At 64.8% G+C, this 57,210-nt stretch carries 46 protein-coding genes and 3 tRNA genes (1 of these 49 only partly in view); 31 read left to right on the top strand and 18 right to left on the bottom strand.

Going from position 1 to position 57,210, the window contains the following annotated elements; all coding sequences use genetic code 11:
- From A9513_RS12800 to A9513_RS12765, 8 genes are all read left to right on the top strand, one after another.
- On the top strand, positions 1 to 609 hold the 3' portion of the coding sequence (locus A9513_RS12800; protein WP_024767273.1) for an SPOR domain-containing protein. Its footprint begins 60 nt before the window's first position; only the last 609 of its 669 coding nucleotides appear in the window; the start codon falls outside the window, past its left edge; the stop codon is at positions 607 to 609.
- A gap of 104 nt (positions 610 to 713) precedes the next feature.
- Positions 714 to 1,256 (top strand): CvpA family protein, encoded by a 543-nt coding sequence (locus tag A9513_RS12795; RefSeq protein ID WP_138525869.1) that lies wholly within the window; start codon positions 714 to 716, stop codon positions 1,254 to 1,256.
- Positions 1,257 to 1,362: 106 nt separating this feature from the next.
- The gene (purF, locus tag A9513_RS12790; protein ID WP_065084951.1) at positions 1,363 to 2,868 is read left to right on the top strand and encodes an amidophosphoribosyltransferase; all 1,506 of its coding nucleotides are present in this window, start codon (positions 1,363 to 1,365) and stop codon (positions 2,866 to 2,868) included.
- Positions 2,869 to 2,895: 27 nt separating this feature from the next.
- Positions 2,896 to 4,107, top strand: a complete 1,212-nt coding sequence (locus A9513_RS12785) for an O-succinylhomoserine sulfhydrylase (protein WP_065084950.1) — start codon at positions 2,896 to 2,898, stop codon at positions 4,105 to 4,107.
- Between the two features lie 5 nt (positions 4,108 to 4,112).
- Entirely contained in the window at positions 4,113 to 4,871 is a 759-nt protein-coding gene (locus tag A9513_RS12780; RefSeq protein ID WP_037007981.1) for an SDR family oxidoreductase, read from the top strand.
- 273 nt (positions 4,872 to 5,144) lie between these two features.
- A tRNA-Val gene (locus tag A9513_RS12775) sits at positions 5,145 to 5,220 on the top strand.
- Between the two features lie 16 nt (positions 5,221 to 5,236).
- Positions 5,237 to 5,313 (top strand) — tRNA-Asp (locus A9513_RS12770).
- A 96-nt stretch (positions 5,314 to 5,409) separates the two neighbouring features.
- A tRNA-Asp gene (locus A9513_RS12765) sits at positions 5,410 to 5,486 on the top strand.
- A 252-nt stretch (positions 5,487 to 5,738) separates the two neighbouring features.
- Here the strand turns inward: A9513_RS12765 and A9513_RS12760 are convergent.
- Both A9513_RS12760 and A9513_RS12755 read right to left on the bottom strand, forming a co-directional pair.
- The gene (locus A9513_RS12760; protein ID WP_065084949.1) at positions 5,739 to 6,776 is read right to left on the bottom strand and encodes an AraC family transcriptional regulator; all 1,038 of its coding nucleotides are present in this window, start codon (positions 6,774 to 6,776) and stop codon (positions 5,739 to 5,741) included.
- The gene (locus tag A9513_RS12755) at positions 6,773 to 7,891 is read right to left on the bottom strand and encodes a carbon-nitrogen hydrolase family protein (RefSeq protein WP_038803707.1); all 1,119 of its coding nucleotides are present in this window, start codon (positions 7,889 to 7,891) and stop codon (positions 6,773 to 6,775) included. Before A9513_RS12755 ends, A9513_RS12760 begins: the two co-directional genes overlap by 4 nt.
- Before the next feature lie 210 nt (positions 7,892 to 8,101).
- Here A9513_RS12755 and A9513_RS12750 point away from each other — a divergent pair, with 210 nt between their 5' ends.
- The 3 genes from A9513_RS12750 to A9513_RS12740 all read left to right on the top strand — a co-directional run bounded on the left by A9513_RS12750 (position 8,102) and on the right by A9513_RS12740 (position 12,837).
- Entirely contained in the window at positions 8,102 to 10,135 is a 2,034-nt protein-coding gene (locus tag A9513_RS12750) for an NADPH-dependent 2,4-dienoyl-CoA reductase (RefSeq protein WP_065084948.1), read from the top strand.
- Between the two features lie 286 nt (positions 10,136 to 10,421).
- On the top strand, positions 10,422 to 11,882 hold the full coding sequence (locus A9513_RS12745; RefSeq protein ID WP_065084947.1) for a chromosome partitioning protein ParA: 1,461 nt from the start codon (positions 10,422 to 10,424) through the stop codon (positions 11,880 to 11,882).
- 10 nt (positions 11,883 to 11,892) lie between these two features.
- On the top strand, positions 11,893 to 12,837 hold the full coding sequence (locus A9513_RS12740; RefSeq protein ID WP_141678386.1) for a 1-aminocyclopropane-1-carboxylate deaminase/D-cysteine desulfhydrase: 945 nt from the start codon (positions 11,893 to 11,895) through the stop codon (positions 12,835 to 12,837).
- Here A9513_RS12740 and A9513_RS12735 read toward each other — a convergent pair.
- The gene (locus A9513_RS12735; protein WP_065084946.1) at positions 12,825 to 13,763 is read right to left on the bottom strand and encodes a DUF1853 family protein; all 939 of its coding nucleotides are present in this window, start codon (positions 13,761 to 13,763) and stop codon (positions 12,825 to 12,827) included. The genes A9513_RS12740 and A9513_RS12735 overlap by 13 nt on opposite strands.
- 102 nt (positions 13,764 to 13,865) lie before the next feature.
- Here A9513_RS12735 and A9513_RS12730 point away from each other — a divergent pair, with 102 nt between their 5' ends.
- The 10 genes from A9513_RS12730 to A9513_RS12685 all read left to right on the top strand — a co-directional run bounded on the left by A9513_RS12730 (position 13,866) and on the right by A9513_RS12685 (position 28,301).
- Entirely contained in the window at positions 13,866 to 14,753 is an 888-nt protein-coding gene (locus A9513_RS12730) for an NAD(+) kinase (protein WP_017519352.1), read from the top strand.
- A complete protein-coding gene (locus tag A9513_RS12725) occupies positions 14,753 to 15,733 on the top strand; it encodes a metallophosphoesterase (RefSeq protein WP_054909183.1) in 981 nt (326 codons plus the stop codon). The genes A9513_RS12730 and A9513_RS12725 overlap by 1 nt, the downstream gene beginning before the upstream one ends.
- Positions 15,730 to 16,602: a rhomboid family intramembrane serine protease gene (locus tag A9513_RS12720; RefSeq protein ID WP_065084945.1), complete on the top strand. Its 873-nt coding sequence runs from the start codon at positions 15,730 to 15,732 to the stop codon at positions 16,600 to 16,602. The genes A9513_RS12725 and A9513_RS12720 overlap by 4 nt, the downstream gene beginning before the upstream one ends.
- Positions 16,603 to 16,767: 165 nt before the next feature.
- Positions 16,768 to 17,028: a YeaC family protein gene (locus A9513_RS12715; protein WP_024765109.1), complete on the top strand. Its 261-nt coding sequence runs from the start codon at positions 16,768 to 16,770 to the stop codon at positions 17,026 to 17,028.
- Complete coding sequence (locus A9513_RS12710) at positions 17,028 to 17,855, top strand: DUF2797 domain-containing protein (RefSeq protein WP_065084944.1); 828 nt, start codon at positions 17,028 to 17,030, stop codon at positions 17,853 to 17,855. The genes A9513_RS12715 and A9513_RS12710 overlap by 1 nt, the downstream gene beginning before the upstream one ends.
- Before the next feature lie 148 nt (positions 17,856 to 18,003).
- Entirely contained in the window at positions 18,004 to 20,676 is a 2,673-nt protein-coding gene (pepN, locus tag A9513_RS12705) for an aminopeptidase N (RefSeq protein WP_065084943.1), read from the top strand.
- Between the two features lie 484 nt (positions 20,677 to 21,160).
- On the top strand, positions 21,161 to 23,128 hold the full coding sequence (locus A9513_RS12700) for a DUF1302 domain-containing protein (RefSeq protein ID WP_065084942.1): 1,968 nt from the start codon (positions 21,161 to 21,163) through the stop codon (positions 23,126 to 23,128).
- Positions 23,129 to 23,184: 56 nt separating this feature from the next.
- Positions 23,185 to 24,552: a DUF1329 domain-containing protein gene (locus A9513_RS12695; RefSeq protein ID WP_024765105.1), complete on the top strand. Its 1,368-nt coding sequence runs from the start codon at positions 23,185 to 23,187 to the stop codon at positions 24,550 to 24,552.
- A gap of 270 nt (positions 24,553 to 24,822) precedes the next feature.
- The gene (locus A9513_RS12690; protein ID WP_065084941.1) at positions 24,823 to 25,905 is read left to right on the top strand and encodes a YCF48-related protein; all 1,083 of its coding nucleotides are present in this window, start codon (positions 24,823 to 24,825) and stop codon (positions 25,903 to 25,905) included.
- Positions 25,906 to 25,919: 14 nt separating this feature from the next.
- Positions 25,920 to 28,301: an RND family transporter gene (locus A9513_RS12685; protein WP_054909190.1), complete on the top strand. Its 2,382-nt coding sequence runs from the start codon at positions 25,920 to 25,922 to the stop codon at positions 28,299 to 28,301.
- A 69-nt stretch (positions 28,302 to 28,370) separates the two neighbouring features.
- Here A9513_RS12685 and A9513_RS12680 read toward each other — a convergent pair whose 3' ends face one another.
- Positions 28,371 to 29,177, bottom strand: a complete 807-nt coding sequence (locus A9513_RS12680) for a cyclase family protein (protein WP_169889669.1) — start codon at positions 29,175 to 29,177, stop codon at positions 28,371 to 28,373.
- 112 nt (positions 29,178 to 29,289) lie between these two features.
- Here A9513_RS12680 and A9513_RS12675 point away from each other — a divergent pair, with 112 nt between their 5' ends.
- Positions 29,290 to 29,706, top strand: a complete 417-nt coding sequence (locus A9513_RS12675) for a carboxymuconolactone decarboxylase family protein (RefSeq protein ID WP_065084940.1) — start codon at positions 29,290 to 29,292, stop codon at positions 29,704 to 29,706.
- Between the two features lie 91 nt (positions 29,707 to 29,797).
- Here A9513_RS12675 and A9513_RS12670 read toward each other — a convergent pair whose 3' ends face one another.
- The 8 genes from A9513_RS12670 to A9513_RS12635 all read right to left on the bottom strand — a co-directional run bounded on the left by A9513_RS12670 (position 29,798) and on the right by A9513_RS12635 (position 38,696).
- Positions 29,798 to 30,898 carry an alpha/beta hydrolase fold domain-containing protein gene (locus A9513_RS12670; RefSeq protein ID WP_065084939.1) on the bottom strand — a complete coding sequence of 367 codons (1,101 nt, stop codon included), beginning with the start codon at positions 30,896 to 30,898 and terminating at the stop codon, positions 29,798 to 29,800.
- Between the two features lie 37 nt (positions 30,899 to 30,935).
- Complete coding sequence (locus A9513_RS12665; protein ID WP_065084938.1) at positions 30,936 to 32,582, bottom strand: BatD family protein; 1,647 nt, start codon at positions 32,580 to 32,582, stop codon at positions 30,936 to 30,938.
- Positions 32,579 to 34,339 (bottom strand): VWA domain-containing protein, encoded by a 1,761-nt coding sequence (locus A9513_RS12660; protein ID WP_065084937.1) that lies wholly within the window; start codon positions 34,337 to 34,339, stop codon positions 32,579 to 32,581. Before A9513_RS12660 ends, A9513_RS12665 begins: the two co-directional genes overlap by 4 nt.
- Complete coding sequence (locus tag A9513_RS12655) at positions 34,336 to 35,370, bottom strand: VWA domain-containing protein (RefSeq protein ID WP_065084936.1); 1,035 nt, start codon at positions 35,368 to 35,370, stop codon at positions 34,336 to 34,338. Before A9513_RS12655 ends, A9513_RS12660 begins: the two co-directional genes overlap by 4 nt.
- The gene (locus tag A9513_RS12650; protein WP_024765097.1) at positions 35,363 to 35,860 is read right to left on the bottom strand and encodes a DUF4381 domain-containing protein; all 498 of its coding nucleotides are present in this window, start codon (positions 35,858 to 35,860) and stop codon (positions 35,363 to 35,365) included. The genes A9513_RS12655 and A9513_RS12650 overlap by 8 nt, the downstream gene beginning before the upstream one ends.
- Complete coding sequence (locus A9513_RS12645) at positions 35,857 to 36,801, bottom strand: DUF58 domain-containing protein (RefSeq protein WP_024765096.1); 945 nt, start codon at positions 36,799 to 36,801, stop codon at positions 35,857 to 35,859. The genes A9513_RS12650 and A9513_RS12645 overlap by 4 nt, the downstream gene beginning before the upstream one ends.
- Before the next feature lies 1 nt (position 36,802).
- A complete protein-coding gene (locus A9513_RS12640) occupies positions 36,803 to 37,762 on the bottom strand; it encodes a MoxR family ATPase (RefSeq protein WP_038803712.1) in 960 nt (319 codons plus the stop codon).
- Between the two features lie 61 nt (positions 37,763 to 37,823).
- Positions 37,824 to 38,696 (bottom strand): DUF1353 domain-containing protein, encoded by an 873-nt coding sequence (locus A9513_RS12635; RefSeq protein WP_024765095.1) that lies wholly within the window; start codon positions 38,694 to 38,696, stop codon positions 37,824 to 37,826.
- 304 nt (positions 38,697 to 39,000) lie between these two features.
- On the opposite strand from A9513_RS12635, the gene A9513_RS12630 reads away from it, so the two are divergent.
- Entirely contained in the window at positions 39,001 to 43,863 is a 4,863-nt protein-coding gene (locus tag A9513_RS12630) for an NAD-glutamate dehydrogenase (RefSeq protein WP_065084935.1), read from the top strand.
- Positions 43,864 to 44,333: 470 nt separating this feature from the next.
- On the opposite strand, the gene A9513_RS12625 is transcribed toward A9513_RS12630, so the two are convergent.
- Positions 44,334 to 44,549: a hypothetical protein gene (locus tag A9513_RS12625; RefSeq protein ID WP_037012057.1), complete on the bottom strand. Its 216-nt coding sequence runs from the start codon at positions 44,547 to 44,549 to the stop codon at positions 44,334 to 44,336.
- A gap of 199 nt (positions 44,550 to 44,748) precedes the next feature.
- Here A9513_RS12625 and A9513_RS12620 point away from each other — a divergent pair, with 199 nt between their 5' ends.
- Positions 44,749 to 45,279 carry a hypothetical protein gene (locus A9513_RS12620; RefSeq protein ID WP_065084934.1) on the top strand — a complete coding sequence of 177 codons (531 nt, stop codon included), beginning with the start codon at positions 44,749 to 44,751 and terminating at the stop codon, positions 45,277 to 45,279.
- On the opposite strand, the gene A9513_RS12615 is transcribed toward A9513_RS12620, so the two are convergent.
- Entirely contained in the window at positions 45,270 to 45,482 is a 213-nt protein-coding gene (locus tag A9513_RS12615) for a hypothetical protein (RefSeq protein ID WP_024765092.1), read from the bottom strand. The genes A9513_RS12620 and A9513_RS12615 overlap by 10 nt on opposite strands.
- Before the next feature lie 121 nt (positions 45,483 to 45,603).
- Between A9513_RS12615 and A9513_RS12610 the strand changes: the two genes are divergently transcribed.
- Positions 45,604 to 46,017 (top strand): helix-turn-helix transcriptional regulator, encoded by a 414-nt coding sequence (locus A9513_RS12610; RefSeq protein ID WP_024765091.1) that lies wholly within the window; start codon positions 45,604 to 45,606, stop codon positions 46,015 to 46,017.
- A 9-nt stretch (positions 46,018 to 46,026) separates the two neighbouring features.
- On the opposite strand, the gene A9513_RS12605 is transcribed toward A9513_RS12610, so the two are convergent.
- Positions 46,027 to 46,908 carry a DUF6685 family protein gene (locus tag A9513_RS12605; protein ID WP_065084933.1) on the bottom strand — a complete coding sequence of 294 codons (882 nt, stop codon included), beginning with the start codon at positions 46,906 to 46,908 and terminating at the stop codon, positions 46,027 to 46,029.
- A gap of 149 nt (positions 46,909 to 47,057) precedes the next feature.
- On the opposite strand from A9513_RS12605, the gene A9513_RS12600 reads away from it, so the two are divergent.
- Complete coding sequence (locus A9513_RS12600) at positions 47,058 to 47,279, top strand: DUF2835 domain-containing protein (RefSeq protein WP_065084932.1); 222 nt, start codon at positions 47,058 to 47,060, stop codon at positions 47,277 to 47,279.
- Between the two features lie 53 nt (positions 47,280 to 47,332).
- Complete coding sequence (locus A9513_RS12595; protein WP_065084931.1) at positions 47,333 to 48,358, top strand: quinone-dependent dihydroorotate dehydrogenase; 1,026 nt, start codon at positions 47,333 to 47,335, stop codon at positions 48,356 to 48,358.
- Between the two features lie 103 nt (positions 48,359 to 48,461).
- Here the strand turns inward: A9513_RS12595 and rmf are convergent, their stop codons facing one another.
- Positions 48,462 to 48,680, bottom strand: coding sequence for a ribosome modulation factor (gene rmf / locus A9513_RS34825; protein WP_081519407.1), 219 nt, complete (start codon positions 48,678 to 48,680; stop codon positions 48,462 to 48,464).
- Positions 48,681 to 49,154: 474 nt separating this feature from the next.
- Between rmf and rlmKL the strand changes: the two genes are divergently transcribed.
- Together rlmKL and A9513_RS12585 are read left to right on the top strand one after the other, a co-directional pair.
- Complete coding sequence (gene rlmKL, locus A9513_RS12590; RefSeq protein WP_065084930.1) at positions 49,155 to 51,338, top strand: bifunctional 23S rRNA (guanine(2069)-N(7))-methyltransferase RlmK/23S rRNA (guanine(2445)-N(2))-methyltransferase RlmL; 2,184 nt, start codon at positions 49,155 to 49,157, stop codon at positions 51,336 to 51,338.
- Positions 51,339 to 51,439: 101 nt separating this feature from the next.
- Complete coding sequence (locus A9513_RS12585) at positions 51,440 to 53,851, top strand: diguanylate cyclase (protein WP_024765086.1); 2,412 nt, start codon at positions 51,440 to 51,442, stop codon at positions 53,849 to 53,851.
- 39 nt (positions 53,852 to 53,890) lie between these two features.
- Here the strand turns inward: A9513_RS12585 and dacB are convergent, their stop codons facing one another.
- The gene (gene dacB, locus A9513_RS12580) at positions 53,891 to 55,327 is read right to left on the bottom strand and encodes a D-alanyl-D-alanine carboxypeptidase/D-alanyl-D-alanine-endopeptidase (protein ID WP_024765085.1); all 1,437 of its coding nucleotides are present in this window, start codon (positions 55,325 to 55,327) and stop codon (positions 53,891 to 53,893) included.
- Positions 55,328 to 55,581: 254 nt separating this feature from the next.
- Here dacB and A9513_RS12575 point away from each other — a divergent pair, with 254 nt between their 5' ends.
- Positions 55,582 to 55,929: a YggL family protein gene (locus A9513_RS12575; protein ID WP_024765084.1), complete on the top strand. Its 348-nt coding sequence runs from the start codon at positions 55,582 to 55,584 to the stop codon at positions 55,927 to 55,929.
- On the opposite strand, the gene A9513_RS12570 is transcribed toward A9513_RS12575, so the two are convergent.
- Positions 55,910 to 56,326 carry a response regulator gene (locus A9513_RS12570; protein ID WP_024765083.1) on the bottom strand — a complete coding sequence of 139 codons (417 nt, stop codon included), beginning with the start codon at positions 56,324 to 56,326 and terminating at the stop codon, positions 55,910 to 55,912. The genes A9513_RS12575 and A9513_RS12570 overlap by 20 nt on opposite strands.
- 782 nt (positions 56,327 to 57,108) lie before the next feature.
- Between A9513_RS12570 and A9513_RS34820 the strand changes: the two genes are divergently transcribed.
- Positions 57,109 to 57,210, top strand: a 102-nt coding sequence (locus A9513_RS34820) for a helix-turn-helix domain-containing protein (RefSeq protein ID WP_141678385.1), incomplete at its 3' end; no start/stop codon positions are given.

The following is a 57,210-nucleotide window of genomic DNA, read 5'->3' as shown; positions in this document are numbered from 1 at the left end:
CTGGCGGTCATCTTCCTGCCGATGCTGTTCTCCCGCGAGGATGATGTACGCCAGGTCGTGGTCGAGGCGCCGGTGATGCCCAAGCCGCCGGCCATGCCGACGGTCGAGGTGCAACCCACCGAGGTTCCCGAGCCACAGGCCGAAGACGCCGAAAACGGTGTGCCGCCTGCCGAGACGGCGGCCGCGCAGGCGCCTTCCGCACCGATCGCCAGCTCGCCAGCCCAGCAGTCCCAGTCCGCTCAGCCCAAGGCTCCGGCTCCGCAGCCAGTTGCGCCCAAGCCTGCTGCGCCCGCTCAGCAGCCCGCCCAGGCCAGTGCCGCTCCGGCTGCGCCTGCGCAACAGCCGGCCCAGCGTCTGGACAGCAACAACCTGCCGGTGAGCTGGTCGGTGCAGCTGGCCAGCCTGTCCAACCGCGCCCGCGCCGATGAACTGCAGAAGTCACTGCGCAGCCAGGGCTACAACGCCTACGTTCGCAGCTTCGATGGCATGAACCGGGTGTTCGTCGGACCGGTGGTCGAGCGCGCCGAGGCAGACCGCCTGCGCGATCAGCTCGGCAAGCAGCAGAAGCTCAACGGTTTCGTGGTGCGTTTCCAGCCTGAACGTGGCTGAGTTGGTTCGTTAGCTTCTCTCAATCAGCCCCATGGCAAACTGGGGCTCTTCTAAATCGAAGGCCTCTGCTAAAATGCGGGGCCTTTCCGTTTCTGGGCCGCAACGTGGCATTTACCTGGGTCGATTGGACGATGATCGGCATCATCGTCATTTCCAGCCTGATCAGCTTGAGCCGTGGTTTCGTCAAGGAAGCCCTGTCGCTGGTCACCTGGATCGTAGCCGGTGCGGTCGCCTGGATGTTCGGCGGCGCGCTGGCCGAGCATCTCGCACCCTACATTCAGCTGCCCTCGGGGCGTGTCATCGCCGCCTGCGCTCTTCTTTTCGTCGTCACGCTGCTGCTGGGCGCACTCGTCAATTTCCTCATCAGCGAGCTGGTGCGGGTGACCGGCATGTCCGGCACCGACCGTGTGCTCGGCATGGTGTTCGGCGGCGCCCGTGGTGTGCTGCTGGTGGTTCTACTGGTCGGTCTGCTCAGTCTGGCGCCGGTGCAACAGGACCCGTGGTGGCAGCAATCGGTGCTGATGCCGCATTTCCTGATGGTCGCCGACTGGTCGAAGAATTTCATCCTGACGTTTGCCGGGCAGTGGATGTCCGGCGTCACCATCACTCCGCCTTCTGGAGTGGGGTCTTTGCTGCCAGCCCAGTGACGGGCGGGCGGAGGCGACGGGAAGCCGTCGCCGCTACGGCAGGTCCGGTGGATACTGCCGAATACGGATTTGTTTTAGCCTGAACACCAACTAGGGGTTGCGTCGCATGTGTGGCATCGTCGGTATCGTGGGCAAGTCGAACGTCAATCAGGCGCTGTATGACGCGCTCACCGTTCTCCAGCATCGTGGCCAGGACGCTGCGGGGATTGTCACCTGTCAGGACGACCGTCTGTACCTGCGCAAGGACAACGGCCTGGTCCGTGACGTCTTCCAGCAGCGCCACATGCAGCGCCTGGTCGGCAAGATCGGCATCGGCCACGTGCGCTACCCCACCGCAGGCAGCTCCAGCTCTGCCGAGGCGCAGCCGTTCTACGTCAACTCGCCTTACGGCATCACCCTGGCGCACAACGGCAACCTGACCAACGTCGAGCAGCTGGCCAAGGAAATCTACGAATCCGATCTGCGCCACGTGAACACCAACTCCGATTCGGAAGTGCTGCTCAACGTGTTCGCCCATGAACTGGCGGTGCGCAACAAGCTGCAGCCCACCGAGGAAGACGTCTTCGCCGCTGTGGCCGGCGTGCATGCCCGTTGTGTCGGCGGCTACGCCGTGGTGGCGATGATCACCGGCCACGGCATCGTCGGTTTCCGCGATCCCCATGCGATCCGCCCGATCGTCTTCGGCCAGCGCCACACCGAAAACGGCGTGGAATACATGATTGCCTCGGAAAGCGTGGCGCTGGACGTCCTCGGCTTCACCCTGATCCGCGATCTCGCGCCGGGCGAGGCGGTGTACATCACCGAGGAAGGCAAGCTCTATACCCGTCAGTGCGCCGCCAACCCGCAGTACTCGCCGTGCATCTTCGAGCACGTCTACCTGGCGCGTCCGGACTCCATCATCGACGGCATCTCGGTCTACAAGGCACGCCTGCGCATGGGTGAGAAGCTGGCCGACAAGATCCTCCGCGAGCGTCCGGACCACGATATCGACGTGGTCATCCCGATCCCGGATACCAGCCGCACCGCCGCGTTGGAGCTGGCCAACCGCCTGGGCGTGAAGTTCCGCGAAGGCTTCGTGAAGAACCGCTACATCGGCCGTACCTTCATCATGCCCGGCCAGGCCGCGCGCAAGAAGTCGGTACGCCAGAAGCTCAACGCCATCGAGCTGGAATTCCGCGGCAAGAACGTGATGCTGGTGGACGACTCCATCGTGCGCGGCACCACCTGCAAGCAGATCATCCAGATGGCCCGCGAGGCCGGCGCGAAGAATGTCTACTTCTGCTCCGCCGCCCCGGCGGTGCGCTACCCCAACGTCTACGGCATCGACATGCCGAGTGCTCACGAACTGATCGCGCACAACCGCAGCACCGAGGAAGTCGGCGAGCTGATCGGCGCCGATTGGCTGGTGTATCAGGACCTGCAGGACCTGATCGAATCCACCGAGGGCGGCAAGATCAAGATCGAACACTTCGATTGCGCCGTGTTCAACGGTGAGTACGTCACCGGCGACGTCGATGAAGCCTATCTGAACAAGATCGAGCAGGCGCGCAACGACGCGACCAAGACCAAGAGTGTCGCGGTCAGCGCCATCATCGATCTCTACAACGACTGATTCAGAAACGAATAGGGAGAGCAGGGCATGGCTCAGGATTGGGAAGCCGGCCGGCTGGACAGCGACCTGGAGGGTGTCGGTTTCGACACCCTCGCAGTGCGTGCCGGGCAACGCCGCACCCCGGAGGGCGAACATGGCGAGGGCCTGTTCACCACCTCCAGCTACGTGTTCCGCAGCGCCGCCGACGCGGCTGCACGCTTTGCCGGTGAAGTGCCGGGCAACGTCTACTCGCGCTACACCAACCCCACGGTGCGGACCTTCGAAGAGCGCATCGCTGCGCTGGAAGGTGCCGAGCAGGCGGTGGCCACGTCCACCGGTATGTCGGCCATCCTTTCCCTGGTGATGAGCCTGTGCAGTGCCGGTGACCACGTGCTGGTCTCGCGCAGCGTATTTGGTTCGACCATCAGCCTGTTCGAGAAGTACTTCAAGCGCTTCGGCATCGAGGTGGATTACCCGCCGCTGAGCGATCTGAAAGCCTGGGAAGCGGCCTGCAAGCCGAACACCAAGCTGTTCTTCGTCGAGTCGCCGTCCAACCCGCTGGCCGAGCTGGTGGATATCGCTGCGCTGGCCGAAATCGCCCACGCCAAGGGCGCGCTGCTGGCCGTGGACAACTGCTTCTGCACCCCGGCGCTGCAGCAGCCGCTGAAACTGGGCGCGGACGTGGTGATCCACTCGGCGACCAAGTACATCGATGGCCAGGGTCGCACCATGGGTGGCGTGGTTGCCGGTCGCCGCGCGCAGATGGAGCCCGTTGTCGGCTTCCTGCGTACCGCCGGCCCGACGCTCAGCCCGTTCAACGCCTGGATCTTCATCAAGGGGCTGGAAACCCTGCGCGTGCGCATGCAGGCCCACAGCGCCTCGGCCCAGCAAGTCGCGCAGTGGCTGGAACAGCAGCCAGGTGTGGAGCGCGTTTACTACGCCGGCCTCACCAGTCATCCGCAGCACGAACTGGCCAAGCGTCAGCAGAAGGGCTTCGGCGCGGTGGTGAGCTTCGAGGTCAAGGGCGGCAAGGAGGCAGCCTGGCGCTGCATCGACGCCACCCGGATGATCTCCATCACCACCAACCTGGGTGACACCAAGACCACCATCGCCCACCCGGCTACGACCTCCCACGGTCGCCTGTCGCCGGCCGAGCGCGAGAACGCCGGCATCCGTGACAACCTGATCCGCGTCGCCGTGGGCCTGGAAGATGTCGATGACATCAAGGCCGACCTGGCGCGAGGCCTGACGGCGCTGTGAGCGTGATGGACGCCCTGGGCAACGGCCAGGTGGTGCTGGTCACCGGTGCGGCTCACGGCATCGGCCTGGGCGTCGCTGCCTGGCTGGTCGCCGAGGGCTGGCAGGTGGTGCTGGCGGACATCGATCGCGAGCGCGGGCCGAAAGTGGCTGCAGCGCTCGGCGAACGCGCCAGCTACATCGCGCTGGATGTGGCCAATGAAGGGCAGGTTGCAGCAGCGGTTGCCGAGTTGATCGGCCAGTTCGGCCGGCTCGACGCGCTGGTGAGTAATGCCGCCATCGCCCGGCCGCACAATACGCCACTGGAAGGCCTTGGCCTGAACGAGTGGAACCGTACGCTCGCAGTGAACCTCACAGGGCCGATGCTGCTGGCCAAGCACTGTGCGCCGTACCTGCGTGCGCACAGCGGTGCCATCGTCAATATCGCTTCCACCCGCGCGCACCAGTCCGAGCCGAACTCCGAAGCCTACGCGGCGAGCAAGGGTGGTCTGCTGTCGCTGACCCACGCCCTGGCCAGCAGCCTGGGGCCGGAGATTCGCGTCAACGCGATTTCCCCCGGCTGGATCGACGCCCGCGATCTGCGCGAACGTGAGGCCGAGCCGCTGACCGAGTTGGACCATGACCAGCATTTGGTCGGCCGCGTCGGCACAGTCGAGGATATCGCCGCGGCGGTGGCCTGGCTGATCGGCGACAGCGCTGGCTTCGTCACCGGCCAGGAGCTGGTGATCGATGGCGGCATGACGCGCAAGATGATCTACCTCGACTGAGTGTCGGGTGTGAAAGAGGAGGGCGGCCTACGGGTCGCCCTTTTTCTTTTTGCGGCTCTCCGACTCCGGGCATGGGCGGTTCGCGAGCAAGCTCGCTCCTGCAAGAGCGCTCGCGGACCCGGTCTTGTAGGAGCGAGCTTGCTCGCGAACCTGAGTTCGTACCGAGGCCAGCCACCGCACGCCGAACTTTTTTTGTGGAAAATGAAAAAAAGTTCAATCAGGGCATTGACTTAGGATTCGCCGGCTGTAGAATGCGCCCCACTTCGAGACGAAGGGTGATTAGCTCAGCTGGGAGAGCATCTGCCTTACAAGCAGAGGGTCGGCGGTTCGATCCCGTCATCACCCACCACTCTCGCAAGTTACGCGCAGCGGTAGTTCAGTCGGTTAGAATACCGGCCTGTCACGCCGGGGGTCGCGGGTTCGAGTCCCGTCCGCTGCGCCATTTCCCCCTCCTTGGTTCCTACCCCGAACCGGCTTGTCGAGTGATTCACTCCAGGCGCAAGGAGGTTGCTGTACCGGACGAAAGTCCAACCGACACGCAGCGGTAGTTCAGTCGGTTAGAATACCGGCCTGTCACGCCGGGGGTCGCGGGTTCGAGTCCCGTCCGCTGCGCCATATTCGAAAGCCCTCAGGTAGCGATACCTGGGGGCTTTTTTGTTTCCGTCCGAAAAGTCCTGACGTTGCTCTGTAAGACGCTGTCACAGGTCGTTCACCTTTGGCGTCTAGATTTTTCCTCGTGGTCTTTGCTAAAACCGGATCGAACGGTCAGGAGAAAAGCCAATGGACGATTATCAGGAAGAACTGCTGGAGCTGCATGCCGTGGAACAGGATCTGCCGGAGCCGGCCGACGACGCCACCGAGATGTGATCAGGCGCTGTGGCGCTGGGCGCGGCGGAATTCCCCCGGCGTTTGCCCGCTCCAGCGCTTGAAGGCGCGCTGGAAAGCCTCCGCGGAGGCGAAGCCGAGCAGGTAGGCGATCTCGCCGAAGGCCAGGTCGGTGTCGCGGATGTAGATCATCGCCAGGTCGCGACGGGTGTCGTTGAGGATGCTGCGGAACTGTGTGCCTTCCTCCGCCAACTTGCGGCGCAGCGTCCAGGTCGGCAGCTTCAGGCGTGCGGCCACTTCCTCGAGGTCCGGCTCGCTGCCGTTGAGCATTGGTCCCAGCAGTTGGGCAACGCGCTCACGCAGGCTGCGCGTGCGGGTCAATTGCTCCAACTCCTTCTCGCAGATTTCCAGCAATTGCCGCCAGGTGCTCGGGCAGTGATCCGGGTTGGCGCGCGCCAGGGTGGTCTGGTCCAGGCGTAGTTGGTTGTGTTCGGCGCCGAACTCCACCGTGCAGCCCAGCGCTTCCTCGAAGCGCGACGCCCAGGCAGGCGCCGGGTATTCGATTTCAACCTTCTCCGGGCGCAGCGGCTGTGCGCCGATGCTGCCGAGCATGCTCACCCAGCCAGCCAGCACCGAATCCACCACGAAGCGGTTGTAGGTGTTGTACGGGCTGATGGAGTAGAAACGCAGCCAGGCACCGCCGGCGTCCTCGATGAAGCTGCTCTGGCCGCGGTAGTTCTGTGCGTAGAGCGGCTCGAAGCGGATCAGCGCACGGGCCGCCGCACGCAGGTTGGGCGCTTGCGCGGCGGTGACACCGGCCAGGCCGCTCTGGCTCGGTCGGCTCAGCTGGCCCATGCGCAGGCCGAGGGCGGGGTTGCCGCTCTGCTGGATAGCCGCATGGCCCAGGCGCATGTAGCGTGGGATCGACAGGCGAGCGCCCGGTTCGCCCAGGCGTGCGGCGTCCAGCCCGTATTGTTGAAGCAGTGGCTGCGGCGCGATACCGCTTTCCGCGAGAGCGTCGGCGAGGCTGTGGACGAAGCCCACCGACAGATCGCCCAGCCGCATGGTTGGGCGGCTCATAGCCAGAGGTTGATCAGGCGCGCGCCGGGCCCGTCGGGCGCCAGGGTGTGGCTGTCGCCGCTGACCACCAGGCTGCGGCCGTCGCTGCCCAGGTCCCACAAGTGGCCGCGCATGAACACGGTGATGCCGGCATGGGCACCGCTTTCGCCGAGGCGGCCCGCCAGGGCAAGGCGTTCCCAGGCTTGGCCTTCGGTCAGTTCGCCGGGCTTGAGCGTCACATCGCTCGGTGTCGGCGCGCCGTTGTAGCCCTTCCAGGGCTTGCTCCAGTTGCCGTTGCCGGTGAGGAAAGCAGGCACGGCGACGATATCGGGCTTGTTCGCCGCCAACGCCTCGTAGCTCGCCGGGAACCAGCTGTCGGCGCAGACCAGCACGCCCAGGCGTCCGGCCGGAGTCTGCAGGACCTGCAGGTCGTCGGGATCGCCGCCGCGGGTGAAGCCTTTCTCGTCGTCGATGGGGAAGAGTTTGCGCTGCGGCTTGCCCAGTGGCAGGCCGTCGCTACCGAAGACCTGGCTGACGTTGTAGAGGCGGCCGTTGCCGGTACGGATCTGCCCTTCGACGATGCGCGGGTTGGGCAGCACGATGGAGCCGGCGACGATGGTCACGCCGAATTCCTTGGCCAGCCCGCCAAACAGTGTCTGGTAGTCATGTGCCATGTCCACCGCCTTCATGCGGAACAGGGCGTCCGCCATGCGGTCCTCGCCCTTGGCGCCGAGCCAGCCGCGCGCGAGCTTGAGCGGGTTGCTGGCGGCCATCCATTCCATGGCCTCGGTCAGGTGCTCGGTCTGGTAGACCTCGGGCTTCTCGCCAGCGGCCACCAGCCAGGTGCCGATGTGCTCGGGGAACACCACGACGGTACGCGGGTTGATCAGCCCTTCGTCGCGGGCCTTGGCCAGGTAGGCACGGAATTTCAGACGCAGGCGTTCGGCGCTCTGGTAGTCCTGGGTGAACAGTTCCGGCTGGACGCCCAGCAGGTTGCCGCGCTCGGACGGCTGGCCCTGGTTGAGCACCACCTGGCTGCGCAGGTCGGACAGGTAGTGGCCCACCGGGCGACGCTCCGCCCAGCCGGCATAACCGGCGAAGAGGATGACCAGAACGAGGAAGATCAGCTTGCGCATAAAGGATGGGTACTCATGGGGTGCCCCACAGGGTAGGGGCTGCGCCGGGTATTGCCAAGACAGCGTGTCATCTTTGGTCAGTAACTTGTCATTTTCGATCATTGAGCGGCGGGTGCGCGCTGCCTAAAGTCTGCCCCATACCGACCGCGCCCCATGCCTCGCCGTTCCGCAGGCTGAGGGCGCGGCATCATCGTGAATGCCGGAGGAACCATGACCGCCACTTATCCGCACCTGCTCGCGCCGCTGGACCTGGGTTTCACTACCCTGCGCAACCGCACCCTGATGGGCTCCATGCACACCGGCCTGGAAGAGAAGCCCCAGGGCTTCGAGCGCATGGCGGCCTACTTCGCCGAGCGCGCCCGCGGCGGCGTCGGCCTGATGGTCACCGGCGGCATCGGCCCGAACGAGGAAGGTGGCGTCTATTCCGGTGCAGCCAAGCTGAGCACGCCGGAAGAGGCCGAGAAGCACAAGATCGTCACCCAGGCCGTGCACGAGGCGGGCGGCAAGATCTGCATGCAGATTCTTCACGCCGGCCGCTACGCCTACAGCCCCAAGTCCGTCGCGCCCAGCGCCATCCAGGCGCCGATCAACCCGTTCAAGCCGCGCGAGCTGGATGAAGAGGGCATCGAGAAGCAGATCGCCGACTTCGTCAATTGCTCGAGCCTGGCCCAGGTGGCCGGCTATGACGGCGTCGAGATCATGGGTTCGGAAGGCTACTTCATCAACCAGTTCCTCGCCGCCCACACCAACCACCGCACCGACCGTTGGGGTGGCAGCTACGAGAACCGCATGCGCCTGCCGGTGGAAATCGTCCGCCGCGTGCGCGAGGCCGTCGGCCCGAACTTCATCATCATCTATCGCCTGTCGATGCTCGACCTGGTGGAAGGCGGCAGCACCTGGGACGAGATCGTCCTGCTGGCCAAGGCTATCGAGAAGGCTGGCGCGACCCTCATCAACACCGGCATCGGCTGGCACGAAGCACGTATCCCGACCATCGCCACCAAGGTGCCGCGCGCGGCCTTCACCAAGGTCACCGCCAAGCTGCGCGGCGAGATCGGTATCCCGCTGGTCACCACCAACCGCATCAACACCCCGGAAGTCGCCGAGCAGGTACTGGCCGAAGGCGATGCCGACATGGTCTCCATGGCCCGTCCGTTCCTCGCCGATCCGGACTTCGTCAACAAGGCCGCCGAAGGCCGTGCCGACGAAATCAATACCTGCATCGGCTGCAACCAGGCGTGCCTGGACCACACCTTCGGCGGCAAGCTGACCAGTTGCCTGGTCAACCCGCGTGCCTGCCACGAGACCGAGCTGAACTACATCCCGACCACCCACGTGAAGAAGATCGCCGTGGTCGGCGCTGGTCCGGCCGGGCTGTCCGCCGCTACCGTGGCGGCCGAGCGTGGCCATGAAGTGACCCTGTTCGACGCCGCCGGCGAGATCGGTGGCCAGTTCAACGTCGCCAAGCGCGTACCGGGCAAGGAAGAGTTCTACGAGACCCTGCGCTACTTCAAGCGCAAGGTGGAAACCACCGGCGTCGACCTGCGCCTGAATACCCGCGTCAGCGTCGACGACCTGGTCAAGGGCGGCTTCGACGAGATCATCCTGGCCACCGGCATCGTGCCGCGCACCCCGGCGATTCCGGGCATCGAGAATGCCAAGGTGATCAGCTACCTGGATGCCATCCTCGAACGCAAGCCGGTGGGCAAGACCGCCGCGGTGATCGGCGCCGGCGGCATCGGCTTCGACGTCTCCGAATACATCACCCATACCGGCGAATCCACCAGCCTGGACCGCCACGCTTTCTGGCAGGAATGGGGTATCGACGAGAAGCTGGAGGCCCGTGGCGGCATCGCCGGTATCCAGGCGCACCCGCATGCGGCGGCGCGCCAGGTGTTCCTGCTGCAGCGCAAGAAGTCCAAGGTCGGTGACGGCCTGGGCAAGACCACCGGCTGGATCCACCGCACCGGGCTGAAGAACAAGCAGGTGCAGATGCTCAACAGCGTCGAGTACCTCAAGGTCGACAACGACGGCCTGCACATCAGCATCGCCGGCGGCGAGCCGCAGGTGCTGCCGGTGGACACCGTGGTCGTCTGCGCCGGCCAGGAGCCGCTGCGCGAGCTGCATGACGGCCTGGTCGCTGCCGGCCAGAGCGTGCACCTGATCGGCGGCGCCGACGTGGCTGCCGAGCTGGACGCCAAGCGCGCCATCAACCAGGGCTCGCGCCTCGCTGCCGAGATCTGAAGCACCTGAGACCTGAGCCGGCTGAGATTCAGGTCTCAAAACCGGGCCCGGAAAAGTTCCCTTCCGGGCCCGGATATCCTTCCGAAAATCCAACCGCGTCACAGAATTATCCAACCGGTTAACCGCCCGGCCAGACCGCCGGGGCCGGTGCCAACCGAGTCACATTGCCTGCGACATTAATTCCCCTAGACTTGCTCGGATGTCGGGATTTTCCCGCTGTCTGGGTGCTGCATTTCTGACAGACCCTTTTCCAGACTTCCTCCCGCACCAGCCCAGAGGTCAATCGATGAGCATGCAGAAGAAGCCTCAAATGGTGGAAGCCGTGGTCTTCTTCAATGACCGTGGCGTCTGCAGGGAAATGCTCTACCCCGAATTCGAGGCGCTGCTCGACAACGTCGTGCAGATGCCGGAGTACGCCGATCAGCAGATGCAGCTCGCCTATGTGCTGATCAACCCGCGCCTGCTGGTCAAGGCGGTGGTGTTCTTCTATCTGGACTTCGACGAGAAGGGCGAGGCGGACCGCGGCTGGAACCTGCCGCTGCGCAATCTCGCCGACCGCGCAGGCCGCGGCCCCGACATGGGGGCCGGTCCCATTCGCCTGGCCTGCCGCAGCCAGTGCCCGGTCTCCTGGCATCAGATGCATCTGTGGGACCCGACCCTGGACGCCAGCCAGAACCATCTGGTGCAACTGCGGGAATCGATCAAGCGCAACAACCTTGGCGTGCTGGTGGAGGAAGAACCGGCCGCCGTGGAGCTGGCGCGTCTGCAGATGGCCGACGAGCACCAGTGGTATGCACCCGCCGAAGAGTCCCGCGAGGAGGCCGAGAAGCTGGCCCGCGCGATGCTCGAGGAGCACCAGCAGAAGACCGCTGAGCTGCTCGGCCAGCATGAGGCCCGTCTTTCGCAGGTCAGCCAGCAGCACGAGCAGGAGCTCAGCCGCCTGAAGCTTGGTGCGCAGGAGCAGGTCAAGGTGCTGCAAGCTGAACTCGCCTCCCTGCGCGAAGGGCTCAAGCGCGAGGAAGAGATCAATGCCGGCCTGCGCCGCGAACTGGATGGCCAGGCCAATGGTTTCCAGCGCGGCCGCGAGGAACTGACCGCGCAACTGCGCCATATCGAACAGAGCGGCCGCGACGAGCTGGAGCAACTGCGCCAGCAGATCGAGGAGGAGTCCCGCACCCGCATGGCCAGCCTGGAGGCTCGCTACAAGGAGCAGATTTCCGTCCGCGATGTCGAGCTGGGCTACCGCAACGAGCTGGACCAGCAGCTACAGCAGGAGAATCAGCAACTGCGCCGGGAAGCCGAGCAGCTGCGCGAGGAAACCACCCAGCTGCGCCAGGTTGCCACGCAGCTGCAGCAGGGCGCCGAAAGTCTGCGCCTGGAGCTCGACGCACTGTCGGCCAGGGCGGCAGACGGCTCGGCGCTGGAGCGTCTGGCCGGCTTGGGGGTGATCTTCGTGGTGTACCATCCCGGCGCCGGTCATCTGACCCTGTCGCTTCAGGATGTCGCCCGTTACCAGGAAAACCCCATGGCTTACGCCGCTGCCAAGTGCTTCGTCGCCGAAGACCAGTACCGCAGCTGGCTCGCCCATTACCAGCAACCCGCCTGCGAAGGACGGCTGTCCAACGGCGAGCGCTGCGCCATGCCCATCGACCGCGTGGAAACCCCCGGCCGCTTCGTCGAAGGCGACAGCAACTGCTGTTCCCGGCACAAGACCGCCGGCCGCCTGCGCAGCGTCACCACCGGCTGAGCAGGGCGCCTTGCTGTTTCCCGACTGGCGCCCGGAAGCACCGCTGCAACGCATTCATCTGGGATGGCTGGATCGCGCCGGCGTCGAGCTGGCGTTGTTGCGCCTGGATCGGGTGGATACCCTCGTCTCCGGCAACAAATGGTTCAAGCTCGCGCCATACCTGAAGCAGGCCGCCGACCTGGGGCTGAGTGGTGTGATGACGTTGGGCGGCGCCCATTCCAATCACCTCCACGCGGTCGCGGCGGCCGGTGCACGATTCGGTTTCCAAACCGTGGGATTGCTGCGCGGCGAAGAGCAGGACAATCCGACGGTGGCCGACCTGCGCCAGCTCGGCATGCAGCTCCATTGGCTCGGCTACGGCGGTTATCGCCGGCGCCACGCAGCCGATTTCTGGACGCCCTGGCGCGAGCGCTATCCCCAGTTGCTCGCGGTAGGCGAGGGCGGCGGCGGGCTCCCTGGCGCACAGGGCTGCTCACCCCTGATCGGAGTTATTCGCCAGCAGCTCGGCGACCTGGGCTGGAAGGACTATCAGCAGCTCTGGGTTGCCTGTGGTACCGGCACGACCCTGGCCGGCCTTGTGCTCGGCGAGCAGGGCGCGCATTGCGTGGTCGGTGCCCTGGCGGTGCCGCCGGGGCATGGCGTCGAAACGCAGGTGCCTGAGCTGTTGAGAGCGGGCGGTGTGCCCGATGCCGGTTACCGTCTGGTCGACGCCAGCCGCGGTGGTTTTGCGCGGATCGACGCGACGCTGGCGCGCTTCATTCTGGCGACCGAGGCCGAGTGCGGCGTACCGCTGGAACCGCTGTACACCGGCAAGCTGCTGCTGGCGCTGCACGATGAGATTGCAGCGGGGCGCATTGATCGTGGTGCTCGTATCGTCGCCGTCCACAGCGGTGGCTTGCAGGGGCGCCGAGCGCTGGACAATAAGCTGACGGCGCTGGCCACTCAGCGCGAATAACCGCTATGCACCCGCGGCCAGCGGTCACCCACCAGGAACAGGCGCTCCTGCTCCCGCCAGCGCCCTTCGCGGAACTCCAAGCGCACCAGCATTTGCGGGAAGCCGTCTTCCGGCAACTCCTCCAGCCAGGCGGCGAAGCGCTCGGCGCTCCAGCATTCGTTCTCGGCGGCCGGGGAGAGCCAGCCCTTGCGCGACAATGCCTGCCAACCCTGCGGGTGCTGTGCCTGGTAGGCCGGCCAGGCGCGTCGGTGCAGCCAGCGACCACGCTGGTGGTTGTCACTGGCGCCGACGGGCGGCGGGCAGGGCGTGGGCCAGGAGTAGAACAGGTAGCCGCCCAGCCAAAGGCCGGGGGATGGCATGGCGTCGCTGTGCTCGCGGACCACGGCCAGCCCTTGCGCGGTGGCCGAGAGCGGCAGTTGGTGCTGGTAGAAGTGCTCGATCTTGCGCAGCAGATGGTCCTCGGCCCCCGGCCCGAGCCAGGAATCGGGGCCGTCGTCGCTGGGGCCGAGGTAGAGCTTGATGGCCAGCTCCAGGTGATGCAGCCCGGCGTCGTCTTCCACCAGCAGGTCGAGCTCGCCCAGGGTCTGGCCGTTGTCGCGCACCGGCAGGTTGGCGGCGAGCAGGCGCAGATCCGGCGCACGCTCCAGGGCGAACTGCCAGAGGCGTTCGTAGTAGCGTCCCAGACGCTGGTGCGGCGCGGCTTCGAGCTGGGCCAGCAGCTCGCCCGGCGAGTCTTCCTGGCTGCGCAGCCAGTCGGCCAGCAGCCGGGGCTGCGCGTGCCAGCGGCTGGCGCTGAGCGGATGGCGCAGGGCGGGGCTGCCAGGTTGCAGCAGGGGCGGGGAGAGCAGCGTCCAGGCGAGGTCGCGGACCTGCGGCTGGCGCAGGTCGATCAGCAGCTCGTCGAGCAGGGCGGTGAAATCGGTCATGCCCCAAGCCTAGCCGCTATGCCCGCGCTGCGGTTTGCCGCTGCCTGAGCCTTTCGCCCATAATTCCGAGATTCGAGTACCCGCAACGCCGTCCGGAGTCCCATGGAACCCTTTCGCAATATCGGCATCATCGGCCGCCTGGGCAGCACCCAGGTCCTGGAAACCATCCGTCGGCTGAAGAAGTTCCTCACCGAGCGACACCTGCATGTGATCCTCGAGGACACCATCGCCGAGGTCCTGCCCGGCCACGGCCTGCAGACCTGCTCGCGGAAGATCATGGGCGAGATCTGCGACCTGGTGATCGTGGTCGGCGGCGACGGCAGCATGCTCGGCGCCGCGCGCGCCCTGGCACGACACAAGGTGCCGGTGCTGGGAATCAACCGCGGGAGCCTGGGCTTCCTCACGGATATCCGCCCCGACGAGCTGGAGACCAAGGTCGCCGAAGTGCTTGGCGGCCAGTACATAGTCGAGAGCCGCTTCCTGCTCGATGCGCTGGTGCGTCGACATGGTGAGTCCATCGGCCAGGGCGATGCGCTGAACGACGTGGTGCTGCACCCCGGCAAGTCCACGCGGATGATCGAGTTCGAGCTGTACATCGATGGCCAGTTCGTCTGCAGCCAGAAGGCCGACGGCCTGATCGTCGCCACGCCGACCGGCTCCACCGCCTACGCGTTGTCCGCCGGCGGGCCGATCATGCATCCCAAGCTGGATGCCATCGTGGTCGTGCCGATGTACCCGCACATGCTCTCCAGCCGGCCCATCGTGGTGGACGGCAACAGCGAGCTGAAGATCGTCGTCTCGCCGAACATGCAGATCTACCCGCAGGTTTCCTGTGATGGGCAGAACCACTTCACCTGCGCGCCGGGCGACACCGTCACGGTGAGCAAGAAGCCGCAGAAGCTGCGCCTGATCCATCCCATCGACCACAACTACTACGAGGTCTGCCGGACCAAGCTGGGCTGGGGCAGCCGTCTGGGGAGCAGCGAGTGATGGAACTCGACCCGGCACGCGGCTACGACCTGATCGGCGATATCCACGGCTGCGCGCATACCCTCGATCACCTGCTGGAGCGCCTCGGCTATCGCGCGCAGGGCGGCGTCTGGCGACATGCACGGCGGCAGGCGCTGTTCCTCGGCGACATCATCGACCGTGGCCCGCGCATCCGCGAGGCCCTGCACCGGGTGCACGACATGGTCGCCGCTGGCGAGGCGCTGTGCATCATGGGCAATCACGAGTTCAATGCCCTGGGCTGGTCGACCCCCGCCGCGCCCGGCAGCGGCCGGCAGTACGTGCGCGAACACACGCCGCGCCATGCCCGGCTGATCAAGGAAACCCTGGAACAGTTCGAAGGCCACCCGGCGGACTGGCGCGACTTCCTCGGCTGGTTCCAGGAGATGCCGCTGTTCCTCGATGCCGGGCGCTTCCGCATGGTCCACGCCTGCTGGGATCACGACGTGATCGATACGCTGCGCCAGCAGTTCTCCAGCGGGCGCATCGACGAGGCCTTCCTCAAGGCCAGTGCCGAGCCCGGCAGCTTTGCCCAGCAAGCCTGTGACCGCCTGCTGCGCGGTACCGACATGCGCCTGCCCAACGGCATGACCCTGACCGGCAGCGACGGCTTCACCCGCTCGGCCTTCCGTACCAAGTTCTGGGAAGAGGACCGTGCGCCGGAGACCTACGGCGATATCGTGTTCCAGCCCGACGCGCTGCCCGACGAAGTGGCCAGCGAACGCCTCAGCGAGGAGCAGAAGTCGCGCCTGCTGACCTACGGCGCCGACGAGCCGCTGCTGTTTGTCGGCCACTACTGGCGGCGCGGCACGCCGGCGCCGATCCGCCCGAACCTCGCGTGCCTGGACTACAGCGCGGTGATGTACGGCAAGCTCGCGGCCTACCGGCTGGACGAGGAAACGCGGCTGGACCGCAACAAGTTCGTGTGGGTGGACGTCAAGCGTCCGGAGGGCGATGAGTGAGTGCCATTGAAGCGATGCGGTTGCCGGCGGCAGTCGATCTGGGGGAGTTCGTTGGCCTGCTGCGCCGACTGAACGTGCCGTTCCGGGTCAGCGAGGAGGCCGGTGAACAGGTGCTCTGGGTGCCCAATTCGCAGCTGGCCGAGCAGGTTCGCAGCCTCTACCAGCGCTACCCGCAGGGCGACCCGGAGTTCACCGTGCAGGCCGAACCCCAGCGCCGCGGGCCGGGGTTCGTGCAGCAACTGAAGATGAGCCGGATGACGGCGGCGGTGTTGCTGGTGACCTTCGTGGTTGCGGCCGTCACCCTGCTGGGTACCTCGCCGGAGACGCTGTGCTGGTTCACCTTCCAGAACTTCCAGCTGGTCGGCGAGGATCGCGCGCTGTTCTATCCGCTGTCCGACTCGCTGGCGCAGGGGCAGTGGTGGCGCCTGTTCACGCCCATGCTGATCCACTTCGGCTGGCTGCACCTGGCGATGAACGCCATGTGGTACTGGGAGCTGGGGCGGCGCATCGAGTACCGCCAGGGTCCGTGGCTGTTGCTGGGGCTGAGCCTGGGCTTTGGCCTGATCTCCAACGTTGTGCAGTACGGCGTCAGTGGCCCGAGCCTGTTCGGCGGGCTGTCCGGCGTGCTCTACGGGTTACTCGGACACTGCTGGATCTTCCAGCGCATGGCGCCGACGCCGGCCTACAACCTACCCAAGGGTGTGGTGGCGATGATGCTGATCTGGCTGCTGGTGTGCCTCTCGGGTGTGATCGACCTGCTCGGCTTCGGTTCCATCGCCAACGGCGCCCACGTCGGCGGCCTGGTGGCGGGTTGCCTGAGCGGCCTGGTTAGTGGGTTGCTGGCGCGGCGACACGCGCCCGCGCCGTAGGATGGCGTGGAGCGTAGCGATACCCATCGATCAGTGCACCGACAGCATGGGTATCGCTTAGGCTCATCCTACGAACAGCTATCGCCCTAATTGACCAGCGTTCGTGCGCCCGGGCGCTCGGCCCGGTAGAATGCCCGCTTCGTTTTCCCCTGCAGGAGCCGGCCCATGTCGTCCTTCGCCGAAATGATCCAGAACATCACCCCCGAAATCTACGAGAGCCTCAAGCTGGCCGTGGAAATCGGCAAGTGGCCGGACGGCCGCAAACTGTCCCAGGAGCAGAAGGAGCTGTCGCTGCAGGCCATGATCGCCTGGGAGATGGACAACCTGCCCGAGGACCAGCGCACCGGCTACATGGGCCCGCAGGAATGCGCCTCCCACGCTGAGCCGATCCCGAACATGATCTTCTCCTCCAACTCCCTGCACTGATGCAAGAGATTGGACGCGGTGCCCTGGACAAGATGTCGGCGCGCCTGGAAAGCCCCGTGCAGTACGCCTTCCGCCTCGGCGAGGCGCAGGTCCCGGTCAACCCGCTGATCGGCAAGACGGTGCGCCTGGAGTACCTGGGCGAAATCTTCTGCAGCCACTGCGGCCGCAAGACCAAGAAAAGCTTCGCCCAGGGCTACTGCTACCCGTGCTTCACCAAGTTGGCGCAATGCGACAGCTGCATCATGAGCCCGGAGAAGTGCCACTTCGAGGACGGCTCCTGCCGTGATCCGGAGTGGGGCGAGCGTTTCTGCATGACCGACCACGTGGTCTACCTGGCCAACTCCTCGAGCGTGAAGGTGGGCATCACCCGCGCCACCCAGGTGCCGACCCGCTGGATCGACCAGGGCGCGCGCCAGGCATTGCCGATCATGCGTGTAGCCACCCGCCAGCAGTCCGGCTTCGTCGAGGACCTGCTGCGCAGCCAGGTCACCGACCGCACCAACTGGCGCGCGCTGCTCAAGGGCGAGGCGGAACCACTGGACCTGGTGGCGATTCGCGAGCAGATACTCGACGCCTGTGCCGAGGGTATCGTCGGGCTGCAGCAGCGCTTCGGCCTGCAGGCGATCCAGCCGGTGATCGACATGGAGCCCATCGAGATCCGCTATCCGGTGGAGGCCTACCTGGCCAAGATCACCAGCTTCGATCTGGACAAGACGCCGGTGGTCGAGGGTACCCTGCAGGGTATCAAGGGCCAGTACCTGATCTTCGATACCGGCGTGATCAACGTGCGCAAGTTCACCGCGTACCAGCTGGCCATCAGCGCCTGATCGCACCGCATTGAATTTCCGGCTCGTGGCACGCATCTGGGGATAGATGCGCGCACGACTCGCCCGCTTTGCTCTAGCTCGCTAGAGTCAGTACCAGATTCCTCCGGCCGGCCCACCGCGCCGGCCGCCTGCCAAGGGGCCAAAAGCCATGCGTACCGAGCAACCGAAAGTCATCTACCTCAAGGATTATCAGGCGCCTGAGTACCTGATCGACGAGACCAACCTGACCTTCGAGCTGTACGAGGACCATACCCTGGTCCACGCCCAGCTGGTGATGCGCCGCAACCCGGATCGTGCGGCCGCCGCTCTGGGCGACAGCCTGCCGCCCCTGGTGCTCGACGGCCAGCAGCTGGAGCTGCTGTCGGTGGCGCTGGATGACCAGGCCCTTGAGGCCGGCCAGTACCAGCTCGACGAGAACCACCTGACCCTGCAGCCGACGGCGGCGACCTTCACCGTCGACAGCACCGTACGCATCCACCCGGAAACCAACACCGCGCTGGAAGGCCTGTACAAGTCCGGCAAGATGTTCTGCACCCAGTGCGAGGCCGAAGGCTTCCGCAAGATCACCTACTACCTCGACCGCCCGGACGTGATGAGCAGCTTCACCACCACGCTGTCGGCCGAGCAACACCAGTACCCGGTGCTCCTCTCCAACGGCAACCCGGTCGCCAGTGGCTCGGAAGAGGGCGGCCGCCACTGGGCGACCTGGCAGGACCCGTTCAAGAAGCCGGCCTACCTGTTCGCCCTGGTCGCCGGTGACCTCTGGTGCGTGGAAGACCAGTTCACCACCATGAGCGAGCGCGAAGTCACCCTGCGCATCTATGTCGAGCCGGAGAACATCGACAAGTGCCAGCACGCCATGGACAGCCTGAAGAACTCCATGCGCTGGGACGAGAAGGTCTACGGCCGCGAGTACGACCTGGACATCTTCATGATCGTCGCGGTCAACGACTTCAACATGGGCGCCATGGAGAACAAGGGCCTCAACATCTTCAACTCCAGCTGCGTGCTGGCCAAGGCCGAGACCGCCACCGACGCTGCGCACCAGCGCGTCGAAGGCGTGGTTGCCCACGAGTACTTCCACAACTGGTCGGGCAACCGCGTGACCTGCCGCGACTGGTTTCAGCTGTCGCTCAAGGAAGGCTTCACCGTGTTCCGCGACAGCGAGTTCTCCGCTGACATGAACTCGCGCACCGTCAAGCGCGTCGAGGACGTGGCCTTCCTGCGTACCAACCAGTTCGCCGAGGACGCCGGCCCGATGGCGCACCCGGTGCGCCCGGATTCCTTCATCGAGATTTCCAACTTCTACACCCTGACCGTCTACGAGAAGGGTTCGGAAGTGGTGCGCATGATCCACACCCTGCTGGGTGCCGATGGCTTCCGCAAGGGTACCGACCTGTACTTCGAGCGCCACGACGGCCAGGCCGTGACCTGCGACGATTTCGTCAAGGCGATGGAAGATGCCAACGGCGTCGACCTCACCCAGTTCAAGCGCTGGTACAGCCAGTCCGGTACTCCGCGCCTGGCGGTGGAGGAGAGCTATGATGCCGCCGCACAGAGCTACACCCTGACCTTCCGCCAGAGCTGCCCGGCGACGCCGGGGCAGAGCGAGAAGCTGCCCTTCGTCATCCCGGTGCAGATGGGCCTGATCGACAAGCTGGGCAACGCCCTGTCGCTGCGCCTCAAGGGCGAAGAGCACGCCCACGGCAGCGACCGTGTGCTGCAGGTGACCGAGGCGGAGCAGTCCTTCACCTTCGTCGGCCTCGCCGAGAAGCCGCTGCCGTCGCTGCTGCGTGGTTTCTCCGCGCCGGTGAAGCTGAGCTTCCCCTACGACCGCGACCAGCTGATGTTCCTCATGCAGTTTGATGAGGACGGCTTCAATCGCTGGGAAGCCGGCCAGCAGCTGTCCGTGCAGGTCCTGCAGGAATTGATCGGCCAGCACCAGCGTGGCGAGAAGCTGGTGCTCGACCAGCGTCTGATCACTGCCTTCCGCACCTTGCTGCTGGACACCGGCCTGGACCAGGCCATGGTCGCCGAGATGCTCTCGCTGCCCAGCGAAGCCTACCTCACCGAGATCAGCGAAGTGGCTGATGTCGAGGCGATCCACGCGGCCCGTGAGTTCGCCCGCCAGCAGATCGGCGCGGCGCTGCACGAGCAGCTGTGGGAGCGTTACCAGGCCAACCGCACGCAATCCCGCGAGACCGCCTACGTTGCCGAGGCCTCGCACATTGCCCGCCGCAGCCTGCAGAACATCGCGCTGTCCTACCTCATTCAGAGCGCCAAGCCCGAAGTGCTCGCCGCCTGCCAGGAGCAGTACAAGGATTGCGACAACATGACCGAGCGCCTGACCGCGCTCGCGGTGCTGGTCAACTCTTCCTTCGACAAGGAGAAGGCCGAGGCGCTGGCGATGTTCGCCGACTACTTCAAGGATGACCCGCTGGTGATGGATCAGTGGTTCAGCGTCCAGGCCGGCTCCACCCTGCCGGGCGGGCTGGAGCGCGTACAGGCGCTGATGAGCCATCCGGCCTTCACCCTGAAGAACCCGAACAAGATCCGCGCCCTGATCGGCGCCTTCGCCAACCAGAACGCGATCAACTTCCACCGCGCGGATGGCGCCGGCTACCGCTTCCTCGCGGACCAGATCATCACCCTCAACGCACTCAACCCTCAGATCGCCTCGCGCCTGCTCACGCCGCTGACCCGCTGGCGCAAGTACGCGCCCGCGCGCCAGGCGCTGATGAAGGCCGAGCTGGAGCGCATCCTGGCGTCGGGCGAGCTGTCCAGCGATGTATACGAAGTGGTGAGCAAGAGCCTCGCTTAGCACACCCGCCGCGTCCCGTCCCGGGGGCGCAAGCGACTTTCAAAAAGGTGTTACCAGCTCTTGTTGGTAACACCTTTTTGTTACCTATCGAAATTAATCGATGTCTTGCTTATCGCTGCTCGCTATTGAGCGAAAAAGCCCGATGTGTCTGCGTCGCGCCTCCAGGGGCCGATTGCGCCATTTGCAGTGGTGAATGGCGCAATCGGCCACTTGATTTGATCAGTGAACGACCAGTCACAAAAAGTAGCGCACATATTCTTTATTTTTTGTAAGCAGAATCAGACGCATCTGAATTCTGGCATCGGGGTTGCATCGGCGGACGCTGCTTAGCCTTTACCCGTCCATTGGGACGGGAGGCGTGTCGAGCACCTTGGGGGAGTTTCCTTCAGATCGACGACAACAAGGCCGTGGAATAACGGCTGACAAGGCGTACCGCGCACTAGCGGCGCCGCTAAAGAATGATCAGTCCATGGAGTGAGTCCTAATGGAAATCCCAGTTCGCAAGCCTGTCTTGCGTTATGCGCCTGCTCGTGCCGGTTTCGCCCTGGCCGGCATCCTGCCCCTGCTGATGTCTGCCCAGGCGACGGCGGTCGAGTTCAGCTTCCTCGATAACGAAGTCACCGGCTCGCTGGACAGCACCGTGTCCTACGGCGCCCTGTGGCGCGTGCAAGGCCAGGACAAGACCAACAACGACATCAACGGCAACGACGGCAACCGCAACTTCGACACTGGCCTGGTTTCCGAGGTGTACAAGATCACTTCCGACCTGGAAGCGACCTACAAGAACTACGGCCTGTTCGTGCGTGGCTCGGCTTTCTATGACACCCAGATCATGGACAAGCGCAACGACTACTACGACAACAACCACCCGGCGCAGCCGAGCCAGACCTATCCGAACAGCGACCGCTTCACCAGCGAGACCCGCGACGCCGCCGGCAACCGCGCCGAGATCCTCGATGCCTATGTCTACGGCAACTGGGACGTGGCCGATCACCCGCTGACCGCGCGCCTGGGGCGTCAGGTATTCAACTGGGGCGAAGGCATCTTCTATCGCGGTGGCGTGAACACCACCAACCCGGTGGACGCCGCCAAGTTCCGCCTGCCGGGCTCGGAGCTGAAGGAAGTGCTGATGCCGGTGGAGGCCGCGAGCTTCAACATCGGCCTGACCGACAACCTGTCGATGGACGCTTTCTACCAGTGGAACTGGAAAGAGACCCGCATCGACCCGGTCGGCACCTTCTTCTCCGAGACCGACCTGTTCGCCGATGGCGGCAACACTGCCTACACCACCGTGGGCGCGCTCTCCAACCCGCTGTTCCAGAGCCTCTACCCGCAGCTGTCCGCAGCCCATGTGGGCGGCCTGCAGGGTACTCAGTACCTGGACTCCAACGGTGTGTTCAAGGTCGCCAATGTCGGCAAGGACATCAACGCCAAGAACGATGGTCAGTTCGGTGTGGCCTTCCACTACGTGGCTGAAGAACTGAACTCCACCGAGTTCGGCTTCTATTTCGTCAACTACCACTCCAAAGAGCCGACCATCTACGCCGACCTGAACAGCGACTACGCTGGCGTGGATCTCGACCAGCTCGCCGGCGTTGGTGGCTTCACCTCCTACGACCAGTTGGTAAGCGCCGCAGGCAGCGGCAATGCCATGGCCGGCCAGGTGCTGAGCCTGGTGAATGGCGCGACCTCCGTGGACGTCGCCAACCAGGTCAACGCCCGCCGTGAATATGTGGAAAACATCCGCATGTACGGCTTCAGCTTCAACACCACCGTGGGCGACGCCTCGGTGTTCGGTGAGCTGGCCTACCGCCCGAACCTGCCGATCGGCATCGCCACCACCAACGACCTGCTCGGCGACCTGCTGGTTCAGGCCCCGGCGCTGGCCAGCGGCAAGACCGTGAACATCGGTGGCGGTGACGTCTCGATTCGCGACCAGATCCACAACTACGAGCGCGTCGAAGCCTTCAACACCTCGCTGGGCACCATCTACAACTTCGGCCCGTCGTTGTCCTTCGACTCGCTGATGGGCGTGGCGGAACTGGCCTCCGAACACCTGCGCGGCAGTGACCTGCAGTACACCGCGTACGACGGCAGCACCCGCTACTACTCCGGCCGTGGCAACGGCGCCTACATCTCCGGCTATGACCGCGACGATCAGGTGAACAAGAACGCCTACGGCTACACCCTGCTGCTGTCGGGTACCTGGAACGACGTCTTCACCGGCGTGAACATCTCGCCCTACGCCGTCTACAAGGACGACTTCGAAGGCAACTCCTACCAGACCGGCAACTTCATCGAAGGCCGCAAGGCCTACACCCTGGGCGTCAAGGCTACCTACCTGAACGCCCTGGAAGCCGAACTGCAGTACACCGAGTTCTACGGCGCCGGGCAGAACAACGCCAGCCGCGACCGCGACAACGTCGGCTTCAACGTCAAGTACTCCTTCTAACGACAAGCTCGCGTCGGCCCACACGGGTCGGCGCGTGAACTTCACGGAGAATCACCATGCGCAACATGCGTACCCTGGTCGGCGCCGCAGTGGCCCTGGCCCTGTCCGCCGGCAGCGCCCTGGCGGCGGTTTCCCCGCAGGACGCGGCCAAGCTGCAGTCGAGCCTGACCCCGCTGGGCGCGGAAAAGGCCGGCAACGCCGCCGGCACCATCCCGGCCTGGACCGGTGGCATCACCCAGGCACCGGCCGGCTACAAGCCGGGCCAGCACCACATCGACCCGTTCGCCGCCGACAAGCCGCTGTATACCATCACCAAGGCGAACCTGGACCAGTACAAGGCCAACCTGACTCCCGGCACCCTGGCGCTGTTCGCCACCTACCCGGACACCTTCCAGATGCCGGTGTACCCGAGCCGCCGCAGCGGTTCGGCGCCGCAGTGGGTGTACGACAACACCCTGAAGAATGCCACCAGCGCCAAGCTGGCCGAAGGCGGCAACGGCTTCGTCGATGCTTTCGGCGGCATCCCGTTCCCGATTCCGCAGAACGGCGTGGAAGCGGTGTGGAACCACATCGCCCGCTACCGCGGCACCTACGTCGTGCGTCGCGCCTCCGAAGTGGCCGTGCAGCGCAACGGCGACTACTCGCTGGTGACCTCGCAGCAGGAAGCGCTGTTCAAGTACTACATCCAGGGCAAGAGCTTCGCCGACCTGAACAACCTGCTGTTCTACTACCTGTCGTTCACCAAGAGCCCGGCTCGCCTGGCCGGTGGTGCCGCACTGGTCCACGAGACCCTCGACCAGGTGAAGGAACCGCGCCAGGCCTGGGGCTACAACGCCGGCCAGCGCCGCGTGCGCCGTGCACCGAACCTGGCCTACGACACCCCGATCGCCGCCGCCGACGGCCTGCGTACCGCCGACGACACCGACATGTTCAACGGCTCGCCGGACCGCTACGACTGGAAGCTGATCGGCAAGAAGGAAATGTACATCCCGTACAACAACTACAAGGTTTCCAGCCCTGAGGTTAAGTACAAGGATCTGCTGACCCCCAACCACCTGAACCCGAAATACACCCGCTACGAACTGCACCGCGTGTGGATCGTGGAAGGCACCCTGAAGCCGGGCGCACGCCACATCTATTCCAAGCGCGTACTGTTCCTCGACGAGGACAGCTGGGGCGCCGCCGAAGTCGACCAGTACGACGGTCGCGGCGAACTGTGGCGCGTATCGCTGGCGTACCTGAAGAACTACTACGAGCTGCCCACCACCTGGACCGCTCTGGATACCTTCCACGACCTGCAGGCCCGTCGCTACCACGTACAGAACCTGGACAACGAAGAGCCGACCACCATCGACTTCAGCCAGGCCGTACCGGACGACTCCTACTTCAGCCCGTCCGCACTGCGACGCCGCGGCACCCGCTAAGTTCGCTCCGTGCGTGAAAGAGCCCGCCCCATGGCGGGCTTTTTTATACCTGCGCGAAAGCGTGAGGGCGTGAAAGTGTTACCGCTCCACCCGCGGGAAGCCGCCACCCGCGCGCCTTTCGGGAGAGATGGCAAAATGCACTCATCCTTTCGAGTGAGGCGCCCGGGGCTTAACAAAAGATAACGTGCCGTTAATTGTCAGCCCCGGAAAAGGCTGGCTATATAGCTCCAAACTACATACCGCCTGCATAAGAAAAAGAGGTAAAGGCATATGCGTGAGCCCCTGTGGCGCACTTCGAGCGAGCAGCCCGTATCGGGAGTGCGAAGCTCCTTCCCGATGTCGCGCAAGTCGATTTCCCTGCTCGGCGCGTTTTCCTTCCTGATGATGTCCCTGGCTCCGCTGCATGCCGTCGCCGCAACGGACGCCGCCAGCGATGCCAACTCGATCATTTCCGCCAAGGCCTCCAGCAGCCTGCTGCTGAGCATCGCCCATGCCGGCAAGCGGCTGGTCGCGGTGGGAGACCACGGGCACATCCTCTATTCCGACGACGCAGGCAAGAGCTGGACGCAGGCCACCGTGCCGACCCGCCAGCTGCTGACCTCGGTGTTCTTCGTCAACGACAAGAAGGGCTGGGCCGTCGGTCACGACGCCCAGGTCCTGGCCACTACCGATGGCGGCACCACCTGGGTGCGCCAGTTCGAGGACCTCAAGCGCGAAGCGCCGTTGCTGGACATCTGGTTCCAGGACGAGAACCACGGTGTGGCCGTGGGCGCCTATGGCGCGCTGCTGGAAACCACCGACGGCGGCAAGAGCTGGGAAGACGTCAGCGATCGCCTGGACAACGAAGATCAGTTCCACCTCAACGCCATCACGGCGGTGAAGGATTCCGGGCTGTTCGTGGTCGGCGAAGCGGGCAGCATGTTCCGCTCCAAGGACTGGGGCGAGACCTGGGAAAAACTCCAGGGCCCGTATGAGGGCTCGCTGTTCGGCGCCACCGGCACCACCCACGCCGGCACCGTCCTGGCCTATGGCCTGCGCGGTCACCTGTTCCGCTCCACCGATTTCGGCGACACCTGGCAGCAGGTCAGCCTGCCCACCGCCAATGGCGGCGAGCTGGAGTTCGGCCTCTCCGAAGGCAGCCTGCTGGATGACGGCACCATCGTCGTCGTCGGCCACGGCGGCAGCGTGCTGGAGAGCAAGGACGACGGCGTCAGCTTCAGCGTCGTCAACCGTCCGGACCGCCTGTCCCTCGCGGGCGTGAGCGCGGCTGGCAATGGCAACCTGGTCCTGGTCGGCCAGGGCGGTATCCACCTGGCTACGGCGACCGGCGCCGAGCTGACAGAACAACAATAAGCCGGGGAGCCGCAATGAACGCTCTGAACAAGCATCAACAGGACAAGGCGACTTTCCTGGAACGCATCATCTTCACCCACCGGCCGTTCGTGATCATCGCGTGCCTGCTGGTGACCGTCTTCCTCGCCTGGTCGGCCACGCAGGTGCGCCCGTCCACCAGCTTCGAGAAGATGATTCCGCTGCAGCATCCGTTCATCCAGAACATGCTGGAGCACCGCAACGACCTGGCCAACCTCGGCAACACCGTGCGCATTTCGGTGGAAGCGGTGAACGGCGACATCTTCACCAAGGAGTACATGGAGACGCTGCGGCAGATCCATGACGAGGTCTTCTACATCCCCGGCGTCGACCGCTCCGGCATGAAGTCGCTGTGGAGCCCGAGCGTGCGCTGGACCGAAGTGACCGAGGAAGGCTTCGCCGGTGGCGAAGTGATCCCGCAGACCTACGACGGTTCCGCCAAGGCCCTGGACCTGCTGCGCAACAACGTGCTCAAGTCCGGCCAGATCGGCCGCCTGGTGGCCAACAACTTCAAGTCGAGCATCGTCGACGTGCCGCTGCTGGAGGTCTACCCGGACCCGAAGGACCAGGGCAAGCTGATGAAACTGGACTACCGCCAGTTCTCCCATGAGCTGGAAGAGAAGATCCGCGACAAGTACCAGCTGCAGAACCCCAACGTGAAGATCCACATCACCGGCTTCGCCAAGAAGGTCGGTGACCTGATCGACGGCCTGCTGATGGTGGTCGGCTTCTTCGGCATCTGCTTCGTCATCACCCTGGTGCTGCTGCTGTGGTTCACCAAGTGCGTGCGCTCCACCATTGCCGTGCTGTCCACCACCCTGGTGGCGGTGATCTGGCAACTGGGCCTGCTGCACATCATCGGCTTCGGACTGGACCCGTACTCGATGCTGGTGCCGTTCCTGATCTTCGCCATCGGTATTTCCCACGGCGTGCAGAAGATCAATGGTATCGCCCTGCAGTCCAGTGATGCGGAAACCCCGCTGCTGGCCGCCCGCCGTACCTTCCGCCAGCTGTTCCTGCCGGGCATGATCGCCATTCTCGCGGACGCCGTCGGCTTCATCACCCTGCTGGTGATCGACATCGGCGTGATCCGCGAACTGGCCATCGGCGCGTCCATCGGCGTGGCGGTGATCGTGTTCACCAACCTGATCCTGCTGCCGGTCGCCATTTCCTACATCGGCATCAGCAAGAAAGCGGTGCAGCGCAGCAAGGAAGACGCCGTGCGCGACCATCCCTTCTGGCGCGCGCTGTCCAACTTCGCCAGCCCGTCCGTGGCGCCGATCTCCGTGGTCATCGCCCTGGCGATGTTCGCCGGCGGCATGTGGCAGGGCCATCACCTGAAGATCGGCGACCTCGACCAGGGCGCGCCGGAGCTGCGCCCGGACTCGCGCTACAACCTGGACAACGACTTCATCATTCGCAACTACTCGACCAGCTCCGACGTGCTGGTGGTGATGGTGGCGTCCGAGGCCGAAGGCTGCTCCACCCACAAGACCCTGTCCGCCATCGACGAGCTGGCCTGGCGCCTGGAGAACACCCAGGGCGTGCAGTCGGCCATCTCCCTGGTCACCGTCTCCAAGCAGATGATCAAGGGCATGAACGAAGGCAACCTGAAGTGGGAGTCGCTGTCGCGCAACCAGGACGTGCTGAACAACTCCATCAGCCGCGCCGAAGGTCTGTTCAACAGCAACTGCTCGCTGGCGCCCCTGCTGGTGTTCCTCAACGACCACAAGGCCGAGACCCTCGACCGCGCCGTGGCTGTCGTGCAGGACTTCGCCAAGGCCAACGAGAAGGACGACCTGAAGTTCAAGCTCGCCGCCGGTAACGCCGGTATCGAGGCCGCCACCAACGACGTGATCAAGCACTCGGAACTGACCATCCTGATCCTGGTGTACATCTGCGTGGCAGTGATGTGCCTGATCACCTTCCGTTCCTTCGCCGCGACCCTGTGCATCGTGCTGCCGCTGATCCTCACCTCGGTGCTGGGCAACGCGCTGATGGCCACCCTGGGCATCGGCGTGAAGGTAGCGACCCTGCCGGTGATCGCGCTGGGCGTGGGTATCGGCGTGGACTACGGCATCTACATCTACACCCGCCTGGAGTCCTTCCTGCGCCAGGGCCTGTCCCTGCAGGAGGCCTACTACGAGACGCTGAAGTCCACGGGTAAAGCCGTGCTGTTCACCGGCCTGTGCCTGGCCATCGGCGTGGCTACCTGGATCTTCTCGGCGATCAAGTTCCAGGCCGACATGGGGCTGATGCTGACCTTCATGCTCCTCTGGAACATGTTCGGCGCCCTCTGGCTGCTGCCGGCGCTGGCGCGCTTCCTGATCAACCCGGAGAAGGTGCGTCAGAAGAAGGCTTCGATCCTGGTTCACTGATCGACGCTCGAGCAATAAAAAACGCGGCCCTCGGGCCGCGTTTTTTTATGCTCCTACGCGCAGGGCGGATCACGGCAGGATGGCGAAGACCCGCGCCGGGAAGCCTGTGCCCTGGGCAATCTTCGGGAAGCTCACCACCGCCAGCGCGCCGGCCTCGGGCACCTTGTCGAGGTTGGCGAGCAATTCGATCTGGTAGTGGTTGGTGCCCAGGATGTACGACTCCAGCGAATAGTCGTCCTTGCTGGTGGCGATGCCGGGATCGGTATCCGTGGTCTCGTGGCCGGAGGCAGTGATCTTGCGCGTCTCGTAGAGATACACCAGCGCCTCCTTGCTCCAGCCCGGATAGTGCGCCACACCCTTGGCGTCCTGGTTCTGCATCTTCGCCTGGTCCGGCCAGCGCTGGGACCAGTCGGTGCGCAGCGCCGCGAAGGAGCCTTCCGGTACCGGGCCATGCTTGGCTTCCCAGGCCTTCACATCGGCCAGGGTCAGCACGTAGTCGGGGTTCTTCGCCACCTGCTCATGGATATCGAACACCACCAGCGGCAGGAACTGCTCCTTCACGTCGAGTTGATCGACGCTGCGCAGGCCCTTGTGGAAGTGCACCGGCGGGTCGACGTGGGTGCCCCACTGTCCGACGTGGCTGTACAGCTCCACCTGGAAACCGTCCTTGTCCACGGTGTAGAGCGTCTTGCGGCCCATGGGCTCGAAGCCTTTCCAGTGCGGTGTATTGCTGTCGAACGCGTGGGTCAGGTCGACCCAGTCGTGCTGCCTGAGGCTGGCGTAGGTATCCCACAGACCCGGCTGGGCGGCGTGGGCCGACAGGGCAAGAAATGGCAGCAGGGTGGCGGCGAATAGCAGGGTGGGGCGGCGTTGCATGGGTCTGATTCCTTGACGGGGATAGGAGAACGCGCCTTATCTTTCTCCATCGCTTGACCCGCGATCCAATTCTGAATTCTGCTTTTCTTATTCATTTTCGTTAGGAGACCTCATGTCCTTCCAGCTCATCGAGTACGCCGAAGCCAGCCCAGAAGTCCGCGCTGTCTATGACGACATCATGGAGAAACGCAAGATCGACTGGGTGAACAACTTCTGGAAAGCGTTGGCCAACCACCCGCAGACCCTCAGGCGCACCTGGGAAAGCCTCAAGGAGGTGATGGGGCCGGGTCAGCTCGATCCGCTGGTGAAGGAGTTGATCTACGTTGCCGTCAGTGTCACCAACAACTGCAACTACTGCATCGGCTCCCACGGCGCGGCGGCGCGCAAGGCCGGGATGGACGATGCGATGCTCGGCGAGCTGATGGCCGTGGTGGCCATGGCCAACGAGACCAACCGTCTTGCCATTGGCTACCAGGTGCCGCTGGACGATGTGTTCAAGGGGGCGGTGATGGAGCACAGCGGCAGTTGAGATTGTTCGCGAAGCTCGCTCCTACCAAAAGCGCTCCGGCGCGTGCCTGTAGGAGCGAGCTTGCTCGCGAACCCAGGCCTGCGATGGATGCTCAGGGTACTGGTGCCGACAACCGCTGCATCGCCTTCACCGGTGTGCCATCGCTCCAGCGCCCCATGGACAGCTGCGCCGGCCCCCCGCCCAGCGCGTAATCGCGGTCCTGGCCGTAGAAGGCCGCATCGCACAATGCATCGAACAGCTTCCACGGCCCGAACCAGTCCATCGCGTCGGTCGCCAGGGCGTTGTGGGCTGAGGGTTGCCCTTGTTTCAGACGCTGCTTCACGCGCTCCTGCACGCGGTTGAGCAACCAGCTGGAAGAGTCGCTGGGCGGGTAGCGCGGATCGAAGCGCGGTGCGGTCGGCGCCGCGTGGTTGGCCAGCAGGGGCGGGCTGCCGTGGCGGTCGCTGCGCAGCAGGAGCAGGTCCTTGTTGCGCGGCGCGACCTGGGTGCTTTCCGAGTAGATGCGCTGAGCGTCATCGCAGGCAACGCGCTCGTCCTCATCACCACAAAGTGCCAGCAGCAAGGTGCCGGCGGGGATGTTGGCCAGCGGTTCCAGTGGCACCTGGCGCCAGCGTGGGCCACTGCTCTTGCCCGGCTCCACCGCCATCAGCGCACGCGGCTCCGGTATGCCCAGCCGTTGCCAGGAGGCGGCGAGCCCGCTGGCGATCAGGCCACCCGCCGAATGGCCGACGTAGGCGACTTGCTCCAGCTCCGGCTTCACTCCCTGCTTGCCCGCCTGCAGATCGGCGATGGCGCGGCGCACGGAGTCGGCTGCGTTGGGCAGGAACTCCGCCGCAGGCGTCTTCAGCGTCGCCTGGTAGCGCGGGTAGATGAGGATGGCGCCACGCCGGACGATGTGCTCGATCCAGGCGCGATAGAGGTCCGGCTGCATGACGCTCCAGCCGTGGGTGAAGACCACCACAGGCGCGCTGGCGGGGGCGGGCCGCTCCGGAGTGAACACCCAGTATTCGTTGCCCTCGGCCGAGAAGTGCCACTGGTGCACGTCGGCATGGGCGTAGTTCGAACCGCCGGGGCCTTGCAACGGCTGGGTCGGTGGCAGGGCCTCGGCTGCCTGCAGCGGGCCGGCCACGAGGAGATTGCAGATCAGCAGCAGGCCGGCGGCCAGCGCCGGAATCAGCCGGTGGGCGGGCATGGATGCACCTCTGGCGGGGATGCCACCAGCATAGCCGTCAGCGCGGATAGAGCGGCGGCAGGCTGCTGGCCTCCGGCGCCGGCGGTGCGTCCGGGTCGGCACCGGGCAGGGTGCGGATGGCGCGCCAAAGGTCTTCGCCCTGCCAGTTGCGTCCGCCTTCGCTGTCGCTGTAGAGCGCACCGTTGAGGCCATCCAGCGCATCGGACAACGGCACGAAGCGTGCTGCCATGTCGGCCAGGGTTTCCGGTTGTTGCCGGGCCCAGGCATCCAGCGCCTGGCGGGTGGCATGCGAGTCGTTGGCCTGGCAGGCGCGGCGCAATTCATCCAGCAGGGTGCGAGTACTCGGGCCGGCCTGCGCCACGCGAATGACCGCCGGCTGGCTGCGGGCGCGCCACCACAGGGCGAAACCGAGCAGGGTGGTCAGGCTGAGCAGTGCGCAGGCGAGCTGCCAGGGCCAGAGCAGCGTGTCGCTGACTGCCGCTTCGCTGAGGGCTGCGGTGGGCTCGATGTGTTCTTCCAGTTGTGCATTGGCGGCGACTTGCAGGGTGCGCGCCGGCAGGCTGGTGCGCTCGACCCGGCGCTCCTGGGTATTCCACCAGACCACTTCCACCGGCGGCAGCTCGACCGGGCCGGCCTTGTCGGCGATCAGCGCTTCGCGTTCCTCGCGGCTGCCGATCATGCCCTGGTCACTGCTTTCGTTGGCCAGCTGCGGCTGGTCCGGATAATGGCGCAGGCCTTCGGGCAGGGTGACCGGCAGCGGCGGCAACTGGGCGCCGGACAGGCCATCCACGCGCAGCATGATATTGCGGGTCAGCGATTCGCCGGCCTTGGCTTCCTCGGGCTGCGGGCTCCAGGTCTCGCTCAGGCTGAGCGAGCGGGCCGGCAGCCAGGGTGCGTCCTTCGGGTAGTCCGCGGGCTTGGGGTCGATCTGCAACGGGATGCTCGGCGAGGTGACCAGCACCTGCTTGCCCGGCTGCGGGCCGAACGGGTTGTAGTCATCGTCGTTGCGGCGCTGGGCGACCTGAGTGGCCTTGAAGGTCTGGCCGGGGATCTCCAGGGTGCCGCTCTTCTGCGGGAAGATCGCGTAGCGCACTTCGATCACGCCATGGCGAACGCCGTTGATGTCCTTCTCGTAGGTGCGTGGCTCGCCCAGTTGCTCGACGCGGGCGTCGTTCATGCGCAGCGGGCTGAGGCTGCTGTCGTCGTACAACGACACCGAGTGGTAGATGCGCAGGGTGAGGATGACCTGGGCCTGCACCCAGCTTTCCTCGCGGTCGACGCTGGCGTCGATGAATACCGGCGCGAGCTTCTGTCCCTCGGCGCTGTCCTCGGCCTTGAGCACATCGAGGCTGATCGGCTCGCTGGCGTTGCCGCCCAGGTGGATCGGCGGGATTTCCACCTTGCCTTCGCTGCGTGGCTGCAGGGTGATGATCCAGCGCGTGGTGGCCTGGGCCTTGCCGTTGAGCGTGGTGAGGCGGTTGACCTGGCGGGTGCCCAGGACCACGAAGTGCTCGTCCAGCGGTTTCAGGTCGGGCTTGCCGAACAGCGTCGGGTCATCGGACTCCAGCGTCAGCTCGACGCTCTCGCCCTGGTTCAGGCGCGCACGGTCGACGCTGGCGGTGAAGCTGGCCTCGGCGCGGAAGGCGGCGAGGCAGAGCAGGGTCAGGCAGATCAGCCTTTTCATGGGTTGGGTTCCTGGCGCTGCTGCTGTTGCTGGTACCAGAACTTGCGACGCAACAGTTCGGACGGATCGTCGGGAATCTGCCGCAGCCACTGTTCCAGGGCCTGACGGCGCTCGTCTCCCAGTGGACCGGCATCTTCCGGGTTGGTTTCCTGATCTTCGCGAACGTCGCCGTCGGGCTTGTCGGCCTGGCTGGTGGTGGGTTTGTCGGCTTCCTGCGATGGGGTCTTCGCCGCCGGTGCCGGTTGCGAGTCACGTTCGCTGGCGTTGTCTTCCTCGTGCTGCTGATCCTGGGGCTGGGCGGCCTGGGGATCGCTGCTCTGTCCGGCGTCGTGGTTTTCTTCGGGGGGCTGGTCGGTGCCGTCGCCGGGCGGATTGTCCTTGCGTTGGCGCAACAGGTCTTCGAGGAGGGCTATGTTGCGCTTGGCGGCCTCCAGGTCGGGGTTGCGTTCAAGTGCCTGGTCGTAGGCGTCGATCGCGGCTTCCAGCTCGTTCTGTTTCGCCAGGGCGTTGCCGCGGTTGTAGTGGTCGGCGGCCTCATCACCCTGGGCGAAGGCCTGGGCGGCGTCGACATAATCGCCGGCTCGATACAGGGCCAGCCCCTTCCAGCGGAAGTCAGCGAAGCGCTCGGCCGCCTCGGCCGGCTTGCCGGCGTCGAGCAGGCGCTGGCCCTGCTGGTCGGGACGCAACCAGAGATCGTTCAACTCGAAGGCATTGGCGTCCTGCGGCGGCGCCCAGAGCAGCGGCAGCCACAGCGGCAGGCTGAACAGCCAGCCGCGCCGCCCGGCGCAGGCGGCGAGCAGGAGCAGTGGCAACAGCAGCCAGTAGCCCTGGTCGGCCCAGCGCTGCAGGCGCAGCAGTGCATCTTCCTCGCTGACCTGCAGGCCCTGGGTGTTATCCAGCAGGCCGAGGGAGCGCAGGTCGCCGCTGCTGGCGCGCAAACGCTGGAAGCGGCCGCCCATGTCGGTGGCGAAGACGCGCAGCCCATTCTCGTCCAGGCGTGGCACCAGGATGTTGCCCTGGTCGTCCTTGAGGAAGGTGCCGTCTTCCTGGGCGATGGGGGCGCCGCCGGGCGTGCCCACGGCGAGCAGCAGCAGATCCTTGCCCTTGCCCTTGAGCGCCTGGCGAATGCCCTGGCGTTCGCGGGCGTCCAGCGCACTGGTGAGCAGCAGGATCCGGCCGTTGCCCTCGGCGCCGTTGTCGAGCAGGCGTCGCGCCTGGGCGACGGCAAGGTCGGCGCGCTGGCCGGGCTCGGGCATGATCGAGGGTTTGAGGGCGTCGAGCAGGTTGCGTGCGGTGCCCAGGTCATTGGACAGCGGCACCAGCGTGTGGGCGCTGCCGGCGTAGACGACGATGGCGGTCTGCGCGTCGCTGCGTGCCTGCAGGAGGTCGAGCAGCTTGCGCCGGGCCTGTTCCAGGCGCGTCGGCTTGAGGTCGGTGGCGAGCATCTGCGGTGTGAGTTCCAGCACCACCACCAGCGGGTCGCTGCGTTCCATGGTCGGTTGCTCCACCTGCTGCCAGCTCGGGCCGAGCAGGGCAAGCACCGCCAGCAGCCAGGCGATGCCCAGGTAGATCCACGGGCGGCGTTCATGACGGCCGTTGCCGCCGGCCAGCAGCCAGGGGTGGAAGGCCTGGGGCAGCAGCAGCTGCCAGCGGCCGGCGCGGCGCTCACGGTGCCAGAGCTTCCACAGCAGCCAGCCGAGCGGCAGCAGCAGGATCAGCCACAGCGGGTGCAGCAGGTGCGGCCAAAGGTTGCTCATGGCCGGCGCTCCTTCTGCAGGCGCGCCATCCAGGCCGGCCAGCGCCAGTCCTCGGGCGGCCACAGCGTGCCCACCACCAGCGCTGCGCTGATCAGCAGTGCCAGCAGCAGCGGCCAGCGGTACAGCGCGATGGCCGGGCGCGCCTGGGTCGGCTTCTGTTCCACCGGCTCGAGCCGGTCGAGGCTGTCGGAGATGCGCTGCAACTCTTCGCCATTGCGTGCGCGGAAGTACTCGCCGCCGGTGCTTTCGGCGATGGCCTTGAGCGCCGGCTCGTCCAGGTCCAAGCCCGGGTTGAGGCCGAACAGTCCGGCGACGCCGCCCTGCTTGGGATCGGCGCCGATGCCGATGGTATAGACCTTCACGTGCTCGTCGGCGGCCAGGCGTGCGGCGGTCTGCGGGGATATCTCGCCGGCGGTGTTGGCGCCATCGGTGATCAGCACCAGCACGCGGCTCTCGGCCGGGCGCTGGCGCAGGCGCTTGACCGCCAGGCCGATGGCGTCGCCCAGGGCGGTGTCCTTGCCGGCGATGCCGATCAGCGCTTCGTCCAGCCAGATGCGCACGGTGTGGCGGTCGAAGGTCAGCGGCGCCTGCAGGTAGGCGCGGGTGCCGAACAGGATCAGCCCGACGCGGTCACCCCGGCGACCTTCGATGAAATCACCGAACAGTTTCTGCACGGCGTGCAAGCGACTGACTTCCGCGCCGTCCCAGGTCATGTCGGCGTAGTCCATGGAGCCGGAGACATCCACCGCTAGCAGCAGGTCGCGGCCGGTGGCGGGGATCGGCAGTGGCTCGCCGACCCACTGCGGGCGCGCCGCGGCCAGCAGCAGGCAGAGCCAGAGCAGGGCGAAGGGCGCCTGTTGGCGCCAGGCCGGCAGGCGCGCACGGGCACGGCGGCCGGCGAGCCCTTCGAGTTCCTTGAGGAAGCTGACCTTGAGCGCCGCCTCGCCATTGTCGGCCGGCGGCAGGATGAAGCGCATCACCCAGGGCAGCGGGGCGAGCAGGAATATCCACGGCCAGGCGAATTCAAACATGCTTGCGCACCCAGGTTTCCACGGCGGCGGCGAGGCCGTCGATGGCCTTGTCGTCCAGCTTGCACTCGGCACGGTAGCCGCCTTCCACCAGGATCATCCAGCGGGTCAGGCCGGCGGCCGGGCAACGGGTGTCGAGGAAGGCCAGCCAGGCACGGCCGCTCAGGGTATGGCTGTGGCTGTCCGGCCAGCGGGCGCGCGACAGTCGTTTGAGCAGGCCATTGAGCGATTGCAGCCAGGGGCCGGCCGGCGCGCGGTCATAGGGGCGCGGCAGGCGCTTGAGTTCTTCCAGGGCGGCTTCGCGCAGCGGGTCCAGCGGGGCTTCTGTGGCCACCTTGGCCTTGCGTCTGGGCAACCAGCGCTGGCGATTGCGCCACAGCAGCCAGAGCAGAAGCGGCAGCAGCGCGGCGAGCAGCCACCAGCCAGGCGCCGGGGGCCACCAGGGCACCGTCGCCGGTTCGATCAGCGGTTGCAGTTGGTCGAGGGGATTCATTTGGCATAACCCGGCTGATGCTGTTCCAGCAGGTTGCGCAGCTGCTCCACCAGTTCTTCCTGGGTGGTCAGCGGCAGCAGCGGCACGCCAAGGCGCAGTGCAAGGCGCTGCCAGCGCTCGCGGCGGGCCTCGCCGAGGGCGCGGTAGGCCAGGCGCTGCTCGTCGATGTGGGTGTCCAGTTCCAGCTGTGCCTGGCCCTCGGCAAACCTCAGCAATCCGGCGGCGGGCAGGGCGTGGTCGAGCGGGTCGGATACCGGCAGCATCACCAGGTCGGTGTGCCGCGCCAGCAGGGACAATTGCTGCTCGGCCACGTCGCTGAGCGCGCGCTCGTCGCACATCACCATGATCAGGCTGCCGGGACGCAGCACCTCGCGGGCGCGGCGCAGGGCCATGCCGAAGCCGTCGCCGTTGTGGCTGAGGTTGGAGCCGGCGAGCAGGGCGTTGTTGGCGCGCACGATCAGGTTGAACAACTGCAGCAGGCTTTGTTTGCTGCGCCGTGGCTTGATCTCGTGGCATTCGCTGTCGGTGAACACCAGCCCGCCGATGCGGTCGTTGTGCGCCAGCGCGGCCCAGCCGACGAAGGCCGCGGCACGGGCGGCGAGCACGGACTTGAACGACTGCCCGGAGCCGAAGAACATCCGCGCGCTCTGTTCCACCAGGACGTAAACCGGGCGCTCGCGCTCTTCATGGAACAGCTTGGTGTGCGGCTCCTGGGTGCGCGCGGTGACGCGCCAGTCGATGGTGCGCACATCGTCGCCGGCCTGGTACACGCGCACCTGGTCGAAGTCCACGCCACGGCCGCGCAGGCGCGAGTGGTGCAGGCCGATCAACGGGCTGCGCCGCGAAGGCGTGGAAAACAGCTGGACTTCGTGCAGGCGGTGACGGATCTCGATCAGCTCGCCAAGGGAAATCGCGACGCCAGGCGCCAGGACATTGTGCATGTCAGGCGACGGCGACTACGTCGAGGATGCGCTGGACCACGCGGTCCTGGTCGATCCCGGCAGCTTCCGCCTCGAAGGTGAGGATCAGGCGGTGGCGCAGCACATCGAAGAGCATCGCCTGGATGTCCTCGGGGCTGACGAAGTCGCGGCCGGCCAGCCAGGCGTGGGCACGCGCGCAACGGTCCAGCGCGATGGAGCCCCGCGGGCTGGCGCCGTAGGACAGCCATTCGGCCAGCTCGGCGTCGTACTTGGCCGGGGTGCGTGTGGCCATGATCAGTTGGACCAGGTATTCCTCCACGGCGTCGGCCATGTACAGGCCAAGGATTTCATGGCGCGCGGCGAAGATGGCTTCCTGGGTGACCCGGCGCTCGGGCTTGGTTTCGCCGTTCAGCGCTTCGCCTCGGGCCTGCTGGAGGATGCGGCGCTCCACGGAGGCTTCCGGATAACCGATCTTCACGTGCATCAGGAAGCGGTCGAGTTGGGCCTCGGGCAGCGGGTAGGTGCCTTCCTGCTCGATGGGGTTCTGCGTGGCCATCACCAGGAACAGCGGTGGCAGGTCGTAGGTGCTGCGGCCCACGCTGACCTGGCGCTCGGCCATGGCTTCGAGCAGCGCGGACTGCACCTTGGCCGGCGCGCGGTTGATTTCGTCGGCCAGCACCAGGTGGTGGAAGATCGGCCCCTGCTGGAACACGAAGCTGCCGTTCTCCGGGCGATAGATCTCGGTGCCGGTGATATCCGCCGGGAGCAGGTCGGGGGTGAACTGGATGCGGTGGAACTCGGCCTCCAGGCCTTCGGCCAGGTCCTTGATCGCCTTGGTCTTGGCCAGGCCCGGTGCGCCTTCCACCAGCAGGTGGCCGTCGGCGATCAGGGCGATGAGCAGCCGCTCGATGAGCTTTTCCTGGCCGAGGATCTGGCTGGAGAGATACTGGCGCAGTGCAAGGAGCGACTCACGATGTTCCATCGCGTGGATTTCCTGGACGAAGGGTGGGGCTGTCGGGCCGCCTACTTTACTGCATCGGCCGTCACTCTTGCAGCGCTGCGCTTCGAGCCTTGTGCGGCGCTAGTGGTTCCTGAGTTGCCCGGCCGCCAGGCAGCGGGGTCAGCAGGCGCAGGGAAGTATTGGGGTTGAGCTGGCGGCGCATGTCGCGTGCGCCGCCGTGGACCACTGCGAAGCGGTAGACCCAGGCCACCAGGCGCGGCATGCCGGCGTCCAGCAGCATGCGGTGGAACAGCTCGTCCGCCTCGGCCTTGGTCACCGGGGCGACATTGAGGAACTGGTACAGCGCGTCATGCACCAGGCTGGCGTGGTGCGCCACCGGCCAGAACATCTCGCGTTCCTGCTGCTGGCCGTGGCGCAGGCACTGCACGCTTTCCAGATGCTCCCACCAGTCCGGCGTGCCAAGCGTCGCCATCCAGAAGAACGGCACTTTCGGCGAGCAGCCGTCCCAGGCATAGGTGCGGGTGCAGCCGAAGTCGTAGCTCACGGTGCCGGCGCTCAGGTCGACATGGGCGGGGCCGGGGTTGATGACGATGCGCCCGTCGTGCACCACCAGCCATTCGCTATAGAAGTAGCGGCCTCTGAACAGCGGAGCTTCGCGGACCAGCGGGAAATCGATGTAGTTGATCCACGGGCCGTTGCGGTCGCGGCTGCAGAAACCCCACTCGTCCACCGAGCGTTCCCGCGCAGCCTGCACCCGGCGCAGGCGTTCGTCCCGGCCAACGATGCGCGGCAGCAGCACGCCGAGATAGACCGGGACCGCGCCGATCAGCAGCGGCCGCACGGCTTCATCGAGGAACAGCCAGGCCAGCACGAGCAGCGCCGCGCCCAGCAGGGTGACCAGCAGGTTGTCCAGATGGCGCAGCAGCGGGCGGCGCAGGGGAGGGTGGCGTTGCATGGCGTCCGTTCCAGGCGAGGGGCCGCCATGATAGCGCTTTGATATTTCCTCGGGCAGTTGCGGAACGATCGTGCCGCAAATTCTGTCGTTTCCCCAGAGCGTGGTGGCTGCATGCCGTTGAACGAATATGTCGCAGCCCCGTAAGCCAGCGGCGGCCCAGTCCCGATAAGCTCGGTGGGATCGGTGACCGCCCGGTCGGGGCTGTCAGTCGAGGGTCACACTGCCCGGCTATACCTGTGGCCCGACACAAGACGATATGCGTTCTACGCTCAATCCAATAATTCGAGCCCAGCGGAGTAACAACATGGCGTTCTTCACCGCAGCCAGCAAAGCCGACTTCCAGCAACAACTGAAAGCGGCCCTGGCGCAGCACGTCGACGACAAGGGTCTGCCACAAGTGGCCCTGTTCGCCGAGCAGTTCTTCGGCTTCATCTCCCTCGACGAATTGACCCAGCGCAGGCTGTCCGATCTGGTCGGCTGCACCTTGTCTTCCTGGCGCCTGTTGGAACGCTTCAACCCCGCCCAGCCGATCGTCGCGGTGTACAACCCCGACTATGAAAAGCACGGCTGGCAGTCGACCCACACCGCCGTGCAGGTGCTGCACCCGGACCAGCCGTTCCTGGTCGACTCGGTGCGCATGGAACTGAACCGCCGCGGCTACAGCATCCACACCCTGCAGACCAACGTGCTCAGCGTGCGCCGCAATGCCAAGGGCGAGTTGCTGGAGATCCTGCCCAAGAACAGCACCGGCAAGGACGTGCACCAGGAATCGCTGATGTACCTGGAGATCGACCGCGTCTCCCAGACCGGCGAACTGCGCACCCTGGAGAAGGCCCTGCTGGAAGTGCTCGGCGAAGTCCGCCTGGCGGTCGCCGACTTCCCGGCCATGCGCAGCAAGGCCGAGGAGCTGCTGGCCTGGCTGGGCAAGTCCAAGGTCAAGGCCCGCGCGGAAGAGACCGCCGAAGTGCGTGCCTTCCTCGAATGGCTGCTGGACAACCACTTCACCTTCCTCGGCTATGAAGAATTCACCGTGCAGGAGGAGGCCGATGGCGGCCACCTGGTGTACGACGACAAGGCTTTCCTCGGCCTGACCAAGCTGCTGCGCGCCGGCCTTAACAAGGAAGACCTGCACATCGAGGACTACGCGGTGGCCTACCTGCGCGAGCCGGTGCTGCTGTCCTTCGCCAAGGCCTCCCAGCCCAGCCGCGTGCACCGCCCGGCCTATCCGGACTACGTATCGATCCGCGAGATCGACGCCAAGGGCAAGGTCGTCCGCGAGTTCCGCTTCCTCGGCCTGTACACCTCGGCGGTCTACGCCGAGAGCGTGTTTGACATCCCGTTCATCCGCGGCAAGGTCGCCGCCGTCCTGAAGAACTCCGGCTTCGACAGCAAGGCGCACCTGGGCAAGGAACTGGCGCAGATTCTCGAAGTGCTGCCGCGCGACGACCTGTTCCAGACCCCGGTGGACGAGCTGTATGCCACCGCCATGTCCATCGTGCAGATCCAGGAACGCAACAAGATCCGCCTGTTCCTGCGCAAGGACCCCTACGGTCGCTTCGCCTACTGCCTGGCCTACGTGCCGCGCGACATCTACTCCACCGAAACGCGGATGAAGATCCAGCAGGTGCTGATGGAGCGCCTGAAGGCCAGCGACTGCGAGTTCTGGACCTTCTTCTCCGAATCCACCCTGGCCCGCGTGCAGTTCATCCTGCGCGTCGACCCGAAGAACCGCATCGACGTCGATGCTGCCCAGTTGGAGCAGGAAGCCATCCAGGCCTGCCGTTCCTGGCAGGACGATTACGCCGCACTGGTGCTGGAGAACTTCGGCGAAGGGCAGGGCAACAACCTGCTGGAAGACTTCCCCAAAGGCTTCCCGGCCGGCTATCGCGAGCGCTTCGCCCCGCACTTCGCCGTGGTGGACCTGCAGCACCTGTCCAGCCTGGGCGACAGCCGCCCGCTGGTGATGAGCTTCTACCAGCCGCTGGCCCAGGGTGAGCAGCAGCTGCACTGCAAGCTCTACCACGCCGACACGCCGCTGGCCCTGTCGGACGTCCTGCCGATCCTGGAGAACCTCGGCCTGCGCGTACTCGGCGAGTTCCCCTACCGCCTGCGCCACACCAATGGCCGCGAGTACTGGATCCACGACTTCGCCTTCACCTACGCCGAGGGCCTGGACGTCAACATCCAGGAACTCAACGAGACCCTGCAGGACGCCTTCGTCCACATCGTCAACGGCGATGCGGAGAACGACGCCTTCAACCGCCTGGTGCTGACCGCCGGCCTGCCGTGGCGCGACGTAGCCCTGCTGCGCGCCTACGCGCGCTATCTCAAGCAGATTCGCCTGGGCTTCGACCTGGGCTACATCGCCAGCGCGCTGAACGCCCACGTGGACATCGCCCGCGAACTGGTGCGCCTGTTCAAGACCCGTTTCTACCTGGCCCGCAAGCTCACCGCCGAGGACCTTGAAGACAAGCAGCAGAAGCTGGAACAGGCGATTCTCGCGGCCCTGGACAACGTCCAGGTGCTCAACGAGGACCGCATCCTGCGGCGCTACCTCGACCTGATCAAGGCGACCCTGCGTACCAACTTCTATCAGCCCGACGCCGCCGGGCAGAACAAGAGCTACTTCAGCTTCAAGTTCAACCCCAAGGCCATCCCGGAAATCCCGCGGCCCACGCCCAAATTCGAAATCTTCGTCTACTGCCCGCGGGTGGAAGGCGTGCACCTGCGCTTCGGCGACGTGGCCCGTGGTGGCCTGCGCTGGTCCGACCGCGAGGAGGACTACCGCACCGAAGTGCTGGGCCTGGTGAAGGCGCAGCAGGTGAAGAACGCGGTGATCGTGCCCACCGGCGCCAAGGGTGGCTTCATCCCGCGCCGCCTGCCGCTGGGTGGTTCGCGCGATGAGATCCAGGCCGAGGCCATCGCCTGCTACCGCATCTTCATCTCCGGCCTGCTGGACATCACCGACAACCTCAAGGAAGGCAACGTCGTGCCGCCGGCCAACGTGGTCCGCCACGACCCGGACGACCCCTATCTGGTGGTGGCGGCGGACAAGGGCACCGCGACCTTCTCCGACATCGCCAACGGCATTTCCGCCGACTACAACTTCTGGCTCGGCGACGCCTTCGCTTCCGGTGGCTCCGCCGGCTACGACCACAAGGGCATGGGCATCACCGCCCGCGGCGGCTGGGTCTCGGTACAGCGCCACTTCCGCGAGCGCGGCATCGACGTGCAGAAGGACAGCGTCACGGTCATCGGCATCGGCGACATGGCTGGCGACGTGTTCGGCAACGGTTTGCTGATGTCCGACAAGCTGCAGATGGTCGCGGCCTTCAACCATATGCACATCTTCCTCGACCCCAATCCGGATCCGGCGGCGAGCTTCGCCGAGCGCCAGCGGCTGTTCAACCTGCCGCGCTCCAGCTGGGCCGACTACGACGCCTCGCTGATCTCCGCCGGCGGCGGCATCTTCCTGCGCAGCGCCAAGAGCATCACCCTGACCCCGGAAGTGCGCGCGCGCTTCGACATCGAGGCCGAGCGCCTGACCCCGACCGAGATGATCCACGCGCTGCTCAAGGCGCCGGTGGACCTGCTGTGGAACGGCGGCATCGGCACCTACGTGAAATCCAGCGATGAAACCCATGCCGACGTCGGCGACAAGGCCAACGATGGCCTGCGCGTGGACGGCTGCGACCTTCGGGTGAAAGTGGTGGGCGAGGGCGGCAACCTCGGCATGACGCAACTGGCGCGGGTCGAATTCGGCCTCAATGGCGGCGCGTGCAACACCGACTTCATCGACAACGCCGGTGGTGTGGATTGCTCCGACCACGAGGTGAACATCAAGATCCTGCTCAACGAGGTGGTGACCGCCGGGGACATGACCAGCAAGCAGCGCAACAAGCTGCTGGCGGAAATGACCGACCAGGTGTCCGACCTGGTGCTGGGCAACAACTACAAGCAGACCCAGGCGTTGTCCCTGGCCGAGCGCCGTGCCCGCGAGCGCATCGCCGAGTACAAGCGCTTGATGAGCGACCTGGAAGGCCGCGGCAAGCTGGACCGCGCGCTGGAATTCCTGCCTACCGACGAGGGGCTCGCCGAACGCATCGCCGCCGGGCAGGGCCTGACTCGCGCGGAACTGTCTGTGCTGATTTCCTACAGCAAGATCGATCTGAAGGAGCAGTTGCTGGGCTCGCTGGTGCCGGACGATGACTACCTGACCCGCGACATGGAAACGGCCTTCCCGCAGACCCTGGTCGACACCTTCGGCCCGGCCATGCGCAGGCACCGCCTGAAGCGCGAGATCGTCAGCACGCAGATCGCCAACGACCTGATCAACCACATGGGCATCACCTTCGTGCAGCGCCTGAAGGAGTCCACCGGCATGACGCCGGCGAATGTGGCAGGTGCCTACGTGATCGTGCGCGATGTCTTCCACCTGCCGCACTGGTTCCGCCAGATCGAGGCGCTGGACTACCAGGTGCCGGCGGAAGTGCAACTGACCCTGATGGACGAACTGATGCGCCTGGGCCGCCGCGCAACGCGCTGGTTCCTGCGCAGCCGCCGCAACGAGCAGGATGCCGCCCGTGACGTGGCGCATTTCGGTCCGCGCATCGCCGCCCTTGGCCTGAAGCTCAACGAACTGCTCGAAGGCCCGACCCGCGAGCTGTGGCAGGCGCGTTACCAGGCCTATGTCGACGCCGGTGTGCCGGAGCTGCTGGCACGCATGGTCGCCGGCACCAGCCACCTCTACACCCTGCTGCCGATCGTCGAAGCGGCCGACGTCACCGGCCGCGACCCGGCCGACGTGGCGCGCGCCTACTTCGCCCTGGGCAGCGAGCTGGAACTGACCTGGTACCTGCAGCAGCTCAGCTCCCTGCCGGTGGAGAACAACTGGCAGGCGCTGGCGCGCGAAGCCTTCCGCGACGACCTGGACTGGCAGCAGCGGGCAATCACCGTCTCCGTGCTGCAGATGCAGGACGGTCCGGCGGAAATCGATGCGCGCGTGGCACTCTGGCTGGAACAGCACGCCCCGATGGTCGCCCGCTGGCGCGCCATGCTCGTCGAGCTGCGTGCTTCCACCAGCACGGACTACGCCATGTACGCCGTGGCTAACCGCGAGCTGCTCGACCTGGCGCAGAGCAACCAGCAGGGTGTGTGCCCTGTGTGATACGCGAGCCTGATTGACGTTTTGATGCTCCAGCCCCGCCAAGTGCGGGGCTTTTTTTGCCTGGATCTGCACGTCTGCCAGCCCGGGAACGGGGCGTATTCGCAGGCAAGCGCTTCTGCGAAGAGCGTTCCGCAGTTTGACTGGGCTGTAGGAGCGAGCCTGCTCGCGAACAGTTCTTAGGGCTTTGGCTCTGAAGGATTTCCAGGCAAATGTCCGGGCGGGCCGAAGTGTCCCTTGCAGGAGGCAGAAGGGCCCGGGTATTGCTCGCGAAGCGCAAAACGGGATGGAGGGGCGAGAAACCTGCCTAGCTTACGTCGCTTGGCCAGGCAGGGGACATGACACGGACGCTGCGCGCCTTTCAAAGGGGCGCAAAACCCCCGTCAGAAGCAAGAGCATCGCGGAGAGGCAGAACGACAGCACTGGCCCGTCGGGGGCGTCCAGCGGTAGTCAGGAACACGAAGAACGCGAAATCAGCTCCCGCTCCGCCCATCCTCGCGGGGCTCGGTGAGAGCCCGGCGGTACTTGGCGTACAGCTCATCGGACATGTTGCTGGTTCCCAGCATCTTCAGCGCGAAGGACTTCACCTGTTCGTTGCTGTAGGGCTCCTGCTGTGGCGCGGGCTGACTGGCGCAACCCACCAGCCACAGGGGCAGGGTCAGGGAGAGAAGGGCGAGGGCACGGTTCATGGATTCACACGCAGGCTGGTTCGGGATGGTTGTCAGGCTATCAACCGCTCGAGGTGAGCAGAAATCATCCCGTTCGATAGTGGGTATCGTTTCTGGCAACTTCGGACGCTTTTGTCTGACGGAAAGTTCCCTGCCTGCGGTGTTTTACGGCGAATGCAGATATGCTTTCCGGCTGTTCATCTCTCTTCAGGACTCCCTCATGAAAGCGCAACTCGTCGAACTCCTCACGCTGATCAGCTCCGGCTGCCTGGCGGAGGAAGAGATCCAGCAGATCGCCGACGATGCCTCGCAGGCCTATGCCGATCCGGCCGCCTTCCTCGCGGCCAATGCAGACATCAACTACGACGACAGCTTCCCCATTCCCCTGGGCGAATGGGTCGTGGTCGGCAGCCTGCCGGAAATCGTGCTGTTCATGGGCGACAGCTACGAGGAGCTGTTCGGCGAGATCCGCGCCTCCTTCGACCCCAGCGTCAATTTCGTGCTGCAGGCCAAGCAACTGCGCAAGGCGGATCCGCTCACCGCGCTGAATCGCATCCAGACCCAGCTCGGCGCGCTGTATCCGGAAAAGGGCGGGTACGTGCTGGTGGATTTCAGCGAGCCGCTAGATACCGAACTGCAATGCGTGCTGGTGTATCGAAACGACCTTGAGCGCTTCATGGCACTTTGCGTGGAAATCGGCATTCCTGCCAAGCCAGCGTTGCAGGCCGCCCAGGAAGCGGATCAGGACTGATCCGCCTGGGTCATCAGGAGCAGGGCGGCCAGGTCCACCAGGGTCTGGCCACCGATGCAGCGCGAGGGAAGGTCTCCCTGCTCGATCCAGCGTTGCACAATGGCTTGGCGATCACCCAGGCCGATCAGCTGTGCAAAGCGCTGCGGCGTCACGTAATAGCCACCCGCGAGCAAGTCCGGGGTGAATCCTCTTCCCTGCCTCATCTCGTGTCCCGCACCATCATGCCCCTTGATCCACGGGCTTGCGCCTCGGTCTGGATAGCCAATTTATCCTAGTAGTTGGGGTGTTTTTCGGGGCCTTCGCAGTCTCGGAGATGGACGACACATGATAAAGAAACGTTTCCTGTTCACCGCAGGAGAGAGACTACGGGCGCTGCGCTCGCTGACGGGGTTGTCGCGCCGCGCCTTCGCCGAGACGGTCGGCATGAAGGCCAAGGATGTGGAGAACATCGAGTATGGCAACCAGCGCATGCGGGACCTGGATTTCCAGAAGGTCTGCAGTGTGTATCCGGATTTCAGCCGCTGGATCACCTATGAAGGGCCGATCGATCCGGCCGAGGTGAGCTGGAAGGTGGAAGATTCCGCTCAGCGGGCAGCGGTCTACCTGGTGAAGCGCAATCCGCAGCTGTTGGCGACGGCGGGACTCAGTCTCGAGGAGTGGCAGGCCAGGCATCATACGATGCTGGAAAGCCTGGACGAGGAAGAGCGTCATCTCCACGAGGATGCGCCTGAGGTGTGACGCCGCGGGTCAGTTTTTGCTGCCGACATCGCGCAGGTAAGTGATCACATCCTGTGCTCCGGCCTCTTGCAGTCCTTGGCCGAAGGCATCCGATGCTGGATTGTCCCTGGGCAACAGGAGGCTCTCCGGAGTTTCCGAGTTGAACAGGCCGAAGCGCGCATAGGGCATGCCGGTTTCCAGCAGCAACTCCATGAAAGCGGCGTCGCTCCAGGCTCTGGACGGCATGGCCAGCATGTGGAAGTCGCGCTGCAGTTCATCCAGGACAGAAGCCTGCAACGCGAAGCGCTGGATTCGCGCGGGCAGGACGATCTCCAGCCCGCGGCGGCGGGCATAGACCACCGCGTTGGCCAGTTCGCAGGGGTGATTATCGTCGTCCCAGAACAAGCGCTCACCGTGCCAGCCGGCGCTGCGTAACTGCAGTTGCGTCTTGCGTTCGAAGCCGGGCAGGGCCACGCCCAGGACCTTGGTGAAATCGTTGTAGCTGATGATGCGCACCTTGCGGCACTGCTCGCAGTTGGAAAGCTCCTCCAGCCCTGCAAGCGGGCTGTCGATGAGGCCGCGGCAGCACAAGCCGTCGATGCTGCGCATGTCGACTGCGGGATGTTCCTCGTGGCGGCTGCTTACCAGGCGCTTGAGTACGGCGTGGATGCGCGCCTTGTCCTCCTGCACGGGGCCGGAGAGCGCTCCGCGCGGCAGGTCAATCAGTCGGTACAGCGGCGGCCCGGACTGCCAGCCGAGGCCGGCGGGCCAGTCGGGTAGCGGTTCGAAGGGCAGGGACAGGCTCCGGCTGCGTACGACGATGTTCCGTCCATCGGCGCTGCCGATGCCCAGGCGTTGGGCAAGGGCAGCCAGCCGACTGGTCACGCTGCGGGGGCGAGGTGGTTGACTCATGGACGACGCAAGACTCCCGATGGCCGACTGGTCAGTGCAGGAAGCGCCGGGCCGGATGCGCGGCGTATTGCCCTAAGCATAGAAAACCCTGGCGCCGTTGAGCGCATGCGTTGTGGCAAAATTCTTTCCTTCACTTCCGGGAGGCCTCCATGGCTTGCGTTGTGCTGGATATTTCTCTGTCGGCGGATCGGCTGCAGGCGCTCTATCGCGGGCATGCCAGCCGGGTACAGGTACGTAGCCGCGATGGCCGGCAGGTCAACCTGCCTGCGCATCACCTGCGTCCATTCGTCACTCACTCCGGAGTGCACGGCAGCTTCGAGCTGGAATTCGATGATTCCGGGCGGCTGCTGGCGCTGCGTCGCCTCGCCTGAGCGAGGGCAGGTTGGCTATAATAGCGCCCCATTTTGCCGACCGATGCCCGACCATGTACAGCCTGGCCCGCGAGCTCCTGTTCAAGCTCTCCCCGGAAACCTCCCATGAATTGTCCATCGACCTGATCGGTGCCGGCGGCCGCCTGGGCCTCAATGGCCTACTGACGCAGGCGCCCAGGAGCCTGCCGGTGAAGGTGATGGGCCTGGAGTTCGCCAATCCCGTGGGACTGGCGGCCGGCCTGGACAAGAACGGCGATGCCATTGATGGCTTCGCCCAGTTGGGCTTCGGTTTCGTCGAGATCGGCACCGTTACCCCGCGTCCGCAACCGGGCAACCCCAAGCCGCGCATCTTCCGCTTGCCGCAAGCCACCGCGATCATCAACCGCATGGGCTTCAACAACCACGGCGTCGATCACCTGATCGAGCGGGTCAAGGCGGCGAAGTACAAGGGCGTGCTGGGCATCAACATCGGCAAGAACTTCGATACCCCGGTCGAGCGCGCGGTGGATGACTACCTGATCTGCCTGGACAAGGTCTACCCCCACGCAAGCTATGTCACGGTCAACGTCAGCTCGCCGAACACCCCCGGCCTGCGCAGCCTGCAGTTCGGCGATTCGCTCAAGCAGCTGCTCGAAGCACTGCGCCAGCGCCAGGAAGACCTGGCCGTGCAACATGGCCGTCGTGTGCCCCTGGCGATCAAGATCGCCCCGGACATGAGCGACGAGGAAACCGCGATGGTCGCGGCTGCGCTGATCGAATCGGGCATGGATGCGGTGATCGCCACCAACACCACCCTTGGCCGCGAAGGCGTCGAGCACCTGCCGTTCGGCAACGAGGCGGGCGGCTTGTCGGGCGCTCCGGTGCGCGAGAAGAGTACGCACATCGTCAGGGTACTGGCCGGCGAACTGGGTGGTCGCCTGCCGATCATCGCGGCCGGCGGTATTACCGAAGGCGCGCATGCAGCGGAGAAGATCGCTGCGGGGGCGAGCCTGGTGCAGATCTATTCCGGCTTCATCTACAAGGGCCCGGCGCTGATTCGCGAGGCGGTGGACGCTATTGCTGCGGCCAAGCGGGCGTAAGGACGGGGAGCGGAAATAAGTAGGGCTCCTTTCGGAGCCCTTGGGCTTGCGCCCTTTTCCGCCCGGATGGGGCGGCTTGGGGAAGTCGTGGGTGACCCTGGATTCAGCCTGTTGCGTGCTGCAATTGGTTCACTCGTTGAATACCGGCGGCGCCGGTCAAACCATCCCAGTTGTCACCGCGGCCCTCACGCCAGCCGTTGAGCCAGGATTGCCGGGTAGTGGGATGGGTAAACGGACAGAGGTCGCGAGATTTTCCAGTAATGCCGTGCTGATAACCGCGCAAAAAGGCTCTTTCCAACGGATCACGCTTAAGTCTTCTCATAGGGTGTAGCCCTCACTTGTTGACTGTTATGTCCCGTTGGCCCCCCAGGGAGGCCGGGCGGAATGTTCCGCCAAATGGGGCGCATTGCCGGCGTGACGCGCCCCGCCCGACACCATTGCGGTGAAGGATTACCCCGAGTTCTATCGAAAGGTTCCGGGGCTGTGAATGACCAATTTGTCATAAGGACGTAACTCTTATGGGTTCAAGCCATAAGGTTCGCCCGGTTTGCAAAATGCCAGTACGGCATAACCCGCCAGGGGCGGGAGCTTGCCGAGGATCAAGAGGAATGTGTGTCTAATTGAGACCATCTCTCGTTCCGACGAGTGGGATGACTTTCTGCGACGCGAGGCCGCAGGTCGGTTCGCCGGTCCATCCCTGAAAATGAATACACGGGTCGCCTTGGTCGAATAAAAAGGTGGCCGACAAGGCCGTAAGCGGCTTTGCTGAAAGGGCTGCGGCCCGGGAATTATTTGCATGGCGGATTTGCACGATCTCTTCCTCACCTGCCCGAAAGGGCTCGATGGCCTGTTGCTGGAGGAGGCCCAGGCGCTCGGGCTGACCGAGGCGCGTGCCCAGGTTTCGGCCATTCGTGGCAAGGGCGACCTGGAGACGGCCTACCGTCTGTGTCTCTGGTCGCGCCTGGCCAACCGTGTGCTGCTGGTGCTGTCGCGCTTCCCGGTGAGCAATGCCGAAGACCTCTACCTGGGTGTCAACGCCGTTTCCTGGAGCGACCACCTGGAGGCCGATGGCAGCCTGGCCGTGGAGTTCAGCGGCAAGGGCTCGGGCATCGACAACACCCACTTCGGTGCGCTGAAGGTCAAGGATGCCATCGTCGATAACCTGCGCGCCGAGTTCGGCAAGCGTCCGACGGTGGACAAGGTCAATCCGGATATCCGCGTGCACCTGCACCTGGATCGTGGCCAGGCGGTACTGTCGCTGGACCTCTCCGGCCACAGCCTGCACCAGCGCGGCTATCGCCTGCAGCAAGGCGCCGCGCCGCTGAAGGAAAACCTCGCCGCAGCGGTGCTGATCCGCGCCGGTTGGCCGAAGATCGCCGCTGAGGGCGGCGCACTGTCCGACCCGATGTGCGGCGTCGGTACCTTCCTCATCGAGGCCGGCCTGATTGCCGCTGATGTGGCGCCGAACCTCAAGCGCGAGCGCTGGGGTTTCAGCAACTGGCTGGGCCATGTGCCGGCGATCTGGAAGAAGCTGATCGACGAGGCCCAGCAGCGCGCCGACGTCGGCCTGGCGAAGACCCCGCTGTGGATTCGTGGCTATGAAGCCGATCCTCGCCTGATCCAGCCGGCGCGCAACAACATCGAGCGCTCGGGGCTGGCTGAGTGGGTGAAGATCTACCAGGGCGAGCTGGCGACGTTCGAGCCGCGTCCGGACAAGGGCCAGAAGGGCCTGATCATCTGCAACCCACCCTACGGCGAGCGCCTGGGGGATGAGGCCAGCCTGCTCTACCTCTACCAGCATCTGGGTGAACGGCTTCGCCAGAGCTGCCTGGGCTGGAGCGCCGGGGTGTTCACCGGCGCGCCGGAGCTGGGCAAGCGCATGGGTATCCGCAGCCACAAGCAGTACGCGTTCTTCAACGGCGCATTGCCGTGCAAGCTGATCATGCTCGACGTGGAGCCGCGCCAGTTCGTGACCGGCGAGCGCGGTGAGCGTAGCGAAGCGTCACCGGTTCAGGGCGCCGCGGTGATCGAGCAGGCTCGCCTGAGCGAGGGTGGGCAGATGTTCGCCAATCGCCTGCAGAAGAACGTCAAGGCGCTGGGCAAGTGGGCGCGCAAGGAAAAGATCGAGTGCTACCGGGTGTATGACGCCGATATGCCCGAGTACGCCCTGGCGGTGGATCTCTACCGTGACTGGGCGCACGTGCAGGAGTACGCGGCACCCAAGTCCATCGACCCGGAGAAGGCCCAGACCCGCCTGCTCGATGCACTGGCGGCGCTGCCGCAGGCCCTGGGCATTCCCACCGAGCGCATCGTGATCAAGCGTCGCGAGCGCCAGGCCGGCAAGAAGCAGTACGAGCGGCAGAATGCCGAAGGCCGCTTCATGGAAGTGGAAGAGGGCGGCGTGAAGCTGCTGGTCAACCTGACCGACTACCTCGACACCGGTCTGTTCCTCGATCACCGCCCGATCCGTCTGCGCATCCAGCGCGAGGCTGCCGGCAAGCGCTTCCTCAACCTGTTCTGCTACACCGCCACGGCGACCGTGCATGCGGCCAAGGGCGATGCGCGCAGCACCACCAGCGTTGACCTGTCCAAGACCTACCTGGACTGGGCGCGGCGCAACCTGTCGCTCAATGGCTTCTCCGACAAGCAGCGCCTGGTACAGAGCGACGTGATGGAATGGCTGCGCGAAGACCGCGGCGAGTACGACCTGGTCTTCATAGACCCGCCGACCTTCTCCAACTCCAAGCGCATGGAAGGGGTGTTCGACGTGCAGCGTGACCATGTCGAGCTGATCGACCTGGCCATGGCGCGGCTGGCCAAGGGCGGGGTGCTGTACTTCTCCAACAACTTCCGCAAGTTCGAGTTGGATGAAGGGCTGTCGGCGCGCTATCAGGTCGAGGATATCAGCGCCCAGACGCTGGACCAGGATTTTGCCCGCAACAGCAAGATCCACCGCGCCTGGCGCATCACCGTCCGTTGAAGTCCCTGTGGCGCGCGGCAGGGGCCGTGCGTCGCGCGGGCGCTGGGCAAATGGCCATCGGCTGCTATAAAAACTGAGTAACCCTGAGATCGGGATTTCACATGACTCAGTTGCCGGCCTACGAGCAGTTGCCCGTTGCTCAGGGAGTCGTCAGCCAGAAGAAGGCTCTGCGCGCCGCCGGCCTGGTGCTGGCGGCAGGTCTGCTGCTGACCGCCCTGTTGGGCTGGAATGTCTGGCGTAACGCCCGTATAGCCCTCGAGCAGCAGTTCTCCCTGGCCGCCAATGAGCGGATCGACCGGGTCCGCGAGCGGTTCACGATACAGCAGAGTGAACTGGAGTCGATCCAGCGCTTCTTCGAGAATTCCAGGTCGGTCTCCAGAGAGGAGTTCGAGCATTTCGTCAGTCCCCTGCTGGGCGACACGCTGGGCTATGCCTGGCTGCCCCATGTGGCGCAGCACGACCGGGAGGCTTTCGAAGCCCGCGCTCATGCTGCCGGGATGCTCGACTACATGCTGTTCGAGCTCAACCTGCAGGGGCAGCCGATTCCCGCGCAGGTCCGGGACAACTACTTCCCTGTCCTTTATGGTGCCTCCGAGTATCTGGAGGAAATGCCGCTGGGGCTGGATCTCAACTCGACGTTGCCGGGGCGCGAGCTGACCCGGCGCGTAGTGAAGACGCGCGCTGTTGCGGCCTCTATCCCGGTAGTCCTGCCCGGCGCACCGCCGGCCGATTCCACCGGGGTACTGCTGGCGGCGCCCTTCTACCGGACCAGCGTGACGCCCAGCCCAACGGCGGAAACCCGCGTCGGGATCCAGGGCATCCTGCTGGCGGCCATCAGTTATCGGCTGCTCATCGAGCAGGGCGTGGAGGGGCGCGAGGAGCAACTGGCCCTGACATTGCGCGATTCCGGCGACCTGCGCCCGGATGTCCCCCTGTATCGAAGCCCGGTGTCCCCCGACCAGACAGCAGGGTTGGTGGCCGAGCGCCACCTGGCATTCGCTGGTCGCGACTATCTGGTGCGCGTCGAGCCGTCCAGCGACTTTCTGCGGCGCAACCAGGGGCATCCTCAGCTGTGGGTGATCTTCGCGGGCGGGCTGACCTCCCTGTTGCTCGCTGGTTATGTCCTGATCCTGCTGGGCCAGCGTCAGCGGGCGCTGCAACTGGTGGGAGAGCGCACGGCCGAACTGCGCGCCAACCAATTGGAGCTGCAGGAGAACCAGGCGCGCCTGCATTTCGCCATGGACAGTGCCGGTCATGGCGTATGGGACTGGAGCCTGGATAGCGGCAGCGTCTTCTACTCCCACGCCTGGAAAGCGATGCTTGGCTACCGCGACAGCGAGGTGGGCACCACGACCGACGAAAGCCTGAGTCGCGTCCATCCAGACGACAAGGTCGCACGTTGCGAAGCGTTGCGCCGGCATCTGCGTGGCGAGACTTCGCTCTACCAGAGCGAACATCGGTTGCGCTGCAAGAGTGGGCGCTGGCTCTGGGTACTCGATCGCGGGCAGGTGGTGGAGCGCGACAACGACGGCGCGGCGCGGCGCATGATCGGTACCCAGACCGACATCAGTTCGCGCAAGGCCGCCGAACTGGAGCTGGGCGAGGTGAATAGCCGTCTGCACGGCCTGCTCGATGCGGCGACCCAGGTTGCCATCGTGTCGACCGACCTGCGCGGGTTCGTGCGCAGCTTCAATGTGGGGGCCGAACGCATGTTCGGCTACAGCGCCCAGGAGGTGATCGGGAGGCCGGTGCCGGAGAACGTCTTCGTCAAGGACGAAATCCGCCGTCGTGCGCAGGATCTGTCGAGCATCCTCGGCCGTGAGATTCGCGGCTTCGAAGTGGTCGGAGCATTGGTCGGCGAGGGTCACGAGGAGCACGAATGGACCTGCGTACGTCGAGATGGCCGGCAACTGAAGATCAATCTGATCATCACCGGCGTGCGCGATTCGTCTGGCAGCACCACCGGTTACCTGGGCATCGCCACCGACATCACCCGGCGCAAGGAAGCGGAGCTGGAGCTGCGGCGCCTTTCGGTCACCGATGCGCTCACCGGCATCCACAACCGCCGTTATTTCAAGGAGCAACTGGACCAGGCCATGGCACGCTGCTCGCGCAGCGGCGAGCCGCTGTCGCTGGTGATGTTCGACATCGACCACTTCAAGAATATCAACGACCGCTTTGGCCACGAGGCGGGGGATATCGTGCTGGTGACCTTGTGCCAGCGCATTTCCCAGCGCCTGCGCAAGGTGGATGTGTTCTGTCGCCTGGGAGGCGAGGAGCTGGTGGTGCTCTGCCCGGGCAGTACCACGGAGCAGGCCTGGCAGTTGGCCGAGGCGCTGTGGCAGGCATTGCGTGGTCAGCCGATGGAGGGAGTGGGCGTGGTCACGGCGAGCTTCGGAGTCGCCTCCTGGTCCCCTGGGGAAAGCGCCGATGATCTGATGCGCAAGGTGGACCGAGCGGTCTATCGCGCCAAGCGCCTGGGGCGCGACCGTTTGGAAAAGGTCGAAGCCTGATGCGAAAACCCCGGCCTGTTGGCCGGGGCTCGCGTTGGATCAGTGCTTGGTGCTGCTGTAGAGATCCAGCAGTACCTGGTCGAGGATCGACGAGGCACCCCAGGGGCGGTTGCTGTTGAGAATTGCCACCACGACCCAGGTGCGGCCGTTGGCGTCACGGCTGAAGCCGGCAAGTGCGCGTACGGTGTTCAGGGTGCCGGTCTTCACGTGGGCTTCGCCGGCCATGGGCGTGCCGCGCAGGCGTTTGCGCATGGTGCCGTCCTTCGCCACGATCGGCAGCGAGGAAATGTACTCGGCAGCATAGGGGCTGTGCCACGCGGCTTGCAGCATGGCAGCCATCTCGCGAGCGCTGACGCGCTCGTCGCGGGACAGGCCGGAACCGTTCTCCATCACCAGGTGGCTGGCGGTAATGCCCTTGCGCGCCAGCCACTGGCGGATCACCCGCTGCGCGGCCTGGGCGTCGTCTGCGTCGGCGCCGTTGCGGTACTGGCGGCCGACCGAGAGGAACAGCTGGCGGGCCATGGTGTTGTTACTGAACTTGTTGATGTCGCGGATGATTTCCACGACGTCCGGCGACATGGCGCGGGCCACCAGGGTGGCGTTCTTCGGTACGGCGCCTTCACGGTCCTTGCCGAGGATGCTGCCGCCCAGTTCCTGCCAGATGCCGCGCACGGCACCCGCGGTGTAGGCGGGGTGTTCGAGAAGGGACATGTAGGTCTGTGCGCTACAGCCTTGCGGAATCTGCCCGGTGGCGACCAGCGAGGTACCGTCGAACTGGGTCACGGGGTTGAAACGCAGCTTCGGCCAGGCCGGGCAGGCGGCGGCCTTGCTCACCTGGATCTGGTTGTCGATGCGCACGTTCGCCAGCGGCGGGTCCATCAGGACAGTGGCTTTGCTGCCCTCGGTGCGGATTACCAGACGCACGCTCTTCAGGTTGACCATCAGCGAGTCGGGGCCGACCAGGAACGGCTTGTTGTCGTCGCCGCCGTCGTCATTGAACACCGGCAACTGCGGAATATTGAAGTAGCTGCGGTCCAGCACCAAGTCGCCGGTGACCTTGAGCACGCCATTGGCGCGCAGGTCGCGCATCATCAACCAGAGTTTCTCCAGGTTCAGCTTCGGATCGCCGCCGCCCTTCAGATACAGGTTGCCGTTCAGGACGCCGTCCTTGAGCTGGCCGTCGGTGTAGAACTCGGTCTGCCACTGATAGGTCGGGCCGAGCATCTCCAGGGCGGCATAGGTGGTGAACAGCTTCATGGTCGACGCCGGGTTCACCGAGACGTCGGAGTTGAAATAAGTGGCGTTACCGGGGCCTTCGAGCGGAATCATCACCAGCGAGAGAGCGTCATCGGTGAGCTTGCTGGCTCTCAGCGCCTTCTGTACGCGCTCGGGCAGGGTGGTGTTGATCTGGGCAACGGCGGGTAAGGCAAAGGGCAGTAATGTGGCGAGAGCGAGGACGCGCAGAGACTTGAACATAGAAAAGATGACATCCCAGTGGTCGGGCATTGACTTGAAAAAATGAAAAGATGAAGCGCAACACTACAGTTGAAGTACTCCCTGTTGGACTGGGAGACGCGGCACATTATGCCGCAAGCCGTTCCAGTATGCGCAGGCCTTCGAGAGCCGGTCGTCTCGACGAGATACTGCGTGACTGTGCTGGCGCAAGTTGTGTATTTGGCTCGGGCACACTTGTTCGTCGAGTGGCGAAGCCCTCATGAGGAGAGATTCAGATGGCCACCCATCGTTCCCGTCGTTTACGCAAGAAGTTGTGTGTCGATGAGTTCCAGGAGCTCGGTTTCGAGTTGAGCTTCAAGTACCGCGAGGGTAAGGACGAAGACTCCATCGGCAATTTCTTGAAGCGCTTCGCCGCTGATGCTGTCGAGCCCAATGACCTTGTCTACAGTGGGTGCGATGAGTACGGCTTCATCTGCCTGGCCCGGCGTGGCTCGGTGAGCAACGAGCAGCGCGAGTTGGTCGAAGGCTGGTTGAGGCAGCAGCCCGAGCTGGCGGAGTTCACCGTCAGCCCGTTGATTGATGCCTGGTACCCGGACCAGCCGGTCAATCCGCCTGCTCGTTGAGCTTGAGGCTCTCCTCCGCTCTCAGGACCTGCATCAGTTTCCATGGGTCGAGAGGTTTCGGCAGGCAGGCCAGGATGGGCTGGCCTCGTGCTCTGAGCGTTTTTAGCTCGGCCTGCAACTCATCTTCTTCGCGGCCACTGAACAGGACTGCGTGGAGAACCCTGCCTGCGTCGGCCAGCTCGCAGGCCAATTCGATTCCATTGACGTCCGGCAGATTTATGTCGCAGAGAAGCAAGTCGAATGGTTCTCTGCGACGTGCGCACGCTTCGCGCGCTTCCGTGGCGTCCAGTGCAGGAGTCAGCCTGAAGAATCCCAAGCGGTTCAATTGCATTTGGGTGGCGATTAACTGGAAGGGATGATCTTCGACGACCAGGATGCTGAGTTTGTTGTCCTGCATGACGAGCTCCTTGAAAACTCCGGATGCAGCTGATGAACTTCGCTGATGCTTTTTCACAGGCAAGCACAGGTGTCTAATAATTTTATTTTGGAGGTTTTAGTGTGTGCCTTCATATGTGTGCTCAGGTTTTAAATATCTTCTTTGTATTTGTTCTGGGTACTATTGCGGATGAAAGGTTAGGTCGATTTCTCTGGAGCTATTTTGGCTTCTGTGTTGAGCGAAGCGTGATTGTTATCTGGTCTGGCTGATCTTCAATGGTCTCTGACTATTATCTATTGCACTGTGCCGGTTGGACTTCAACTCTCCTAGGAAATGTGAGTTTTTATTCAGTGTTCACCAGCTTTTCTGGCGAAAGTGATTATCATCAGGCTTTTCCGTGAATAACCCCACGATGGATAGAGTTTAAGTCTGGCATCTGCTGCCGCACAGGTCGCAGAATCGAACGCCTCTTCGTGTCCGGAATGGCCTAGGCAGAGGTCTTCGATTGATTTTTGGCATCCTACAGGTCGACATGGTGGAGAGGCGTATCCATTGTTGCCTGTAAACAAGAAGAAATGCATACCTGGAGCCAGCTAGATGAAGTATGCGGAGATAGTGCCGAGGTTTATCAGGGCTCCAAGTCAGATTTTCTCCTGTTTGGAGTCGGAATATTCTTGCGGAAGGGAGGCGAGTGGTGGAGCTGAGAGAGATTCTTGTAGGAATTATTTAGATGTTACGTAGGAAAACCCGGCGGCCGCAAAAACTGAGTGCAACACCCGACCATTTCGGTAAGGTGTTGCCCCATGTCCTATCACGAACTCAGCGCCACAGAGCGCGTCACGATCCAGATYGGCCTGTGCAATGGCTTCAGCCAGCGCAGGCTTGCCCGGCTGATGAACCGCAGC

It is taken from the genome of Pseudomonas sp. AU12215 (genome assembly GCF_001675465.2).
Classification (GTDB): Bacteria; Pseudomonadota; Gammaproteobacteria; order Pseudomonadales; family Pseudomonadaceae; genus Pseudomonas; species Pseudomonas nitroreducens.
Note: the sequence above shows the minus strand (reverse complement) of the source record. Positions and strands in the feature narration are given on the sequence as shown.

Excerpts from the sequence above, each read along its gene's own strand:
- purF (WP_065084951.1), top strand. The coding sequence starts at position 1,363 with ATGTGTGGCATCGTCGGTATCGTGGGCAAGTCGAACGTCAATCAGGCG.
- A9513_RS12785 (WP_065084950.1), top strand. The coding sequence starts at position 2,896 with ATGGCTCAGGATTGGGAAGCCGGCCGGCTGGACAGCGACCTGGAGGGT.
- A9513_RS12780 (WP_037007981.1), top strand. The coding sequence starts at position 4,113 with ATGGACGCCCTGGGCAACGGCCAGGTGGTGCTGGTCACCGGTGCGGCT.
- A9513_RS12760 (WP_065084949.1), bottom strand. The coding sequence starts at position 6,776 with ATGAGCCGCCCAACCATGCGGCTGGGCGATCTGTCGGTGGGCTTCGTC.
- A9513_RS12755 (WP_038803707.1), bottom strand. The coding sequence starts at position 7,891 with ATGCGCAAGCTGATCTTCCTCGTTCTGGTCATCCTCTTCGCCGGTTAT.
- A9513_RS12750 (WP_065084948.1), top strand. The coding sequence starts at position 8,102 with ATGACCGCCACTTATCCGCACCTGCTCGCGCCGCTGGACCTGGGTTTC.
- A9513_RS12745 (WP_065084947.1), top strand. The coding sequence starts at position 10,422 with ATGAGCATGCAGAAGAAGCCTCAAATGGTGGAAGCCGTGGTCTTCTTC.
- A9513_RS12735 (WP_065084946.1), bottom strand. The coding sequence starts at position 13,763 with ATGACCGATTTCACCGCCCTGCTCGACGAGCTGCTGATCGACCTGCGC.
- A9513_RS12730 (WP_017519352.1), top strand. The coding sequence starts at position 13,866 with ATGGAACCCTTTCGCAATATCGGCATCATCGGCCGCCTGGGCAGCACC.
- A9513_RS12725 (WP_054909183.1), top strand. The coding sequence starts at position 14,753 with ATGGAACTCGACCCGGCACGCGGCTACGACCTGATCGGCGATATCCAC.
- A9513_RS12715 (WP_024765109.1), top strand. The coding sequence starts at position 16,768 with ATGTCGTCCTTCGCCGAAATGATCCAGAACATCACCCCCGAAATCTAC.
- A9513_RS12710 (WP_065084944.1), top strand. The coding sequence starts at position 17,028 with ATGCAAGAGATTGGACGCGGTGCCCTGGACAAGATGTCGGCGCGCCTG.
- pepN (WP_065084943.1), top strand. The coding sequence starts at position 18,004 with ATGCGTACCGAGCAACCGAAAGTCATCTACCTCAAGGATTATCAGGCG.
- A9513_RS12700 (WP_065084942.1), top strand. The coding sequence starts at position 21,161 with ATGGAAATCCCAGTTCGCAAGCCTGTCTTGCGTTATGCGCCTGCTCGT.
- A9513_RS12695 (WP_024765105.1), top strand. The coding sequence starts at position 23,185 with ATGCGCAACATGCGTACCCTGGTCGGCGCCGCAGTGGCCCTGGCCCTG.
- A9513_RS12690 (WP_065084941.1), top strand. The coding sequence starts at position 24,823 with ATGCGTGAGCCCCTGTGGCGCACTTCGAGCGAGCAGCCCGTATCGGGA.
- A9513_RS12685 (WP_054909190.1), top strand. The coding sequence starts at position 25,920 with ATGAACGCTCTGAACAAGCATCAACAGGACAAGGCGACTTTCCTGGAA.
- A9513_RS12680 (WP_169889669.1), bottom strand. The coding sequence starts at position 29,177 with ATGCAACGCCGCCCCACCCTGCTATTCGCCGCCACCCTGCTGCCATTT.
- A9513_RS12675 (WP_065084940.1), top strand. The coding sequence starts at position 29,290 with ATGTCCTTCCAGCTCATCGAGTACGCCGAAGCCAGCCCAGAAGTCCGC.
- A9513_RS12670 (WP_065084939.1), bottom strand. The coding sequence starts at position 30,898 with ATGCCCGCCCACCGGCTGATTCCGGCGCTGGCCGCCGGCCTGCTGCTG.
- A9513_RS12665 (WP_065084938.1), bottom strand. The coding sequence starts at position 32,582 with ATGAAAAGGCTGATCTGCCTGACCCTGCTCTGCCTCGCCGCCTTCCGC.
- A9513_RS12660 (WP_065084937.1), bottom strand. The coding sequence starts at position 34,339 with ATGAGCAACCTTTGGCCGCACCTGCTGCACCCGCTGTGGCTGATCCTG.
- A9513_RS12655 (WP_065084936.1), bottom strand. The coding sequence starts at position 35,370 with ATGTTTGAATTCGCCTGGCCGTGGATATTCCTGCTCGCCCCGCTGCCC.
- A9513_RS12650 (WP_024765097.1), bottom strand. The coding sequence starts at position 35,860 with ATGAATCCCCTCGACCAACTGCAACCGCTGATCGAACCGGCGACGGTG.
- A9513_RS12645 (WP_024765096.1), bottom strand. The coding sequence starts at position 36,801 with ATGCACAATGTCCTGGCGCCTGGCGTCGCGATTTCCCTTGGCGAGCTG.
- A9513_RS12640 (WP_038803712.1), bottom strand. The coding sequence starts at position 37,762 with ATGGAACATCGTGAGTCGCTCCTTGCACTGCGCCAGTATCTCTCCAGC.
- A9513_RS12635 (WP_024765095.1), bottom strand. The coding sequence starts at position 38,696 with ATGCAACGCCACCCTCCCCTGCGCCGCCCGCTGCTGCGCCATCTGGAC.
- A9513_RS12630 (WP_065084935.1), top strand. The coding sequence starts at position 39,001 with ATGGCGTTCTTCACCGCAGCCAGCAAAGCCGACTTCCAGCAACAACTG.
- A9513_RS12625 (WP_037012057.1), bottom strand. The coding sequence starts at position 44,549 with ATGAACCGTGCCCTCGCCCTTCTCTCCCTGACCCTGCCCCTGTGGCTG.
- A9513_RS12620 (WP_065084934.1), top strand. The coding sequence starts at position 44,749 with ATGAAAGCGCAACTCGTCGAACTCCTCACGCTGATCAGCTCCGGCTGC.
- A9513_RS12615 (WP_024765092.1), bottom strand. The coding sequence starts at position 45,482 with ATGAGGCAGGGAAGAGGATTCACCCCGGACTTGCTCGCGGGTGGCTAT.
- A9513_RS12610 (WP_024765091.1), top strand. The coding sequence starts at position 45,604 with ATGATAAAGAAACGTTTCCTGTTCACCGCAGGAGAGAGACTACGGGCG.
- A9513_RS12605 (WP_065084933.1), bottom strand. The coding sequence starts at position 46,908 with ATGAGTCAACCACCTCGCCCCCGCAGCGTGACCAGTCGGCTGGCTGCC.
- A9513_RS12600 (WP_065084932.1), top strand. The coding sequence starts at position 47,058 with ATGGCTTGCGTTGTGCTGGATATTTCTCTGTCGGCGGATCGGCTGCAG.
- A9513_RS12595 (WP_065084931.1), top strand. The coding sequence starts at position 47,333 with ATGTACAGCCTGGCCCGCGAGCTCCTGTTCAAGCTCTCCCCGGAAACC.
- rmf (WP_081519407.1), bottom strand. The coding sequence starts at position 48,680 with ATGAGAAGACTTAAGCGTGATCCGTTGGAAAGAGCCTTTTTGCGCGGT.
- rlmKL (WP_065084930.1), top strand. The coding sequence starts at position 49,155 with ATGGCGGATTTGCACGATCTCTTCCTCACCTGCCCGAAAGGGCTCGAT.
- A9513_RS12585 (WP_024765086.1), top strand. The coding sequence starts at position 51,440 with ATGACTCAGTTGCCGGCCTACGAGCAGTTGCCCGTTGCTCAGGGAGTC.
- dacB (WP_024765085.1), bottom strand. The coding sequence starts at position 55,327 with ATGTTCAAGTCTCTGCGCGTCCTCGCTCTCGCCACATTACTGCCCTTT.
- A9513_RS12575 (WP_024765084.1), top strand. The coding sequence starts at position 55,582 with ATGGCCACCCATCGTTCCCGTCGTTTACGCAAGAAGTTGTGTGTCGAT.
- A9513_RS12570 (WP_024765083.1), bottom strand. The coding sequence starts at position 56,326 with ATGCAGGACAACAAACTCAGCATCCTGGTCGTCGAAGATCATCCCTTC.